This is a genomic window from Myxacorys sp., from assembly GCF_059501405.1.
On sequence record NZ_JCACCM010000054.1, the window covers coordinates 1 to 48,735 of the forward strand.

Annotated in this window: 41 protein-coding genes and 1 pseudogene; 18 read left to right on the forward strand and 24 right to left on the reverse strand. The window is 46.6% G+C overall.

Annotation, left to right across the window (positions count from 1 at the left end; genetic code table 11):
• The first annotated feature begins 191 nt into the window (after nucleotides 1-191).
• Nucleotides 192-449, forward strand: coding sequence for a hypothetical protein (locus tag AC5I6P_RS05355; RefSeq protein WP_495692725.1), 258 nt, complete (start codon nucleotides 192-194; stop codon nucleotides 447-449).
• Nucleotides 449-733, forward strand: a complete 285-nt coding sequence (locus AC5I6P_RS05360; RefSeq protein WP_495692726.1) for a hypothetical protein — start codon at nucleotides 449-451, stop codon at nucleotides 731-733. Before AC5I6P_RS05355 ends, AC5I6P_RS05360 begins: the two co-directional genes overlap by 1 nt.
• Here AC5I6P_RS05360 and AC5I6P_RS05365 read toward each other — a convergent pair.
• The 4 genes from AC5I6P_RS05365 to AC5I6P_RS05380 form a co-directional block, all read right to left on the reverse strand.
• Nucleotides 691-1,413 (reverse strand): site-specific integrase, encoded by a 723-nt coding sequence (locus AC5I6P_RS05365; protein WP_495692727.1) that lies wholly within the window; start codon nucleotides 1,411-1,413, stop codon nucleotides 691-693. The genes AC5I6P_RS05360 and AC5I6P_RS05365 overlap by 43 nt on opposite strands.
• A 9-nt stretch (nucleotides 1,414-1,422) precedes the next feature.
• Nucleotides 1,423-1,800 carry an Arm DNA-binding domain-containing protein gene (locus AC5I6P_RS05370; RefSeq protein WP_495692728.1) on the reverse strand — a complete coding sequence of 126 codons (378 nt, stop codon included), beginning with the start codon at nucleotides 1,798-1,800 and terminating at the stop codon, nucleotides 1,423-1,425.
• Nucleotides 1,801-2,451: 651 nt separating this feature from the next.
• Complete coding sequence (locus AC5I6P_RS05375) at nucleotides 2,452-2,937, reverse strand: hypothetical protein (protein ID WP_495692729.1); 486 nt, start codon at nucleotides 2,935-2,937, stop codon at nucleotides 2,452-2,454.
• Nucleotides 2,938-2,963: 26 nt separating this feature from the next.
• The gene (locus AC5I6P_RS05380; protein ID WP_495692730.1) at nucleotides 2,964-3,845 is read right to left on the reverse strand and encodes a hypothetical protein; all 882 of its coding nucleotides are present in this window, start codon (nucleotides 3,843-3,845) and stop codon (nucleotides 2,964-2,966) included.
• A gap of 380 nt (nucleotides 3,846-4,225) precedes the next feature.
• Between AC5I6P_RS05380 and AC5I6P_RS05385 the strand changes: the two genes are divergently transcribed.
• The 3 genes from AC5I6P_RS05385 to AC5I6P_RS05395 are packed head-to-tail and all read left to right on the forward strand — an operon-like array spanning nucleotide 4,226 to nucleotide 7,529.
• Nucleotides 4,226-6,100 carry a transposase gene (locus AC5I6P_RS05385; protein ID WP_495692731.1) on the forward strand — a complete coding sequence of 625 codons (1,875 nt, stop codon included), beginning with the start codon at nucleotides 4,226-4,228 and terminating at the stop codon, nucleotides 6,098-6,100.
• 3 nt (nucleotides 6,101-6,103) lie between these two features.
• Nucleotides 6,104-6,970 carry an AAA family ATPase gene (locus tag AC5I6P_RS05390; protein ID WP_495692732.1) on the forward strand — a complete coding sequence of 289 codons (867 nt, stop codon included), beginning with the start codon at nucleotides 6,104-6,106 and terminating at the stop codon, nucleotides 6,968-6,970.
• 28 nt (nucleotides 6,971-6,998) lie between these two features.
• The gene (locus AC5I6P_RS05395) at nucleotides 6,999-7,529 is read left to right on the forward strand and encodes a TniQ family protein (protein WP_495692733.1); all 531 of its coding nucleotides are present in this window, start codon (nucleotides 6,999-7,001) and stop codon (nucleotides 7,527-7,529) included.
• A gap of 3 nt (nucleotides 7,530-7,532) precedes the next feature.
• Here the strand turns inward: AC5I6P_RS05395 and AC5I6P_RS05400 are convergent, their stop codons facing one another.
• Nucleotides 7,533-7,694: a hypothetical protein gene (locus tag AC5I6P_RS05400; protein ID WP_495692734.1), complete on the reverse strand. Its 162-nt coding sequence runs from the start codon at nucleotides 7,692-7,694 to the stop codon at nucleotides 7,533-7,535.
• Between the two features lie 89 nt (nucleotides 7,695-7,783).
• Here AC5I6P_RS05400 and AC5I6P_RS05405 point away from each other — a divergent pair, with 89 nt between their 5' ends.
• The 7 genes from AC5I6P_RS05405 to AC5I6P_RS05435 all read left to right on the forward strand — a co-directional run bounded on the left by AC5I6P_RS05405 (nucleotide 7,784) and on the right by AC5I6P_RS05435 (nucleotide 18,625).
• The gene (locus AC5I6P_RS05405; protein WP_495692735.1) at nucleotides 7,784-9,823 is read left to right on the forward strand and encodes a hypothetical protein; all 2,040 of its coding nucleotides are present in this window, start codon (nucleotides 7,784-7,786) and stop codon (nucleotides 9,821-9,823) included.
• A 177-nt stretch (nucleotides 9,824-10,000) separates the two neighbouring features.
• Entirely contained in the window at nucleotides 10,001-12,937 is a 2,937-nt protein-coding gene (locus AC5I6P_RS05410) for an N-6 DNA methylase (protein ID WP_495692736.1), read from the forward strand.
• Between the two features lie 56 nt (nucleotides 12,938-12,993).
• On the forward strand, nucleotides 12,994-14,370 hold the full coding sequence (locus AC5I6P_RS05415; protein ID WP_495692737.1) for a restriction endonuclease subunit S domain-containing protein: 1,377 nt from the start codon (nucleotides 12,994-12,996) through the stop codon (nucleotides 14,368-14,370).
• 3 nt (nucleotides 14,371-14,373) lie between these two features.
• Nucleotides 14,374-15,195 carry a hypothetical protein gene (locus AC5I6P_RS05420; protein ID WP_495692738.1) on the forward strand — a complete coding sequence of 274 codons (822 nt, stop codon included), beginning with the start codon at nucleotides 14,374-14,376 and terminating at the stop codon, nucleotides 15,193-15,195.
• A 78-nt stretch (nucleotides 15,196-15,273) separates the two neighbouring features.
• Nucleotides 15,274-15,480, forward strand: coding sequence for a hypothetical protein (locus AC5I6P_RS05425; RefSeq protein ID WP_495692765.1), 207 nt, complete (start codon nucleotides 15,274-15,276; stop codon nucleotides 15,478-15,480).
• Nucleotides 15,443-17,263 carry a type I restriction endonuclease subunit R gene (locus tag AC5I6P_RS05430; RefSeq protein WP_495692739.1) on the forward strand — a complete coding sequence of 607 codons (1,821 nt, stop codon included), beginning with the start codon at nucleotides 15,443-15,445 and terminating at the stop codon, nucleotides 17,261-17,263. The genes AC5I6P_RS05425 and AC5I6P_RS05430 overlap by 38 nt, the downstream gene beginning before the upstream one ends.
• Before the next feature lie 111 nt (nucleotides 17,264-17,374).
• On the forward strand, nucleotides 17,375-18,625 hold the full coding sequence (locus AC5I6P_RS05435; protein ID WP_495692740.1) for a hypothetical protein: 1,251 nt from the start codon (nucleotides 17,375-17,377) through the stop codon (nucleotides 18,623-18,625).
• A gap of 49 nt (nucleotides 18,626-18,674) precedes the next feature.
• On the opposite strand, the gene AC5I6P_RS05440 is transcribed toward AC5I6P_RS05435, so the two are convergent.
• Complete coding sequence (locus AC5I6P_RS05440; protein WP_495692741.1) at nucleotides 18,675-19,328, reverse strand: PD-(D/E)XK nuclease family protein; 654 nt, start codon at nucleotides 19,326-19,328, stop codon at nucleotides 18,675-18,677.
• 142 nt (nucleotides 19,329-19,470) lie between these two features.
• Nucleotides 19,471-19,803: a hypothetical protein gene (locus tag AC5I6P_RS05445; protein ID WP_495692742.1), complete on the reverse strand. Its 333-nt coding sequence runs from the start codon at nucleotides 19,801-19,803 to the stop codon at nucleotides 19,471-19,473.
• Between the two features lie 196 nt (nucleotides 19,804-19,999).
• Here AC5I6P_RS05445 and cas12k point away from each other — a divergent pair, with 196 nt between their 5' ends.
• Both cas12k and AC5I6P_RS05455 read left to right on the forward strand, forming a co-directional pair.
• Nucleotides 20,000-21,844, forward strand: coding sequence for a type V CRISPR-associated protein Cas12k (cas12k, locus tag AC5I6P_RS05450; protein WP_495692743.1), 1,845 nt, complete (start codon nucleotides 20,000-20,002; stop codon nucleotides 21,842-21,844).
• 1,169 nt (nucleotides 21,845-23,013) lie between these two features.
• Entirely contained in the window at nucleotides 23,014-23,397 is a 384-nt protein-coding gene (locus AC5I6P_RS05455) for an immunity protein CdiI family protein (RefSeq protein ID WP_495692744.1), read from the forward strand.
• A gap of 239 nt (nucleotides 23,398-23,636) precedes the next feature.
• Here AC5I6P_RS05455 and AC5I6P_RS05460 read toward each other — a convergent pair whose 3' ends face one another.
• Nucleotides 23,637-24,932 (reverse strand): IS110 family RNA-guided transposase, encoded by a 1,296-nt coding sequence (locus AC5I6P_RS05460; RefSeq protein ID WP_495692745.1) that lies wholly within the window; start codon nucleotides 24,930-24,932, stop codon nucleotides 23,637-23,639.
• A 381-nt stretch (nucleotides 24,933-25,313) separates the two neighbouring features.
• Between AC5I6P_RS05460 and AC5I6P_RS05465 the strand changes: the two genes are divergently transcribed.
• From AC5I6P_RS05465 to AC5I6P_RS05475, 3 genes are all read left to right on the forward strand, one after another.
• Nucleotides 25,314-26,126: a hypothetical protein gene (locus AC5I6P_RS05465; protein WP_495692746.1), complete on the forward strand. Its 813-nt coding sequence runs from the start codon at nucleotides 25,314-25,316 to the stop codon at nucleotides 26,124-26,126.
• 174 nt (nucleotides 26,127-26,300) lie between these two features.
• A complete protein-coding gene (locus AC5I6P_RS05470) occupies nucleotides 26,301-27,203 on the forward strand; it encodes an ADP-ribosylglycohydrolase family protein (RefSeq protein ID WP_495692747.1) in 903 nt (300 codons plus the stop codon).
• A 522-nt stretch (nucleotides 27,204-27,725) separates the two neighbouring features.
• Entirely contained in the window at nucleotides 27,726-28,805 is a 1,080-nt protein-coding gene (locus AC5I6P_RS05475) for an IS110 family RNA-guided transposase (protein ID WP_495692748.1), read from the forward strand.
• Between the two features lie 21 nt (nucleotides 28,806-28,826).
• Here AC5I6P_RS05475 and AC5I6P_RS05480 read toward each other — a convergent pair whose 3' ends face one another.
• The 16 genes and pseudogenes from AC5I6P_RS05480 to AC5I6P_RS05555 all read right to left on the reverse strand — a co-directional run bounded on the left by AC5I6P_RS05480 (nucleotide 28,827) and on the right by AC5I6P_RS05555 (nucleotide 47,015).
• Complete coding sequence (locus AC5I6P_RS05480) at nucleotides 28,827-29,108, reverse strand: transposase (RefSeq protein ID WP_495692749.1); 282 nt, start codon at nucleotides 29,106-29,108, stop codon at nucleotides 28,827-28,829.
• Between the two features lie 373 nt (nucleotides 29,109-29,481).
• Nucleotides 29,482-29,589 (reverse strand): annotated as a pseudogene (locus tag AC5I6P_RS05485) (IS6 family transposase); the annotation flags it as partial.
• A gap of 230 nt (nucleotides 29,590-29,819) precedes the next feature.
• Nucleotides 29,820-31,886, reverse strand: coding sequence for an FHA domain-containing protein (locus AC5I6P_RS05490; RefSeq protein WP_495692750.1), 2,067 nt, complete (start codon nucleotides 31,884-31,886; stop codon nucleotides 29,820-29,822).
• 32 nt (nucleotides 31,887-31,918) lie between these two features.
• A complete protein-coding gene (locus AC5I6P_RS05495; RefSeq protein ID WP_495692751.1) occupies nucleotides 31,919-34,030 on the reverse strand; it encodes a protein kinase domain-containing protein in 2,112 nt (703 codons plus the stop codon).
• A gap of 35 nt (nucleotides 34,031-34,065) precedes the next feature.
• On the reverse strand, nucleotides 34,066-36,156 hold the full coding sequence (locus tag AC5I6P_RS05500) for a GumC family protein (protein WP_495692752.1): 2,091 nt from the start codon (nucleotides 36,154-36,156) through the stop codon (nucleotides 34,066-34,068).
• Between the two features lie 16 nt (nucleotides 36,157-36,172).
• Nucleotides 36,173-37,381, reverse strand: coding sequence for a polysaccharide biosynthesis/export family protein (locus tag AC5I6P_RS05505; RefSeq protein ID WP_495692753.1), 1,209 nt, complete (start codon nucleotides 37,379-37,381; stop codon nucleotides 36,173-36,175).
• Nucleotides 37,382-37,433: 52 nt separating this feature from the next.
• Nucleotides 37,434-38,324, reverse strand: a complete 891-nt coding sequence (locus tag AC5I6P_RS05510) for a hypothetical protein (RefSeq protein WP_495692754.1) — start codon at nucleotides 38,322-38,324, stop codon at nucleotides 37,434-37,436.
• A 43-nt stretch (nucleotides 38,325-38,367) separates the two neighbouring features.
• Complete coding sequence (locus tag AC5I6P_RS05515; RefSeq protein WP_495692755.1) at nucleotides 38,368-39,288, reverse strand: hypothetical protein; 921 nt, start codon at nucleotides 39,286-39,288, stop codon at nucleotides 38,368-38,370.
• A gap of 397 nt (nucleotides 39,289-39,685) precedes the next feature.
• Nucleotides 39,686-40,210, reverse strand: a complete 525-nt coding sequence (locus AC5I6P_RS05520) for an SMI1/KNR4 family protein (RefSeq protein ID WP_495692756.1) — start codon at nucleotides 40,208-40,210, stop codon at nucleotides 39,686-39,688.
• A 94-nt stretch (nucleotides 40,211-40,304) separates the two neighbouring features.
• A complete protein-coding gene (locus AC5I6P_RS05525; RefSeq protein ID WP_495692757.1) occupies nucleotides 40,305-41,093 on the reverse strand; it encodes a hypothetical protein in 789 nt (262 codons plus the stop codon).
• Between the two features lie 63 nt (nucleotides 41,094-41,156).
• Entirely contained in the window at nucleotides 41,157-42,140 is a 984-nt protein-coding gene (locus AC5I6P_RS05530) for a hypothetical protein (RefSeq protein ID WP_495692758.1), read from the reverse strand.
• Nucleotides 42,141-42,166: 26 nt separating this feature from the next.
• Complete coding sequence (locus AC5I6P_RS05535) at nucleotides 42,167-43,054, reverse strand: hypothetical protein (RefSeq protein ID WP_495692759.1); 888 nt, start codon at nucleotides 43,052-43,054, stop codon at nucleotides 42,167-42,169.
• Nucleotides 43,055-43,402: 348 nt separating this feature from the next.
• The gene (locus AC5I6P_RS05540) at nucleotides 43,403-43,594 is read right to left on the reverse strand and encodes a hypothetical protein (protein WP_495692760.1); all 192 of its coding nucleotides are present in this window, start codon (nucleotides 43,592-43,594) and stop codon (nucleotides 43,403-43,405) included.
• A gap of 173 nt (nucleotides 43,595-43,767) precedes the next feature.
• Nucleotides 43,768-45,186 carry a serine/threonine protein kinase gene (locus tag AC5I6P_RS05545; protein ID WP_495692761.1) on the reverse strand — a complete coding sequence of 473 codons (1,419 nt, stop codon included), beginning with the start codon at nucleotides 45,184-45,186 and terminating at the stop codon, nucleotides 43,768-43,770.
• Nucleotides 45,187-45,205: 19 nt separating this feature from the next.
• The gene (locus AC5I6P_RS05550; RefSeq protein ID WP_495692762.1) at nucleotides 45,206-45,814 is read right to left on the reverse strand and encodes a hypothetical protein; all 609 of its coding nucleotides are present in this window, start codon (nucleotides 45,812-45,814) and stop codon (nucleotides 45,206-45,208) included.
• A 55-nt stretch (nucleotides 45,815-45,869) separates the two neighbouring features.
• Entirely contained in the window at nucleotides 45,870-47,015 is a 1,146-nt protein-coding gene (locus AC5I6P_RS05555) for a trypsin-like peptidase domain-containing protein (RefSeq protein ID WP_495692763.1), read from the reverse strand.
• A gap of 635 nt (nucleotides 47,016-47,650) precedes the next feature.
• Between AC5I6P_RS05555 and AC5I6P_RS05560 the strand changes: the two genes are divergently transcribed.
• Nucleotides 47,651-48,735 (forward strand): extracellular solute-binding protein (locus AC5I6P_RS05560; RefSeq protein ID WP_495692764.1); only part of this gene is annotated, 1,085 nt, incomplete at its 3' end.

Below are 48,735 nucleotides of genomic sequence, written 5' to 3' on the forward strand. Positions count from 1 at the left end.
GTCAATCGACCCATGTTCACCAAGTTTCAAAGACGGCTAAGCCGGTGGGAGAGCGGATCAACTGGACATTTCGACCACACGTTAAAGGAGGAGCATCATGACCATTGCAATTTCGCTATTTGTTGGAGTCATGGTGACTCTTCGGGTTAGAGCGATCGAGATTGACCAAGAGCGAGAAAGGGAGGAGAACGATGGTTAATCCATTTACGGGCGAAAACGGCAAAGCGATCGAGCAGCCCTTGCCTGACGACTGGAGAATAAAGCGTCTGGTTCGCGAGTACTTTGAGGAGAACGATCGCGGCTATCCCGCCAAAATTGCAAAGCACTGGAATCTACGGTGGGGAGAGGTGTCAGACGCTCTTAAACAGCTAGAGGGCGAGGGTTTCCTCACCTCTACAGCAGGCCACTACCGCAGAATCGAGCCAAATCTTAATCAACCGGAACGCTAATGGCAACGCAAACAAGTAAGCAGTACACGCTGATCAAAAAAGACAAAGCCGCGATCGTTAGCCATTTAAGTGAGGCAACCCTCAAGGCAAAACGTCGGCAAGGAGACCTGATTGAAGGCGTCCATTGGGTGAGGGTTAACTCTCGCGTGGTTCTCTACCGCAAAGAGCTATTAGAAATTTGGGCTGCCACACGTCATGACCCCGACGCCCACCTACAAGCCATTGAGGAGTTTAAGCGACATCAAAAATCTGGAACCGCGATCGATCGACTGGCACCGGCGTAATGGCGATAGATCATATCGGGTGAGTTGCCGCAGATCTTCGCTACATCCTGCGTGCTCATACCGTTCTCTAGTGCCAACGTAATAAATGTGTGCCTCGTCTGGTAGGGGTTGCGATAGCGAAAACCACATTCGCTTAGGATGGTTTTCCAGCCCCGTGCCCCAAAGTTACTCCAATCAATGTATTTTCCGCGCGGCGCTGGGAAGAGTAAGTCATCCGACCCAGCCGCCTTACGGCGCAAAACCTGAAGCTGTTCCCGTAGCGCTTCATTACATGGGAAAGTCCGCTTCTCTTGAGTCTTTAAGCCAGTTTTAATTCGCAATCCATTTTCTGAGCAAGTCAGAGCTTGCTGGAATGAGATGGCGTTATAACGCCTGTCGATGTGCTTCCACTGGAGAGCCAATGCTTCCGATGGTCTACAGCCAGTTCTGAATAGGAACTGGACTAAATCTGAATAGTATTTGTAGTAATAATTATCTTTAAATTGATTAATGATTAGATCCCTTTCCATACAGGTAAAAGGATCGATATCATCGTCTTCCCAACTCTTCGGAAGTCGAATCTCTCTCGCCATGCCTGCAAACGCATTGCGCTCAATCAGCCCAGAGGATACCGCCCACTCGCCACACTGGTTTAGCGCCTTTAGCAGTCGCTTTGCTGAATCCAGCGGGATGTTTTTCACTGCCCAATCTCAAACCACTGACGCCTCCATCGGATTGTCAGTCGGAGCACGTTGGACGTAGTTGGTTTGCGGTCGGTACTGCGATCGCAGCGTAGAAGGTGATACTTGGGGTCGCTTGTAGTCAACAAACTTCTCCCAAATCTCTCGCAGTGAGGAAACCGTAGCAGCCTGTACGCCTGATCGATATTTTTCTGTGGTTGGGTCAAATCGTTCGAGCAAGATGTCTCGCTCTATTTGTGCTGCCTTGAGCTTGGCGATTTTGCGATGTTCCGCCGTGTCTGGATAGCCCAACGTGAAATAGTACCGATCGCCATTAAAGCGCCAGTACAGCCGTAATCGATTCTGGAAGCTTTGAACTGAAACAGAACCCTTCGATGCTTTAGCCATGACATACCGTTAGAGGTCATCACCAAATCATCACCAACGCTTCACCGAAAAACCCTGATAATAGTCAAAAATAACCAAACTTAACGAAGCGTTACAACGGCAACAACGAGGCTAAACCGCTTTCAGGCTCGGCAACGTACCGACTGATAACTGTACGTTCGCACATTAAATGTCGCAATCTTAAACCCAATTTCGCATGAGATAACAAGCTAGAAGGCTTGTTCAAAAAGCCTTCTAGGAATTTTTACCAAAAGAGCGACATTTGAAAGCATTCGCAAATTAAGTGTCGTAAGACTGAGTTCGCAATTTAGATGTCGTTTTTTCTTGAAAAACTTCTTCGCAAATTAAGTGTCGTTTTTTTTAGAGTTGCTTTTCCTGCCGGCGATCTCGTTCTCAAAAAGCTCAGATAAGCCGTTCTTTAGTTAGAAGAAACTATTCGCAAATTAAGGTGTCGCTTTTTCTGACATGTAGCCAAATTTCATAAGAGTGATCGCCTTTCTGAAATAGACAAAGCGATCACCACCGATGGCAGCGTTCCACTTCACAGATTGACAGAATGTTTTATATTTCAGACGGGTTCTGGCTATGAGACACCAAAGTGATATACATCCTGCGCATACGGTCAGCTAATTCTGAAGCTCGACACCGTGATTAGGAAGAAACCGATAGAGAAACCGATAGCTCGCCCTCAATGAGTAAAACGCCAGTCACACGAGAAGTCTTGGATTGGTTGAGAATATAATCCTCTAATTCATTGGAAGTCTCATAAGCAGCTTCGTGAATCCGCTCGATTTTGGCTTTGAGTAGATCGAGCAAGACTTGGCTTTCTTTTACAAATGCTAAAACGTCAGAATAGCGGTAAACATACCCGTGTATCAGATGCCAGTTGCGGGCTGTATAAAGCTGTTCATAAAATCGCTTAATTTGATCCCGAATGAAGTCGTTGAGAAACTGGTCTAGATCTGCATCAAGCGCACCTAGTGCATCCAGTTTTGCACAAGCTTCGTGAAAGGGTCCATCGACATCCGCCACCCGGATTTCATTAGAGAGATGTCGCCAGAATAAATCCCAGTGAGACCCTTGGTAGAGTAAAACTTCGATGTCCCGAAGAAGTTGACGAGCCTGATCGATATCCATAGCAGAGGGAGAATTGTTTGAGTTGATTAGCTTAAGAGATAGTTGGCGACTCGTTGAGTGCGAACCTTAAAAAACTTAGACTCTTGGTGATGAACAGTCTGAAGAGCCACATTGCGTTGTGTGAATGAATGATGATCAAGAATCTGTCCAATTTGTGTCACTAGCTGATAGGCACCTAAAACGATTAAGGGAGCAGAGACAATCTGTAGAACAGGAATTAATGCCGGAAAGAAGGCAGGAATCGAGGCGAATGCAGCACTGCTAGCACCTCCTGTTAAAGCTCCTTCTAAACCATTCAGAAACGTAGCAATGATTGCTTGATCAAGTTCCATCTCTCCTCGCTCTACCGCTAAAAGATGTGTCAGACCTGACAGTAGAACTGCCACTGTGCCTCCTGCGATCGCACCCGTTGCAGCAGCATGACCAATTTCTGCGATCGCACTCTTAACTTGATACTCTCGAATTGCTTTGAGAGGACGTTTTGCGCCTTCCGAAACTTGTTTGGCAGAAACATTGGACTCTTGAACCTTCGGATTTTTAGAGGGTTGAGCCTGCTGTTTAGGGGTTCTAATGTTCTGATCTCCGTATCTACCACTCTTTGCAGCATTGTCTGCCAGTCCTGCGCTGCGCTTGTGCTGTTGTTCTCGAATGAGTTTGCCAGAGAAACGATCGCGAATCTGAATATCAGGGGAGTTTTTTCCATTCACTCCTAAAACGTCAACCTGAACTTCGCCGCCCCAATGAAGCTGCTGATCCATTGCATCCAAATACTCAAACGCAAATCCCTCTCGACAGGGAATGGGAGCATTCGTCTGTTCCATCATCTTGATTTGAAACTTTCCACCCAAATCTCGAATGTTCTGTGAGACAAATCGAGCGTTTCTGTTGAGGTGGAAGCTAGTACCCATGAAGAGCCCAGACCGACTGATGGATTGTTGGTCGTCCATGTTTATTCAGTGGAAATGGAATAAGAGTATTCTTAGTAGTCCCTGTCTCCGCCGCCGATTCAAATCGACAATTTATCGTTCACAGACTCTTCATAGTGAGTTGTCCTGTCACTGTGAATGCAAACTAAATAAATGTCATTTCTGCTTAAAGCTGCCTCTGCAAATTGTAGGTTCATCCCTTGATGAACCTTTTTTCTGATCCGAGCGTTGCACACCTTATAAGCATTTGCCTTCGTGTAGCTCTGGGACATGACTCACAAATTTCATGTCCCAGCATCTAGCCATGTCAAGGAGATAATGGTACTTTTTTACCACTAACACTAGAAATACGGCAATCTCCGATGGACGAAAGCCAAGTTGCTTGTTTAGATTCCGACTCACAAATCTTCGATGCGGTTTTGTTGAGCGATCGTGCCTTCGATATAGACCCATCCCAAATCTTGATTGAATCGTCCGATCCTGACAAACTAAGGTTTCGCCTCATTCAGTGGCTAGCAGAGTCGCCTAACCGAAAGGTGAAGACGGAGCGGAAGCAAGCGGTGACCAAAACTCTAGATATCTCGACTCGTCAGGTCGAGCGATTACTGAATCAATATAACGAGGATCAGTTACGCGAAACGGTTGGGGTTGAGCGTTCCGATAAAGGACAGCATCGCATCCACGACTATTGGGTGAACTACATCCGCGAGGTTTACGAGAAAAGCCTGAAGGATAAGCATCCGCTCAAGCCTGCCGATGTGGTACGCGAAGTCCAACGCCATGCTGTGATCGATTTGCGGCATGAAGAAGGCGACTATCCCCACCCAGCAACGATTTATCGAATTTTGAAACCCCTGGTCGAACGTCGGAAACGGAGGCAGAAAATCCGCAATCCGGGTTCAGGCTCATGGCTGGCGGTGGAAACGCGGGATGGGAAATTGCTCAAAGCGGATTTCAGCAACCAGATCGTTCAGTGTGACCACACAGAGCTTGATATTCGGATAGTAGATAAAGTGGGCAAGCTCCTGTCATGGAGACCTTGGCTTACGACGGTTGTTGATACCTTCTCAAGCTGCGTCATTGGCTATCACTTGTGGCACAAACAGCCGGGAGCGCATGAAGTTGCGCTAACGCTCAGACATGCAATCTTGCCCAAGCAGTACTCACCCGAGTATGAGCTTGAGGAAGTTTTAACTAAATCGAATATTTATGGCGCACCGCTCCGATACTTCTTCACCGATGGGGGCAAAGACTTGAGTCGCTCCAAGCTTATCCAAGCCATTGGGAAAAAGCTGGGGTTTCAGTGTGAACTACGAAATCGTCCGATTCAAGGGGGCATTGTCGAGCGGATCTTCAACACGATCAATACTAAGGTTTTAGCTCCCCTGCCGGGATACATCTCCAAGGAGGAGGGTGGCGCAGAACGGGCAGAAAAGGAAGCTTGTCTCACTCTTGAGGATCTCGACCTAATCTTAGCGGTTTACTTCTTTCGCGACTATAATCATGAGCCTTATCCGAAAGACCCACGCGATACTCGTTTTGAACGCTGGTTGAAAGGCATGGGTAACAAACTGCCTGAGCCGTTGGCTGAACACGACTTAGACCTCTGCTTGATGAAAGCGGAGCAACGCGTAGTTCAGGCGCATGGGTCCGTTTACTTTGAAACCCTCACTTACCGCTGTGAAGAGCTGCGATCGTTGAAGGGCGAGTATGTGACCTTAAGGTACGACCCTGACCACATTTTGACGTTGTATGTCTACCGCCAAGCAACGGGTGAGGATGAGGCAGAGGAGTTTATCGGCTTTGCTCACGCCATTAACATGGACACGCAGGATTTGAGCCTGGAGGAGCTAAAACAACTGAACAAACTGCGAAGCACTGCCAAGCGGAAACATTCCAGTTATGGTAGTCTCCTAGCGCTGGATCAGCGGCAAAAACGTGCAGAGCAGCGCAAGCAGGAGAAAAAAGAGCGACAACGAACTGAGCAGAAGAAACTGCGTGGCAAAAGCAAGCAAAACTCGAAAGTCGTTGAATTACGGAAAGAACAGGCAGGCAAATCTGTCAGCCCTGCTGAATCGATGGAACTGTTGCCAGAAAGGGTGACTCCTGAGCAGATGAAACCCCCGTCTCCGGTTTCTCCTCCACAACCCGTTGAACCTGATATTTCTAACTCTCCAGCCGAAGAACGACATCCAATCGTGGTTCCCAAAAATCAAACACTGAAGAGAATTTGGTAGGATATGGCACAATCTCAGCGTGCGATCCAGATTCCGGTAGAGATTCTTGCTCCTCAGCTTGACTTAACTGATGTCCTGGTCAAAACGGCAGCGATCGAGGAACTGTTCAAGACGGCTTTTATTCCGACCGATCGCGCCTCACAATGTTTCCGCTGGTTGGACGAATTGCGATTACTGAAGCACTGCGGACGGATAATTGGACCGAGAGAAGCTGGCAAGAGTCGATCGTCCGTACATTATCGAGAAGAGGATAGGAAACGGGTTTCCTATGTTAAAGCCTGGACAAATTCCAGTTCTAAGCGGCTCTTTTCACAAATTCTCAAAGACATTAACCATGCGGCTCCACGGGGAAAACGACAAGACTTGCGTGCTCGATTAGCTGGATGTCTTGAACTCTTCGAAATTGAGCTTCTGCTGATTGACAATGCCGATAATCTGCAACGGGAAGCGTTGTTTGACCTGAAACAGCTGTATGAGGAGTCAGGCGTGCCGATCGTTCTCATCGGGAGTCAAGACCTCGACAACAGCTTGCAAAATTTCGATTTGTTGACCTGCTTTCCAACGTTGTTTGAATTCGATCGACTGGACTATGAAGACTTCCAGAAGACTCTAAGGACGATCGAGCACGACATTCTGGCGCTGCCGCAAGCTTCTAACTTGTCAGAAGGCAGGCTATTTGAGATTTTGGCAGCCAGTACTCAAGCCCACATGGGGATTGTGATCAAGATTTTGACAAAGGCGGTATTACATTCGCTCAAGAAGGGGTATGGGAAGGTGGATGAGGCAATTCTGTGCAACATTGCCAACCGGTATGGCAAACCCTATATCCCTCCAGAGGCGAGAAGAAACCGTGAGTTGGGTGGGGGTTGAAATAGATTTTTTTAAGGGATAGCTTGCGATGAACCAGCCTGACGAGAATGCGCCTCGACTCGGTTATGTGGAACCCCTGGAGCATGAGAGTATCAGTCACTACCTAGGACGGTTGAGGCGCTTCAAGGCAAATAGCCTGCCTTCAGCTTATTCGCTCGGACAAGCAGCAGGCATCGGTGCAGTGACAGCGCGTTGGGAAAAGCTCTACTTCAATCCGTTTCCAACTGAAGAGGAGTTGGGGGTGATCGCGCACCTCATCAATCTAGATTCCTCGCGCTTTCAAGCGATGTTGCCTCACCGAGGAATGACGTTACAACCTCGCCCAATTCGACTGTGTGGAGCTTGCTACTCTGAGGTACCCTGTCATCGGATGGAATGGCAGTACAAGGATGTGGTTGCGGTTTGTCCACATCACAACTTGCGCTTTTTGGAACGATGCCCCAGTTGTAAGCGCCCCTTCCAGATTCCGGCATTATGGACAGATGGGAAATGTCATCACTGTGGAATGCGCTTTACATCGATGGTGAAATACCAGGAGAGAAGCAAGAAAAATGGTTGAGTATTAGCGATCACAGGGAGCTAGTGCGGCTTGATGAATGCGGAGTCGCTCGATGAGCAATTGGCGGAGACGAAACCGAAAGACAGTATCGGAGAAGTTCAATAGATCAAGGTTGAATGAGACTCGGTTAGGACACGCCTCAGCTTCAAATTGAGGCAGTGTCATGGGTGAAACTGGAAACCAATCGCAGTGAAATCTAGTGCTTGCCTTATAGCAGATGGGAACTCTCTACAAGAAGTTGTCAATTCTGTTCTATGACTACTGTGAATCGATCGCCTAACGCCTCATTGAGTCTCGATCGTCGTCAATTCATCCAGCTTTTGCTTGCGGGTACGATTGGTTTCTGGAGCCGAGAGATGGTCCTTCCCAAGGCTGCGCTTGCGGATACTAGCACTGGCGCAGACGCTTCAGGCTCCGAGTTGTACCATGTTTTCATTGGAGACAAACTTGCTCAGAAAGGCGGGAAGCAACCAGTTACCTTTAAGTCTGGCAAGACAGAGATATTGAAAATTCCGGCTGGCTGTAGTGAGGGTGTCAAGCTGACCGTCAAACAGGCAGCTTTGGATGGAAAAAACGCAACTGTTGTTGTGCATACCCTTTACGACTCGTCGATCGACTTCGACACCGCAATCAGTGCTGCCCTTACATCGGCTTCCTTGATGGCAGGAACCCGCGATCGATGTCAGGACGCCTACACTCAAATCAAGGCAGGAAATTGGATTGTGGATAGCCATGCTCAGGACATTCTGGACATTGTTGTGGCGGGTGCACCAGAATTAGAGAAGAATCCAAACGGTCAAGTCATTCGTGATCGCTATCGCCTGGGGAGTCAAAATTCCCGGTTAATTGCCCTGCAAAAACAGATTGAGGAAACCACTGCCGCTTCAGACTTGCCGGATGAAAAGAAACTGCGCTTGAAGGGGCTGTATCAGTACGTGCGAGCCAATGAACCCTTGCCTAGCCCTGACGATTTTGATGATTTGACTGCGGTCGATGCAATCGTGCAAAACATTCAACTGCCACTCGCATTGAAGCAACGGTATGCGATCGCAAGTGCTCAGACCCGAGCCTTCACCGTAGATGAGGTGATCATGACACTGATTCGGCGCAGCGATTATGTTGGAGAGGCTCAGCAGAAATACCTGACGGTTTATAACCAGGCACGTTTGGGGCAAAAAGTTGAGGATGAATATACCCTTGGCTCACTAGACTCGTTAGTCTACTTTTCGGATATCTCCCCGGAATGCAAGACGATTTATCGATTGGCTCGCCAGCAATTCTTTAAGCAAGACGAAGGCGCGGTTGAAGCGGATTTACAGCAGTATCTCAAAACTGGGAAGCAGACAACGAAACTGGCGGCGAACTTTATTCCGACGTTAACGCAGGTGTTTGGTGCAACGGGCGTGACAGCTGGCACGGGAACTGCCATCAGCTCTCTCACAGGAGCAGCAGCTACCAACGCAACACTGGCAGCACTAGGTGGTGGATCAGTTGCAGCAGGTGGGCTAGGGATGCTAGGCGGATTGGCAGTTGCAACTGGTGGAGCGGCATTAGTCGGTGCAGCTGCCTTGGTTTCGATTAGTTTGGTTGCAGGTATGGATGGCAGGGAACTGAGGAATTTGGGAATCGCAGCCACAACGGGAACCGTTGCCAGTGCCGCAGCGGTTGGAGCAGCTTGGGCAGCCGTGAGTACTTTTGGAGCCGCAGGAAGTCTATCGGGTGCAGCTGCCATGAGTACGGCGATGGCAACAATGGGTGGAATCGGTGTGATGACAGGCGGAGCAGCTTTAGTGGCGTTTGGTGTGGGATTAGGGGTTTGGCAATTTCTAAAGGGTCAAGATGCGATGCCCAAAATAATCCGTCAGGTGGAACCTCTGCTGTATACCGTCATGGATCAGTCGGAACATCCTCTCATTGCGACGTTTAAGCAGTACTTGAGTGATTATCGGGAGGAGTTCAACGAGGCTTATGTTGCTCCAGATATTCCACTAGATAAATTGACGAATGTACTGTTTGACTTTGCGTCAGTTGATCGCGATGAAAGAATTCTGGCGGTGATAGACATGAGTCTTTGGAACAACGGCAAGGATGGCATTGCCTTCACCGATCGCGGCATTTGGTGGAAACATATGTTGGAATCGAAGTCCGTGCAGTATTCCGACCCGGATTACCTATTCAAGATCAAGCACTTGCCGGAGCCTATCTCCGAGAATGAAGACCACCAGATTTATGATTTAGCACTGAAGTTGGGCATCAACTCAGTAATGGCAGACTTGAAAACGCTGCAAGCTTGATCCGGCTCTAATTGCAAGCCAAAAACTTGATATTCCGAATGTTTAGTATGAGGCTTACCAGATTTCAGCAGCCTACGAAAAAGGTTGAGTTAGGCTACGAGACGACTATAATCTCTCTGCTGGCTTCTGCTGAACAACGGGTCGAAGCTAGCCGATGAGCATCATAAGGCTGTAGATATGGCGAGAGCGCGAGCAAAAGAAACGAACGGCAACAATGGCAATGGGTCAAACCTGGGATTTGAGCAAACGCTTTGGGCTGCGGCAGATAAAATGCGCGGTCACATGGATGCTGCCAAATATAAGCACGTCGCTTTAGGGCTGATTTTCCTCAAATACATCTCTGATGCGTTTCAGGAACTCTACGATGACCTAGAGAAGAGGCAAGAGACGGACTACACCGATCCGGAAGACCGAGATGAGTATTTGGGGATGAATGTCTTTTGGGTGCCGAAGGAGGCGCGCTGGTCGCATATTCAGGCGAACGCGAAGCAACCGACGATCGGCAAGCTGATTGATGAGGCGATGCTAGCGATCGAGAAGGAAAACCCACGCCTGAAGGGCGTGTTGCCGATGCAGTATGCCCGACCGGATCTGGATAAGCAGCGGTTGGGGGAACTGATTGATCTGATCAGCAAGATTGGCTTGGGGGATTCAGCCAGCCGCTCGAAGGACATTCTGGGGCGGGTGTATGAGTATTTCCTGGGACAGTTTGCCGAGAAGGAAGGCAAGGGCGGTGGGGAGTTCTATACGCCGCAGTCGGTGGTGAAGCTGCTGGTTGCCATGATTGAGCCGTACAAAGGGCGGATCTATGACCCCTGCTGTGGCTCAGGCGGTATGTTTGTACAGTCGGAGAAGTTTGTGGAGGCACACGGGGGACGCAAGGGCGATATTGCCATCTATGGACAGGAGCCGAATCCAACCACGCGGCGACTGTGTTTGATGGACCTGGCGATTCGGGGAATTGATAGCAATATTGGCGATCGCCAAGCAGATAGTTTCACCAATGACTTGCACAAGGATTTGAAGGCAGACTACGTCCTGGCAAATCCACCTTCGTGGCACCCAAAGTTGCTCAGAAACGGAATTAGGAATAGCAAGGAAAACAGTATGAAAATCATTGAGGTACTTGCTACAGCAGGGACAGAACAATTAGTCAAATCAATGGAAAACAGTCCAGAACTTGTTGATCTTGAGTCCCTACTTGTCGAGAAAAATAATCGTCTCTATTTTCATTGCCCTGTAAGAAAGAAAGATGTCCTTGCCAAACCGGAAGAAGCAGTTCGTCAACTTTGGATCTATCGCCTAATAAAAAAATATGGCTATCCTCTTAAACGTTTAGCTGTTGAATATCCAATAACCTTTGGTCGAGATACTTCAAAAAGAGCTGATATAGTTATCTTCGACGCTGACCGTCCGACAGTTCCGTTTGCGATTGTTGAAGTTAAGCAAGTTAACTTAAAGGATGGTAAGGAACAGCTACGTTCCTATACCCATGCTACTGGTGCACCCCTTGCACTTTGGAGTGACGGCATCCAGACAATAGTTTGGCATAGAAAAAACCCGAACTACTTTGTCGAGCTACCTGAGCTTCCAGCGGTAAATCAGACTATCGAAGATATTGCAGGCCAGCCCTGGACTATTGATACTCTTCTTGAAAAGGAAGAAAAACGCGAGACTGAGGGAGAAAAAGCGCGCTCCCTACGCGATCTTATCGTGGACCTCGAGGATGAAGTTCTAGCAAATGCTGGTGTTGATGTCTTTGAGGAAGTTTTTAAGCTCATTTTCACGAAGCTCTATGATGAGATGGCTTGCTATCGCGGATCTTACAAGTATCTACGTTTTCGAAATAACAATACAGCGGCTCAGCTAAAAGAAGCAATTCAGGCACTTTTTGACGAGGCACGCAGAAAATGGCATGGCGTTTTCCCAGATGATGATCGTATTAAGCTATCAGCTGATCATCTCCAAGTTTGTGTTGGCTCCCTAGAGGAGTGGAAACTTTTTAATTCTAACTTGGATGTCATTGATGATGCTTTCGAATACTTAGTAAACAAGTCAGCCAAAGGTGAAAAGGGGCAGTACTTCACTCCTCGATGGGTCATTGATATGTGTGTCAAAATGCTTAACCCAGAGGAACACGAAACTGTCATCGATACTGCTTGTGGATCTGCTGGTTTTACAGTGCACTCAATGTTTCATGTTTGGCAACAGATCATTGAGGATTTAGGGCTTCCAAAGTCTCATCTATTCACAATGGAGAAGAAACCGGAGCGCTGCATTGATTATGTAAAGGAGAAAGTTTTTGCTATTGATTTTGATGAAAAAAGTGTGAGAGTTGCTCGTTGTTTGAATCTCATTGCAGGCGATGGAGAAACTAATGTGCTGCATCTCAACACACTTGACTGGATGAAGTGGGATGAGACAGTCAAGCAGGACGATTGGAATGATACCTACGGTCCTGGGTTCTCACGCCTCCGTAAAATTCGAGAGAAGGTGCGTGATAAGGATTATAGAAACTTTCAATTTGATGTACTGATGGCAAATCCTCCCTTTGCCGGTGATATTAAGCAAAGCGACATGCTTGCCCCCTATGACCTTGCGCACAAAGAAAATGGCAAACTTGAAAAAGCCGTTGGACGCGATCTTCTTTTCATCGAGCGAAATCTAGATTTCCTCAAACCAGGTGGTCGTATGGCAATTGTTCTGCCCCAAGGTCGCTTTAATAACGCAAGCGAGAAATGTGTTCGCGAGTTTATCATGGATCGATGCCGTATTCTCGCGGTGGTTGGTCTCCATCCAAATTCTTTCAAGCCCCATACAGGCACAAAGACAAGTGTTCTGTTTGTTCAGAAATGGAATAGCAATCTATCCGCTGGACCGCTTTGCCCTGAAGTTCAGGACTACGATATCTTCTTCGCTACACAGCGTGTTGAGCCGGTAAATAACCGGGGTCAAAAAAACTATCTTGAAGAGAATGGCATACTTAAACGTGACAAGCATGGACATTTTATTGTCGCGCATGATCTCTTTAATCATGAGGGACTTACGCAAAATGGTATTGCTGAGGCATTTATTGAATTTGCGAAGAAAGAGAATCTAAGTTTTTTTCAATAAGCCCTTTCGATAGTACTCGGTTTTCAGAGCTATTGAAGGGGCTAGATGTAACAGTGATGGCAAAGAGTGCTGTTTTTGAACGGTCAGAGAAACTAAGACTCGATGCAAAATATTTTTGCAAAGCGGCAGTTAGAGCTAGATCTTATATTGAACAGAGAGATATTGAGCGACTTGGAGAAATAACATCAGTTCTTAGGAAAGGAATCTTCGATATCAAGGCAGATACTTACACTGAACCTGGAGATGGAGTTCCTTTTATTCGAGTTGGAGACATTAAGAACGGACTCATCAATGAAAACACTACAGCATGGATAAGCGATGAAGCTAATTTGAAAGAGTCAGCAACAACATTAGCGAAAGGAGATATAGTAATATCCAAAACTGCTTACCCCGCTGCTGCGTTAATTACCTTGCCAAGTTGTAACGTTAGCCAAGATACAGTAGCTATTAAGCTTTCACAACATGGACGCAAGCTCTTTCATGAAGAGTATATTGTTGCTTTTCTTTGTTCTTCTCTCGGTATGGCACTAATGGATGCCGAGTTTCAAGGAAATGTGCAAGAACATTTAGGACTTGTCGATGCGCGTAAGTTACCTATCCCGAGACTAAGCTTAACATTTCAAGATAAGGTAAGAAATTACTTTCAAAAAGCAATTGAACTTCGCCATCTCTCTTTCACACATCAAAGCAGCGCTGAAACATATTTGGCTGATAGCATTGGTCTTAATGAATGGTCGCCCCCTTTGCCGTTAGCTTACACAGCTAAAGCACGGCTTGTACGAGAAACAGGTCGCCTCGATTCTGAATATTTCGCACCTCGTATAAAGGAACTTATCGGCATTTTAGGACGAGAGGGTCTGAAAATTGGAGATGTAGCCCATGTCCGTCGTGAAAAGTTTGATTCTACAATACCAGGTGAATTTAACTATATAGAGATTAGTGACCTTACAAATGAGGGAACGACAACAAGTATTCAAATGGAGCGTTCAGAGGCTCCTAGCCGCGCTGCTTGGCACGTTTTTTCTGGTGACGTAATAACTTCTACAGTTCGACCAATTCGACGACTCTCTGCTTTAATCGAAAACCATCAGGAAGGTTTTGTTTGTTCGTCTGGATTTGTAGTGCTTTGTCCAAAATGTGTTAACCCTGAGGTTTTATTGACCTATCTCCGAATGCCTATTTTTTGTGAGCTTATGGATCTTCATACTAGTGCCAGTATGTATCCAGCGATCTCAGAAAAAAATCTTCTTACGTTACCCTTTTCTCCTCCAGATTCAAATACCGAAACAGCAGTGTGTAATGCTATTTCAAACGCTCGAATAGCACGAAGGAAAGCTGACGAATTGCTTCAAACCTCTAAGCGTGCTGTCGAAATCGCCATTGAGCAAAGTGAGGCAGCAGCTATTCAATTTCTTGACGAGGCGGAGGATTGAACTATGCCTCAATTACCAGAAAGTGCTCGCCTATGGTTAGACCGTGCTGAGATTGATTATATCGGTCCTTTCGTCAAAGCTTGGGCATCATTTAATGCTTGGTACCGTGAAGCCTCTAATCAAAGAAGAGATGCCGATGGTTTACACTTTGTTAAAAACCGACCAAATCATGTTCGAAGTACGATCATGCCACTCATCCAACCCATTAGAGTGGATGATAATGGTAACCATTTACCTGATGATGAATCCGCTCAGAAATTCAAGTTGCTCATTAGAGATCTACATGTTCGTCTTGACAATTTCCATATAGAGGTTACTAAAGATGATGTGCTTGAAAGAATTTCATTTCGATCCGTCTTTTTAGGGAGAGAAGCACTCACTCCACAATCTATAGAATTTAATAGATTTCACTATCATGTTGATAAAGCATCTGGCAAGTGGAAGAGCAGTATTTGGTCAATTGCCAATACAACTCAAAGGAAGTGCGATATCGAACAAGATAAGTACAATATTGAAGAATTACAGAATCATCCTGATTTTGTCACACTAAGCGTCACTCAACGGGACAAACTTCTGGCACTTTATAGACTTTGCAATCCCCGCCCCATGACTGATCTATTTGCCGCCAGGTCAGAAATAATTACTGCCGGCGATATAGAATTTCGATGTACCGCTGAACATCTTTTTTGTGCATTAATTGAAATTATTTACGCAATGCGCAACGCTTTGCTACATGGAGAACTTCAACCCCATGAACAAGCCTTTCAAGCTTATGAGCCTGCTTATAGAATAGTTATGGAGTTTCTTAAAGCTCTTCGAGGCTAATCTTGATGAGACGAAGCTGAATCTCTAGAAAAAGATTGAGTTGATCTCAAAACCAAGCTTTAGGTTGCCTCCACCACCATCCAGAAATTTTGTCCCAACGCTTGGGACGGAGAGCACGAGATGCTGAGCGAGCGCTGCAACATTATCTTCATCGCAGACGAAGCCCACCGTTCTCAATACGGACTGTCGGCGCGAGTCGTCAAAACCAAGGACAAAGAACCGGGGCAAGAAGGAGCCTACACCGCCTATGGTTATCGCCAAATACCTGCGCGATGCCCTGCCTAACGCCTCCATCGGCTTCACCAGCACCCCGATCGAAACCACTGACAAGAACACCAAACAAATCTTCGGCGACTACATCGACATCTACGACATCCAACGGGCAGTAGACGACAAAGCCACCGTCAAAATCTTCTACGAAGCTCGCCTCGCCAAGATTAATCTAGAGGAGTCTGAAAAGCCCTACATTGACCCCGAATTTGAGGATGTCACGGAAGGTGAGGAGCAGTCCACCAAAGAAAAGCTCAAGTCCAAGTGGGCACAGCTTGAGGCAATGGTGGGCACCGAGAAGCGATTGGCTCAGATTACCAACGACATCATCCAGCACTTCGAGAACCGTCTCACCGCAATGGACGGCAAAGGCATGATTGTCTGCATGAGCCGCCGCATTTGCGTAGACCTCTACAACCAGATCATCCAACTCCGTCCCGACTGGCACCACGAAGACGACAAACAGGGCAGCCTCAAAGTCATCATGACGGGTAGCGCCTCCGATCCAGAAAACTTCCGTTTCCACATCCGTTCCAAAAAAGCACGAGATGCGATCGCTAACCGTTTGCGTGATCCCAACGACCCGCTCAAACTGGTGATCGTCCGGGACATGTGGCTCACTGGCTTCGATACCCCCTGCCTCCACACCATGTATATCGATAAGCCGATGAGAGGGCACAACCTGATGCAGGCGATCGCTCGCGTCAATCGCGTCTTTGGCTCCAAACCCGGCGGCTTAGTCGTAGACTACCTCGGAATCGCGGAAGACCCGAAGAACGCCTTGAGGGACTATACCGAAGGCGATCGCGGCGAAACGGGCATTTTGATCGAAAAAGCTGTTGCCCTGATGCAGGAGAAGTACGAAGTCGTCAAGGCAATGTTTCACGGCTACGATTACTCCCGCTTCTCCACCGGCACCCCGCCAGAACGCCTCACCATCCTCTGTGAAGCCACCGACTGGATTCTGCGTCCAGAATCCAAAGACGGCGTGCAGCAATACATTCAAGAGGTAACAAAACTCTCCAAAGCCTATGCCCTCTGCGCCACCGAAGATAAAGCGATCGCCATCCAAGAAGAAGTGGGCTTCTTTCAGGCAATCAAAGCGACCCTCTCTAAACACACTGTTGAAGGCGGTAAGAGCAAAGCTGACCTAGATGCTGCCGTACGCCAGATCGTCACCCGTGCCGTTGCCTCAGATCAGGTGATCGACATCTTCGCCACTGCCGGACTCGACAAACCGGAAATCTCTATCCTCTCCGACCAATTCCTTGCCGAAGTCCGCGACCTGCCTCAGAAGAACCTGGCACTTGAAGTTTTACGAAAACTGCTCAATGACGAGATCAGAACTCGATCGCGTCGCAATGTCGTGCAGTCTCGCCACTTCTCCGAGATGCTAGAGAACACCATCAAACGCTATCAAAACCGTTCGATCGAATCCGCCCAGGTGATTCAAGAACTGATCAAACTCGCCGAAGAGATGCGAGAAGCCAACCGACGCGGCGAAGATTTGGGACTGAGCGAAGACGAACTTGCCTTCTACGATGCTCTGGAAGTCAATGACAGCGCCGTTCAAGTATTGGGAGATGAAACCCTGAGAACGATCGCCCGTGAGCTAGTGGAAGCCGTTCGCCGCAATGTTTCGATCGATTGGACCGAACGGGAAACTGTCAGAGCCAAACTCAGAACGATCGTCAAACGCCTCCTGCGCAAATACGGCTACCCCCCGGATAAGCAAGAAAAAGCTACTCAGACCGTCATCCAACAAGCAGAAACCCTATGTAAAGACTGGGCAGACTGAACGGGACTCATCCTCAACGTTTGATGGGTTAGAGATCGCACCTTCCAAGGAACACTAGCTTTCGTGAACACTTTTCATGTTCCACACTAACGATTTCTTGAGGGTAAGATTATGGTGTTTCCAGGCTGGGAAGTCACTCGAATGATCCCACCAGATGTGTGGATGGGAATAGCAACTGGGCAATACAAGATTTATGGTGGAGTCATTCGGTGGGCAGCCGGAACCGAACATGCCGGACAAATTGTGCGACATCTCCTCCCAGCCAGTTCCCAACTTCTCAACTTTGTTCCAGGGCTCAACTTCATTCCTGGCATTATCAACAGTATGCAGATGGCGAATTTGAAAGATGCTGTGCAACACAATAGCGTCTTACTCACACAACTCTCAACCCAGGTTGGAAGCTTGTCACAAACCACGCAACAAGTTCTTCAAATTGCTACAGGCACTGCTGTTCTATCCGGGTTAGGTTTAGTCGTCAGCAGCGTTGGTTTTATCGCAATCAACAACAAGTTGAATAAGATTGATGACAAGCTCAAAAGTATTCAGAAAGACATCCAAGACATTCAGCATTTTTTGGCAAGTAGTGAACGCGCCAAACTGTTTGCGGCACTTGACGCCCTGATGAAATTAGATAAAACTCCTGCCCAGCATCGTCATACGATTCTGCATAATTCACGACAATCGCTTTCGGAAATCAATATGCGGTATCGCGAGTTGTTGTTAAATGCAAAGACGATCGAAACAGCGATGGCATACGAGGAGTATTTCGCGCTAACTGCACTGGCTCAGGTCCGTTGTACAGCTGAGTTAGGAATGCCAGATGTCGCCCAGCATGAAGTCCAAGAAGCCAATCAGATTTGGCAAACTCAGGGGCGACGAATTGCCAAGGACATCTTGATCGGTGAGTATCCAGAGCGGTTCTTAGCCAGTGATTTTGTCGATGCAGTTGCGGTGACTGAATTGGTTGGTTGGCTAGATTTTACGAATGAAGATGTTAAGAGCTACGGCTGGATTGACGACTTGCGGCGCAAGTTGGATGAATCCTGGTACTCGAAGGGCTGGATTCCTATGATTCATAGCGGTTCGGGTTTAAACAAGAATGTTGGAGTTGGATTGGAAAAAGAACAAACGATGATAATTCCATCCCTGAGAAAACTGGTTGCTCGCAGCAATGTATTTGAGGGATATGTGGCTCAGTACGATATGCTCGCAACTCACAAGCTGACCCCCACCGAATTTGAACACAAAGTTGCAGCACTACCGGAAGCTTCTGCGATCGAGGGATACTTCATCCTAGAACCAGCAAAAACAGCAACTGTTGAGAACTCACCAGCCGCTACAGTTCCAGTGTTATCAAACTAAATGTGTATTTGAATAAAGGGTTACGCTGGAAGGGAATTTCTTTCCAGCGCTAAAACAAGCCATGTTCCGAAGAGGTGTGTGGATTTTCATGGTCCACACGCTCTAAACAATATTGAGCCGAGATATCACAGAACCGACATTCTTGGAAGCTGGGAACCTTGCGTGGAGGAGTTGTACTGCTAAGGATGGCGATCGCGGCGCGAAATTGTGCCCGAAAATCCTGATTCACTTGAGTTGCCCGAATCTCCACAACCTCATCCCGGTAAATCAATCGACCTTGCAGGGAAAGCCCTTGACAGGGAGCTAAGCTCACGGGAAGCAATAGTAAATAAATCAGCATTTGGTAAAGGTCGGAATTTTTTCTTTGCCCAGTCTTGCAATCTTCAACCCAAGCATGACCATCTTTAAGCGCAATGATGTCTGGCTTGCCAGCCACTTTAACCAAATACTCTCTGCCCAATACCTCAAATCGATTTTCCCCTTCAACATAAACGGTATACCCTTCTGCTTCCAACATGTTGACGCGCTCGTTCACTAAAGTCCGATGGCTAGCGCTCCATTTAGCAGAATCAAAATTTGTATTGAGCTTTTCATATCGAAAGTATGTCCGAAACCAAACCGACCAAGCACACTGCATTTCATCCGCCATTAACCGAGACAACCCAGTGACCCAGATCGAGGGAAGGGCTTTTGGTGCATGCATATTCACAGCTTCTCATTCAAGTGTTTTATCTCTTGCAGCCCGCGATCAATCTAAGGATTGCGCTTCTGCAACCATAGACCACAAGTTAAAGTACACTTGAACTAATTCGTCTGACAAGAAAAACTTGCCAGACGGCAAGTTCCTATTTTTCCTGCCTTCGCCGCTGTTTCGTGTGATACATCTGTCGCAACCTCTGTAAATATTCTGGCTCCGACTCGAGCGTTACCCAAATATGATGGGCTAGCGCCAGCTTCTGTTGATGCTTCTCACTGGGAAATCTGCGGTGCTCTCCCTGTGAAAACCAATGATTGACTGTGGTGAGGGAGCAGTCGCAGATGAACGCTAACTCCTCCCGGGATACATCCCAAATCCGCAAAAACTCCTCAAGTTCCATCAATTCGTCGTGCGCCCATTGCAGATACAGCTGTAACGCATACCAGTGTGTCGGAGAGGGGATTCGAGGAGCAAGTGCCATACCAATTAGATTGCCATTCTGACAATTTTTCCGGTATGATACCCGCATAGAATAACAGTACGCAAGAACTACTTTCTAACACGCCTCAAATTTTTCTAGCAGCCGTCATGGTGGAGCCTTGCGAGCTATGAGTATCATCACTATTCACTGTCGCCTAATTGCAGCTGAACCAGTCCGTCGTCACCTCTAGCACCTCATGGCTAGCAGCAATACTCCCCTGGTTAATGACCTGATCAAGCAAGTCAGCCAGCATCCAAACTTTGAAATCTGGCAACGCAGAGGCACCCTCCCAACTCGGGCAGTTCAAGCACTTTGTGATCCGCTTAAAGCCACTTATCCAGGTCAACCTGGACGCTTCTACGCCTCTGCCAGCCTGATGGTGACGTACACCTACGAGTCATGGTTATCACTTCAGCAGAGCCGCCGTCATCGCCTCGATGGCAAGCAGCGCTGGTTGAATGTGGTTAAAAGTGATGCGGAACTCCTGGAACTAAGCAACTCCACGCTTGAAGGGCTCCAACAGCAAGCACAAGCGATTCTCAGGCAACTGAGTGCCGAGTCTCATCCAACCTCACAAAAGCGCCAGCAGGTACGATCGCAGAGCCACTCTTCCAACCCTGCCAGTTTGCTAACTCGTTTATTTGAAACTTATGAGGGTACCGACGACTCCCTGACTCGATGTGCGATCGCGCATCTGATTAAAAGTGGTGGCAAAATTCCTGAGACTGAAGAAGACCCGGAGAAATTCGCCCATCGCATTCATCAAAAACAGAAAGAAGTTGAGCAATTGGAAGCTCAACTCCAAGCGCGTCTCCCCAAGGGACGGGACTTAACGGGGGAAGAGTTTCTCGAGACATTGGAGATCGCGACGCAGCAGATTCCGGCGAGCGTTGCTCAAGCCAGGGACTGGCAAGTCAAACTGCTTACCCGTCCCGCATCGTTGCCTTATCCCATTCTCTATGGCAGTGCGATAGACATCTATTGGCGTAAGACCGCAAAAGGCAGAATCAGCGTCAGCTTTAATGGTGTCGATAAGTATCTTAAGGCAGCCGATCCAACCCTCCAGGCATGGTTCAAAACCTGTAAAGAGTATCCCTTTCAGTTAGCGTGCGATCAACGTCAACTGCCCTTCTTCCACCGCTTTCTCGAGGATTGGCAAGCTTATCAAGCGAATGAGGAGACGTATCCGGCAGGCTTACTGACGCTCAGTTCAGCGATGTTGGCTTGGAGAGAAGGTAAGGGTAAGGGCGACCCTTGGAACGTGAACCACCTTGCCCTTCACTGCGCCTTCGATGTCCGCTTAATGAGTGCAGAAGGCACGCTAGAAGTTCAACAGGAGAAAGTAGCGAAAGTCCTTCAGAAGCTGGCTCATGCCAACCCAGATCCTCGCAATTACTCGACGCTCAAGCGCTTGCAGCATCTACCCGAACGCCCCAGCAAAGCTCCCTATCAAGGGAATTCCGAAATTTTAGTTGGAATCAGAATTGGACTGGCAACCCCGGTCAGCGTCGCGGTTGTGAACGGCAGCACTGGAGAGGTGCTGGCTTACCGAACACCTCGTACCTTGCTCGGCGATCACTACCGCTTGCTCAACCGTCACCGTCACGGGCAGCAGCAAAACAGCCGAGAACGGCACAAACATCAAAAGCGAGGGGTAACGTTCCAACCCTCAGAATCAGAACTGGGGCAGTATGTGGACCGGCTATTAGCGAAAGCGATCATCGAACTTGCTCGCACGTATGGGGCAGGCAGTGTCGTTGTGCCAAACCTGAAACATCTGCGAGACTTACTCGCCAGTGAGATCCAAGCCAAGGCAGAACAAAGGTGTCCCGGCTCCGTTGCGGCACAAAACCAATACGCCAAAGCGTACCGTCAGGCGATTCATCGTTGGAGCTACAACAGGCTGATTGACGCGATTTGTAATCAAGCAAATCAACTGGGTATGACCGTTGAAACAGGATTTCAGCCGATCCACGACAATCCCCAAGCACAGGCAAAAGATATCGCGATCGCAGCTTATCATGCTCGTGCTAGGAAATAATCCAGCTTTGCAGTACATCCGAACCTAGACAAGTTAATATATTCAACAGCGCCGCAGTTCAAGCTTTCTGAGCCGCTGAACTGCGAAAAATGCGGGTCAGTTTGGTCGTCCTGAGACGACTGTACTTTCCGACCCTGGTAGCTGTCCGCTCGCTGACTGCCATTCTGGTGCAGATTTCAAATCGAGATTTGTGTGGGGATGGGAAGCTGTAGTTGTGGAGAGTGTTCTTCAACTGTAGCGTAGGTGCGCACCCAGCAGAAGTGAGTCAAGCCTTCACAAGGTGAGGGTACAGGGGCGTTATCTCATCAAGTAATTGATGCAGAGGATGTGACTGGAGTGGCGGCTACCCAATCGCCTCCGAGCAAGGAGGAGTCCTCCAAACATTTTTGGCAAACCGAAGCAAGGGCAAAATCCCTGGGTGGTTCGTCAAAACTCTAAAATCCTCTAGCGGTAAAGCTTTCATTCAGTTGAGGCTTGCCAAAGTAAGTTTTCCAGGAAGTCGAGAGCGTACTTTTTATCTAGGTTTGCCAAAAGGCAGCTTGGAGAGCTTACAGGACAAGGATTCTAGCGCTGGGAGTCGCGATCAGCCTCCCATGAATGGGTGGGCTGAAAGTTTGAAGACTGTCGACCGTACGTCGCCTGGCTTGGTTGCGATCAGCCTCCCATGAATGGGTGGGCTGAAAGTTTGTATTGCTAAAACTTGAGTGAAAATTGCGAGCCTAGAGGTTAGAGGTCTCTAATATTTTTGATGGAGGACTGAAAGGAGCGCCTGCCTTACAACCAATCCTTTACAGTCAAAAACTGGGTGCTTACATAAAAAGCGACATCAATTTGCGAATCGAAAAGCATTTGAATTTAGCGACATCAATTTGCGAATAGCAAGACTGCGTTAATTGGCGACACTAACCTGCGAAATCGTAGCAAAAATGCTAAAAATTGTCAGAAACGACACCAATTTGCGAATTGCGACACTTAACGTGCGAACGTACATGAGGAATAACATTGGGGTTGGGTTCCCCATCTCCTCTAAACGCTTGGTGGATTAAGCAAGATGACTTTTCTCCTGGCAGTTGCTAGTTTTGCCAGCATTGTCGTTCTAATGGTTCATGGTCTGAATTGGGTAGTCAAAACTGTTCAATCCCTCATGCAAAAAATGGGTGTAGCTAATCATGACAGAGCGTCAATACCAAATTCGTTTTTTCTACGATTGGGGTTGTGATTCACCGTTCTGGTGTGACAATGATGCAGCAAGAGTTAAATTTGATGTTGGTCTAATTGAACCTGAAGCATTGGGGCTGAGCATTCAAACCTCAGAAAGGATACGTGCTCTAGCCGAGTGGCATGACACAGCCTTAAACTGGACTTACCCACCAGATCCAGGTCCTTGGCGGCAGGAAGAGTGTGATCGTTTCAATGCGGCTGTGGATGCTCTGTTAGAGACCATTCGCGCTGAATTGAGCGAGGAGTACGAACTGATTGATAGGCAATGGCGAGCCAGTGAAGACCCTGATCTCGATCGGTACTTGGCTGATCCAGAAGGCTTTCGGCGGTGATGAATGTTATCCATGAGGTTGCAGCAGGCTAACAATATGCCCTGAGTCCAACTCAGTCAAGAGGACTGATTTTTAATTTAGATTTGTGTTCTTTTCTTCGTCTTTTCTTAGGTTCTTATTTTCGGTTCTCTGTAAAGAAAATTGCAGCACAAGTATTTCAGGATTGAGTTTATTTTCTAACTCAATTCTGTTTTCAATACAGTGCGACTTTTCACACTTTTACTGATTTTGTCTGACGCTTATTTCATTTCTTCTGTGAGTGCCAGATTTTGTACGAGCGGTGAACCTTTGCGTTTCAATGTCATCAAATATTTCACCTCATCATAGGGCTGTTTGTCTTGCCAGCAGCGAAAGACAATGCGTATCCACTTAAAGGCTAACGCTCGAATCGCACCCTGGTGCGTCTTGCCTTTTTGCCGTTGCATCTGGTAAAACGCTTCTGCCCAAAACGAGTGTTTGCGCGTTTGCAATGCCCATTCTACAAACGTCTGCCTAAGAAATTTGGGGCAACTCCAGCGCCAATGCACCCACGATTTTTGCCCACTACTTTCTTTAACAGGGGCAATGCCGCTGTAGCACAACAAGTCTTGAGCACTTTGGAAGCGTGCACGCTCTTCCCCGAACGCTACCAGTAATCGGGGTGCAAGCTGCGGTCCGGCACCCGGTAGGGCCTTAAATAGCTCAGCATCGGAGTGAGAGTCAAACAGTTCTCCAATTTTGGCATCGAAGGTGGCAATGCTGGGTAAAAGAACCTGCAACTGGGCGATTAAGGCTGCAACTCTTAGTTGCAGTGGTTCTACAATGCCTACATCATCGGTCAACGCAACTCCCTGTTGAATTTGTTCAAGCCGGCGCTCAATGGTCTTTGTCTGCACGACATGATGAGACTTGAAAAACGTCTCTAGTTCTTCTGCGGGAGCAGTTTGGGCAGCTTTAAGACTGGGATAGCGCGTCAAAAACTGACAGAAGACCTGAGTATCTTTGTCCTCAAACCAGTCCAGCACTTGTGGGTAATACCCTTTGAGGGCAGCAGTGAGGCGATTTGTCAGGCGAACCTTCTCTGCCACGAGCATCCGTCGATTCTCTACCATCTGCTGGAGTGCCCGTAGCTTGCTACTACTAGGCTGCCAAACGTTGAGTTTATTCCGATGCTTGAGCAAAAGTTCTACCAGAACTTGAGCATCGGTAGGGTCTGACTTGGCACGAGAGGGAGAAAACGCTTGACGATAGTTCGCCACCAGGAGCGTATTGACGGGATGTAGGACCAAAAACTCGTACTTGCACAAGGCGTAAATCAACGGTCCTCGTTTCTGCTCTGTACAGATGGCAATTGACTGCCCATGAAATCGTTTCCTTAATCCTTCGACCCAGGCATTGATCGCTTCGGGTTGGGAGCCAATGACGGAAAATTCAAACTGTTGACTGATTGGGTCATACAGGCAAAGATCGTGCTTTTGATCTGCCCAATCAATGCCAATGTAAGCAGCGTAAGGAAGGGGGGCTGTTTCATGAACTGGCGAAGCAGACTTTTTCATACTCACACCCTGAAGTAGAAGTTGGTTGAGATACAGCTCGAATCCCCTGAACTTCAGTCGAAAGTGTTATGGCAAGGTTCACGAACGCCAAGCCCTGAGAGTTCGTTAGTTGAAGCAGGGACAAGAGGCGGGTGCGTGCGATATTGTTACAGACATCAGATGTCGTGCCCATGCAAAGTCGTCACTCGCCTCCTCCGAGTTCCGAAATCAAGTGTATTACTCAATTTCAGTCCCGTACCCCCATAACGGCATGCAACGGAAGAGCAATGATACTGGTGTGGATACAAAGATGTAGGTCGCCGCTGAACTCAAACGTTAGGCTGGTAAAATCACCATAAGGCCGTCATTGTAAGCCATGTGCAGTCAGAGTAGGAGTGAGCCGTGCTATCAACGTTCTTGCATCACAAGCCCGTCATTTACGGAAGCTCCTTTGCCAACTCCATCTTCTTGATGATGCTTTTACTTCACATCATCACGGGAGCAATCGCACCGCTCTCGGCGATGGTGTCCTTCACGGCGCGAAAGGGCAGTAAATCGCACATGCGCTCCGGACGCTTCTTCGGGTGGTCGATGGTCATCGTGGCACTCACCGGTATCGTGCTTGATATGGTTCGACTCTGCTTTTTCGTGCAAGAAAACCATACGAAATATGCAGGTTACGGCATGCCCAGCACCTATCCGGCACGCCTGGGCTTCCTGTTCGTGGGTCTCTGCCTCCTCTACCTCCTACGAGAATCCATGCCGCCGCGCGTATTCCGGCGACAGTCAGGGGAGACGGCGGATCTGTTGGTGCCCAGTTTGCTCGTCCTGACGGGGCTAGTCCTCACGCTCATCATCACGTTGCGCCTCAATCCGTGGACGGGTGCACTGTGGATGATCTGGACCTTCACCCTCATCGTGATTGTCATGGCGCGAACCACCTCGTCCTCGGATAATAATCGTGCGACGGATGTGGCACGACATCGCTTTGGCATGAGCTGCTTGGCGGCCTTTAGTTGGTGGGGTGCACTTCAGGGGTTTGGGCCAGCGATCGCCATTGCACTCAAGGGTGACGATCCATCGACCAGCGCCTACCTGGGTAACCAGCCGGGTCCGTTTTCGCCCGCGTTTTTTCTCTTCCTCGTGGGCTGGGCACCGTTCTTTTTCCTTGCAGCCTATCTGATTCGCCGCTTTACCAAGCTGCGTCACACCTAACATAACTTCACGGTAGCGGACGTACGAAAGCCGCTGGTTCTGAGTTCAAGGTTATCTGCCGCTGCGTTTTGCCGTTATGCATCCCAAGATATTGGTAGGAATGCAAATATAAGTTTCTCAGTTGGGTCAATCAAAAGTTAGTCTGGCATTAGACGAGAGAAAACGATAATTCCTATGAATTCATCAGAACGATTTCGAGGGTGTCTGTTAGGACTGGCTGTAGGCGATGCCGTAGGCACAACGGTCGAATTTCAGCATCGTGGTTCATTCTCACCTGTGACAGACATGGTTGGCGGAGGTCCGTTTAACCTCAAGCCTGGTCAATGGACTGACGATACATCGATGGCATTGTGCCTAGCTACTAGCCTAGTTACGGTTGGTGCATTTGATGCCATCGATCAAATGAATCGTTACTGCAATTGGTATGAACACGGTTATCTAAGCAGTACTGGCGACTGCTTAGACATTGGGAATACAGTCCGTCAAGCCTTGTATCAATACAAAACATCTGGCAATCCATTTAGTGGTTCCACTAATCCAAGGTCTGCCGGCAATGGTTGTCTAATGAGGCTCGCACCTGTCCCAATGTTTTATTTCCCATCTCGCGATCACGTTCTACACTTTTCCGGTGAGAGCTCTCGAACAACACATGGTGCAGCAGAGTGCATTGATGCGAGTCGTTTGTTTGGGGACATTCTGTTCCGTGCACTCTCAGGAGCCAGCAAAACAGAGATTCTCTTTGGAAATGACCTAGAGATAATCGCATCTCCATCCATTCAATCCATTGCTTGTGGGGACTATCAAAGGAAGCGAGTCAATGATATTCGTGGCACGGGATATGTTGTAGCAAGTTTAGAAGCTGCGCTTTGGTGTTTCTGGACAACGGAAACTTATGAACAAGCAATCCTTGCTGCGACCAACCTGGGTGATGATGCAGATACAACAGCTGCTATTTGTGGTCAAGTGGCTGGAGCATATTACGGAGAACCGGGCATACCTATTCACTGGCTTAGACAACTTGCAATGCGAGATAAGATTACTGAACTTGCTGATCAGTTACAGACCGAAGCTGCATAACAGCTTCAATGACCCCGACCGCGGCAGCCTATCTGTTGAGCGTTTAGGGTTCCTTGCAGCGCTTGATTGGGAACGTTATCTTGCTGAGTATTGGTGGGGATGCAGCCCTAAGATTTCGGTTGAGCTAGCAACATCAGAAATTAGCTATTCAGTTTGAGTTGAATCGCTATCGTGAACAGATGCGCCAACGATTTCAAGATTAGCAGGAGATTGTTGAGTTGAACCCTACTGCATAATCTAAGCGATCGTAGCTACTGGGAGATCATCGTGCTAATTTTTGAATTTATCCCGTTAAGTTGACTGCGAGGATAGAAGAGTCTTTCTACTCCCAATCTGACCCATAAGTTGATCGGCTTTGTGCCTTTGCATTGATTTGTCGATTGGGAGTAGAAAGACCTTTGTTGCTTGTTGGGTTTGGGCATCGTGACCTGATAGGAGCCTGTCTTGAATAAAGTCTCATCGCAGTCTTGTCCATTGCCCCAGTCCTGCAAGCAGTTCTGCTCTTCAACCAGGCGGTGAACAATGACACAATTCACGACCGATCCGAATGCAGTGATCATCGGTGTTGGCCCGCACAAAGACACGCATGCTGCAGTTGCTATCAATGGCTTAGGTGCACGGTTAGGAGATCGCATCATACCCACTACTCCAGCGGGATATCAACAATTGCTGGAGTGGGCAAAGACGTTCGGCGGGGTCGCTGCGTTTGGTGTGGAAGGCACTGGGTCGTATGGCAAGGGTTTGAGTCAGTTCCTACGGCGTCAAGGACTGAAAGTGGTGGAAGTCAGCCGTCCTTGCCGTCGAAGTCACCAGCGATTGCAAGGCAAGGATGATCTGCTCGATGCAGAAGATGCGGCTCGTCAAGTGCTGGCTGGACAAGCCACAGCCGTTCCCAAAGCAGCGGATGGGGCGGTGGAAATGCTCCGAATTCTCAAAGCGGCACGAGATACAGCCGTCAAAGCACAGACGCAAGTCATGGTCACGATTAAAGCGGTGCTCATCACGGCAAATGCAGAGCTACGAGCCCAGTTGGAACCCTTGCCTCCATCTGGGCTTATTGCCGCTTGTGCACAACTTGAAGTTGGACCCCTCGATACGCCTGTCGCTGCCATGCAGTATGCCTTGGCGGCGATGGCAAAACGATGGTTACAGTTGCATGAGGAAATTGAAATGCACACGCAACATCTCACAACGCTCACCCAAGCAGCAGTTCCCGAATTGGTGCAAGCTTTTGGCATTGGACCCGATACGGCTGCCGAAATGCTGACGACCTTCGGCGACAATGCGGAGCGTGCGCATTCCGAAGCCGCCTTTGCCAAGATGTGCGGGGTTTGTCCGATTCCCGCGTCTTCGGGCAAAACCCAGCGCTATCGCCTCAACCGAGGCGGAAACCGCCAAGCCAATGCTGCGCTGTTTCGCGTCGTGATTGTGCGGATGCGATGGCATCAGCCGACTCAGGACTACGTTGCCCGTCGCACAGCACAAGGACGGTCGAAACGAGAGATTATTCGCTGTCTCAAACGTTATGTGGCGCGAGAGATTTATCACCTCATTCGCAAAACATGCTCAACGCCCCAAGTGCTAGATGTAAGTCATGCTTAGAGTAAAAAAAGGACTTGACATCTATAGGAGCATCAATTTGGTACTGCTGGCCCGAATGATGCTGACAACGGTGCCATAAGCTAATCCACTGGTTCGGCTCACTCCTCGCAGACTGCTGCCTTCACTATGGGCTTGGAGCAGGGTTCGAGCTTGCTCAGCAGTGACTTGGCGACGGTAATACACCGTATCGAAGGTGTCGGTGAACGTTTGCTTGCAGCTACAGCATCGATACCTTTGGCTGCCTTTACTCGTTTTTCCATGCCTGTTCTGTGATCGAGGGTGATCACAGAACAGGCATTTCATCGGTTTGCTCCCTGATGATTACCCCTCTGTTTTACCAAACCCACACTTCCTTGCTGCACAACCCAGACCAAGGGTATCGAGGCGATGTTGATTGGACACTTTTTTGCCGAGCAACAGCGTTCAGTTGAAGTTGAGTTGAGTCAACGTCCAACCGCAAGGAAAGGATTTCAAGTTGAACCTGAACGATGGATTGTTGAACGGACTTGGACATGGCTAGAGAATGCAAGAGCACTACCCACGAGACTATGAAACTCTGCCTGAGAATCATGAAGACATGATTTACGTGGTCATGATTCGGTTGAGGCTACGGAGGTTAACAAACAACCGTCGAATGAGAAGGCTCAAACCCACTTAACTACCTTTTACAAACAGTTTCTAAGTCCCCATAACTCAAGGCATAACGACAATACCAGCGCACGTTCATCAGCAAGATGATTTCAGGCAAAAAGTGCCGCCACCTGAACAGGGAATCAATCGTCATTTAGAGCAAAGCTAGAGAAAATTAGGCTTCCCTACTTTACCATTTTTGCGACACAACCAGCTTTACGGTTTTGAAGAACCTTGGGGACATCGGTCTACCGCAATCTCAACATATCAGGGGAAAGTGTATCTCAAGCCAAATTTATCGAAGAACTCTTTGGAATTAATGTTTAATAGAATGCGAACGAGATGCTTCGTTTGTCATTAAAAAGTACTTGTGACACAACCGATTCATCTCGACTGAAGCCTCTGGAGTTTGTCTTTGATTCTTTGCAGATTTCCCAATTTCTTTTCTAATCTCTTAGTTTGATCCTGACAATCTCTCAGATAGCTTTTAGTATCTACCTGACTATGGTTTGTTACAACAGAGCTTCTGCTAGTGATATCCAAGAAAGCTTTGATGCTCTCATCAAAGCTGTTAATTTCTTCTTTTAACTGAGTTTCTAATCTTTGAACTATCCTCTCAACAAAGTGATTCTTGACTACTCTGTAGTAGTAATTCTTCAGGTCTTGTCTAATTTTCTCTGCTGATTTATGAATTTCTAAGTCTCTATTTTTTTGATAGCTTTTATACAAATTATATGTCAAACAAGTAATAATGCCAAGGACAACAATAGACAAAAATAAAGAGCCAGAGATCTGTTTGTTGATGGTTCTGATAATATTAGGTCTGCTGACACCAAGAAAACTGAAGAGAAATAAAATACCCATGACTTGAAAGACGGAACCTCTAATTCTCTTGAAAAAATAAATCCAAGCCGGCTCTTGCTGATATTCAATTCTGACAGGTATTCTTCTTAGAGAAGCTTGAAAAGCTCCTTCAAGCTCAAGCCTACGCTTAATTTTCACAGTGAAGTCTTTGTTGCTATTTGCACAGACTTTCTTTAGCAGTCTATTTGAGCTTTCTACTAAGCTTTCCAAACCGCCATTACCATATTCCTTAAGAATCTTTCTCCATTCTTCATCGACCCACTTCAGCAGTTCACTTTCGCAGAATTGCACAATGAAGTCATTTACGTTTGACTCAACCCCTTTAGCTCTTAGTTCTAGATATTTCTTACCTTCTTGCTTGAAGATTTGCGCTTCTAAGCTATCCACAAGTTCCTGAATTTTCTGTAAAATACTATCTGCCAAAAAATCATCTAGTAAATCTTGTTTTGCATGGCTGACTGAAGACTCGATCGCTCTTAGCAATCCGATCTTTTGCTCATTAATTGCTTTTGATAGTAAAGATACGTCTTCAATGCTTTTTCTATGTCCTTGTAATTGCTGAGCTTTAACTTTCTCAATCTCTTGCTCAAGCTTTTCTTTCTTGTTCGAAAAAACTTGGCTAACTTCAGTAGTGATTAAGATAGTTTGAGATAAGATACGTTGAAGCTTAGTAGAACTGTTTTGTTTTTCAGTTATGGAGGCCAACTGCTGATTTAGAGCTTCTAAACTTATAGGAAACTTCTCTTGCTGAGTAACCTGGAAAACCTCGATCGGTTCATATATTGAAGTGATCAAAAACGCTTTAAGCTCAGCGTTAACACTGACTAAATGTAATATTTTTTCTGCTTCTAAGCTTTCGCCTTTGGAATCTACAACCAGAAATAGAATGTCGCAATTTACTAATCTTCTATAGGGGTTGTAGTTAGCCTCGATCGAAATTTCATCTGAGATAGGTGGACACTCGAACATAAGTTGAGGACTTTTGGAGCTTGAAAGTCTGTCACCCAAGACGATACGATCGCCAGATTCTAGAATGTGCTTGCCAACAAGTAGTTCGCCATTAATATAGGTGCCATTCCTACAATCAGCGCAGTTTTGGACTTGCCACTGATCGGGAGAACCATGGTCGTTTGTTGAGTAACCATGCACCTCTAGATGCCGTCCACTCACACAGGTATAGTGATCAGGAATGTAGATATCACACTCAGGTTCACGTCCAATTAATGCTCCTTCTAATGAAAGTGTGTAACGAGTCTGTTTAACCTCGTTTTCTAGTGGTTGCAGCACCAAAAAAGCTGGACGTACAGACTTTTGTTTTTGTAGCAATTGATTTGGCAATTCATGAAACCGAAACTGATATTTCTGCTCTAGATCTTGATTAGGATTTAGGAGACGATGAAACGAGTTTGCTAAGTCTCGATCACTACTCAGAAAATGAATAGCTAGCTTTTCTGACCCTAAATCATCAATAATTTGATCTAAATCTTGATCAATCTGTTGAAAGAATTGACTTTGGCAAAAATCTTCGGCAATTAGCTGTTTTAGTTCCTGGATGTGAGTTAATAGCTGACTATTCCTAATTGCCATACGGTTAAATCCCTAATTCAAAAAATCAGCATTTACTTTAAGGTATAAATCACAATGCCACCTTCTCTGTCACCAGCCGCCAGCATTCGGCCCTCTGGACTAAACGCCAGTGCAGTAACTTCCGTTAGATGATTTGAGAAGCTGGCAATTGTCTGACCTGTGTGCCAGTTCCAAATTCTAACTGTGCCGTAAGTGCCGCCTCCAGCAACTATTTTTGCAGTCGGGCTACTTGCGATCGCCTTCACACCACCTAAATCCGCTTGTATGGTAGGCAACGTATGTTCACTCAGTGCATGTAAATTCCAGATGCGAATTGTATCGTCTTCGCTACCCGTGAATAGGATTGCGCCATCCACATCAATTGCAACAGCATTAACAGCGTTTGAGTGTTTGTGAAAGCTTTGCGATTTATTAGATGTGAGATGAAACATTCTGACGGTGCCATCAGCGCTTCCTCTAGCAAGAACATCAGCAGCGGGGTTAAATGCGATTGACTGAGAACGTTCATCTGGAAGCTGCTTCGTTTCAGATAGCTTTGGCTGAATTTTCCACAGCTTGATCTTGCCTACTATCCCCGCTGCTAAATCGCCATACTGACTCAGTGCAAGTGACCAGACAATCTGCTGGGTTAGAATTTGGTTCGTCTTTTTATGATGCTTTAAGTCCCAAAGTTCAATCGACTTACCCTCTGTAGCGATCGCTAGAGTGTTTCCATTTGCACTACTAGACATTGCCAAAATCTGACTTTGAGTTTGAGTGAGAGTCGTGGTCAATGACGGATTGTGTACATCTCGCAGCTTGACTAAACCTGCTTTGCTGCCAGAGATTAGGGTCTTGCGATCGGGTGCGAATGCTAAGAATTTTATTGATGATGAGTGTTCTTTAAATTTACTCTTTTCCTCAAAAGTGGCTGATGTTTCTCGACTGTTGGCTGTTTCACTGCTGTTTGTATTTGAGGAATGGGCAGATTTATTGGTATGACTGAAAATCAGAAAAAGCGGCAGCCCAACGACCGTAAAAATTAAAGAGCCAGACACAATCAGAACCCTCTTTCTTAACCATCGATGAATCGTATTCACTACTTCTTTAGGCTGTGGCGCTCTCTGTTTATCTGCAAGGCACTCAATCAATTCCCGTGATAATTCTTCAGAGCTCAATTTTTTCTTCGGTGGAGGCGCTAAAATTTTGGGAAGGGAACCCGCTTCCGACAGTTGTTCAAAGTCCTCCATATCTGTATAAGAATCTGCAGTACTACCGGCTCTCAACTCTGTTGGAGTATAAGCGTGTAAATTGTGAGACGTAGTAATCTCTGTGGGTGTGTAGTTGTTAGAGGAGCTAGTAGCAATGCGTTCCAGATCCCGCAACACACAATCAGCGCTTGAGTATCGGTTTTGAGCGCTAATACACACCATGTCGTCAAGAATAGATTTGAACTCAGGACGAATTTTTAAGCTTTCAGACCAGCTAATTTTTTGAGTTCTGAGCTCTCTAAGCTGTATTAAAGATTCTGGCGCAGCTTTAGTTAATACCTCAATACAAGTCATTCCCAACGCATAGATATCGCTGTTTGGCTCTGGAATTCCAGCGAGTTGTTCTGGAGGACTATATCCACGGCTGTGAATGATGGTGGATGACTGCTGACGATCGCAGCAAGCTTGTTTGACGGCCCCAAAATCAATTAGAAACAGCTTTTGATCTAACGTTCTGCGGACAATATTTTCGGGTTTAATATCGCGATGAATAATTTTGCGAGAATGAAGAAACGCTACAATTTCAAGCATTTCTTGCAAAAATAGAATCGCTTGGCTTTCATCCCACGGTTGCTGACTGTCTAACTCTTCTCTTAACGTTTTTCCTTCAATGTATTCTTGCACCAAATAGAATTCTTGATCTTCCTCGAAGTAGTCCAAGATTTGAGGAATTTGCTCATGACCTCTAATTTGATGTAGGGTTTCTGCCTCGCGATCGAACAGCATCTTTGCTGTCTTAACCGATTCAGGATCAGTGCTTTGCGGCTTTAGTTGTTTAACCACACACATGGGCTGATCTGGCAGCTTGAGGTTCTGAGCCAGGTGGGTTTGTCCAAACGCTCCTGCCCCCAGCGGTTTGATAATTCTGTAGTGATGAATAATTTTGTTATGCATTTCCACAGTCACCTCAGAATCAAGTACTTCGCGGACTACAGCGATAGCAAGTGGGCATGTTTATGTGAGGTTGTGACATTGTTCATGACAACTCCAAGCAATTTGATGTCGCTAAATTCTGTTAACTTTTCAATTACGATCTTGAAGCTACTGCGATCGGTGTAACCGGGTCGAGTCACCAGGATTAGCCCATCGGTGTGGGGTTCAATCAACAGCGCATCGCTGAAGCGCAAAGCGGTTGCGTCAATCACCACAAACTCGAACTTATCCCGCGCCAGCTTTAACAACTCCTGCATCTGGCTAGATTCTAAAGCCTCTGTCACCTGCTCTACACAGCTTGAACTAGGCAAAACAAATAAATTCTTAATGTGGGGGGCTGGCTGAACGCTTTCAATCTGCATACTCTCGATTAGAGAACCTGATTCCGCACTCTCATGGGTAGCAACCCCCAACGCCTGTACCTGAGAAGATGCACGCAAATCTGCTTCAATCAACAGAGTTTTCTTTCCGGCTCTGGCTGACGCGATCGCCAAATTGTAGGCAGCGATCGTTTTACCTTCGCTCTTACGAGTGCTGGACAGCACAACCATTTTGAGTGGCTGACTCTGACCATGACGATTCAGACTACTCCGAAGTAACTCGTAAGCGTTTAAATAGGGCGAGTCTGTCCTGATTAAAACTGGAGTCTTTTGCCCGGCTTGCTTAGGAATATGCGGTAAAACTCCTAGAAACGGCACCCGTTGCTTCAGAATGGCTTGGACTTCTTCAGGAATTAAAAGTCTACCTCGCAGCACATCTAGTAGCAGTACTGTAGTGCCAGCAATAAGGACTGCTAACACACCTCCTGCCAGCAGAATGACAGGACGATTCAACCACCAATTGGATATCTCTTTAGCTTGGGGTGTGCCTTCGCTCACCCAATCGCTTCTAGTTTCTGCTTTCTTTAGTTCAGCTGCTGCCAACTGCTTTTCTGTCTGATCAAAGGTTTCTCGATAGCGAACGACCTCCTTTGTCAGTTTTTCCTGCTCTAGTTTCAGTTCTGTCCCGTCCTGATAATTTCGCCGTAGCTCGGGTTCAGATCGACTGAGAATGCCTAACTCTTGAGCTAAACGGTCGCGTTGCGTCTGCAAATTTACCAGCTTATTGGCAAGATCTTGTCGTGCTTTATCCAGGCTACTGACTCTGCGAAGAGCAACCGTTTGGATTGAGGAAATCCCGTTATTCTCACCTGCAATGTCTGCAACTCTCTGTTGAAGTTGAACTTCATTGACTTGCTGTTGCTGCTGTAGTGCAATGATGTCAGGATGTTTAGGCTGTAGTTCGCGACGCTGTACTTCAACCTGTGATTTGATGTCAGCAATTTTTGTGGTGAGGTTAGCGATCGTCGCATCAGCACTCAGCGCCGACGCAACATAGGCTTGCTGTGGAGTCATTCCAAGTTGATTTTGAAGACTGGCAATTTCGGCATCGGTTCCTTGAAGCTGCTGACGAAGTTGGCGCTGTTGCTGTTGAATCGTTGTAATTGCAGAAACCAAACTACCGTCTATAGCTGCCTGAATCGCAGGCTTCTCCTGTCTGCCAAACTCTCTCAACTCCTCTTCGGCAACTCGAAGATTCTTCTCGAGCAATCCCCTTCGTTGTCCTAGCAGTTTGAGCGATGCTTCAACTTCCCGACGCTTGCTCGCGAGGTTTTGATTGCTCACTGTGTTGACAAACGATTCAACAATGAGTTTTGCTTTCTCTGCGTTGCTATCTTGAGACCGAATCAAAATCTGATTTTCTTGCTTGGGATCTTTCTCTAACTTAATACGATTCCGCAGTTCATTAGGTGCAATCGACTGGTCTTTTGCCTCCAACGCATCAGAAGTTTGTTGCAGTAGCTGATCAGACATCAACGATTCAGGACCAGGAATCAACTTCTGCGCTGCTGGTTGAGTTCCAGTTGCTGGAGTTGCTTCGACAGCAGGTTTATACAGTAGTTTCGCCTGAGCGAGATGAGTGGTTTCAGGCAGTCGCGGCGCTATGGCTCCAGCAATCGCTGAAATGCAAGCAAAGGAAGCAAGTCCTGCCCACTTATACTGATTCAATGCAGCAAGGTAGCGCTTCAGAAACAGATGAACTTTCATAGATTTATCCCTGATTTTAACGGTCTTCTTTTTCAGAGCCAAATACTTTGTTGACCCCATTACCTGCGGTGTCAAAGAACAACAGAAATCCCAAAGTATCTTTGAAGGGTTGTGTCACTTGATTCAAGAAGTGATTGATTTTGGAAATTAAGTTGCGATTGATGACAATCACATCGTTATTTTCCAGTGTCGGATTTTGGGAAGAGTTGCCCTTCAAAGCATCTCTGGCGTTGATTTTGATTTCGATCGCTCTTCCTTGCGCTTGATCAAACCGAATCAAACTCACTCTTTTTAAGTTAGTATCTTTGAGGTTTGGCTTAATCGAGGTCAGTGCATCCACAAACTCGCTCCCATTGGGCAAACGCAAACGATTCACGCCGCTGGAGTGATCCAATACCCGGACGGTGATTTCTTTTTGTGCAACATTAACACCCGCAGCCAAATTGCGATCGTACTCGTTTGCTTTCTCAGGAGCTAAGGTGGAGATTGCAACGATATCGCCATCAACTAACCGCAGATCGGATGGTTCGCTGCCTTTGAGCAGTGGGGTGTAGAGGTCAATTTGTTGAGTTTGTAATGACTCGTTTCCCGCTCGTCGTCGCACCTGCACTGTGCTAAGGTCGGCAAGCCGAGTCGTACCGCCTGCTTCAATCAGGGCAGCCGGAAGTCGAGGATCTTGTAAAGGATAAAACCCAGGCTTTACAACTTCACCCGTGACCATAACTTTGACGGGTCTAGTACTGGCTAAAACTAATCCAACTTGAGGATTCACTAAATATTCAGTTAAACCCGTCCGAATCTTTTCCTGCGCTTGCTCAAGCGTCAGATCTTTTAGAGACAGAATCCCGATTAATGGCACTGGAACATTTCCAGCCCAATCTAAGGTTGCATTGAAGTTGTAGTCTTTCCCGCGTGGTGAAATATTGGCAGAAATAGCGTCTCCAGGACCCAAACGGTAGGTGCTAAACTCCGCTTTTTCCGAAGGGTTGAAGTCGGTACGATCGTCGAACTCTTGCCTGAGCTTCCTGAGCAGAGCTGGAGTCCGAAGGTAGTCAGGAGCATTGATTTCAACAGGGTTGGTTTCTGACTGTTCTTGACTAGCTGCAACTGGAGTGAAACTGGCTGCACTCAGTCCCCACAGAAGACAGGAGAAGGGCAAAATCCGAAGTAGCGTTTGAGCGTTTTCAATCGGTGAGTGAAGGTGGTGAGAAATTGTGTTGTTCATGATGGCAACCCTTTGACGATCGAGATGAAGTCATTTTTGCGATCAACAAACTCTATAGTTTTTCCAGCGATTCTTTGGCATCTGACAGCAACTGAATGGCTGTTTTACAACCGTCATTGGTTAAGTCTGTACCGTCTACTAATATGCGACCAGCATCTACAACGCTGGAGCTAGCCGTTTCAACGGCACTATTCAGCTTACCCATCAGTTCTTCTAGCTGTTGGGCGTTGTCTTCGAGCTGAGCAAACAAGGCTTCCTGTCCCTGTCCTACCTGCTCCATCAACCCCTGCATAGACTGTTCAACGCCATCTCCCACTGCCTGGATTTGCTCGTTGAAGTGATCCACGATGCCATCTAAATGCTCGGTTAAACCAGTAGTGCTATTGGTAACTGCTGGAACAGCTTGATCTGAAATGAACCCCTCAAAAGATTCGATCTGTTGATTGAGTTCAGTTTGAAATCCTTGTAGGTCGCCATTAACCGTTTGAAGCTCCTGCAGGGTTTGTGTCACTGCCTGTTCTAGCTCAGTCCCTATGTCTTTTTCGTCCAGGTGGTTGAGTGCGTTCTCAGCTTCTTGCAAATCTCCTTCTAACTCAGGAGAAAGTTCATTTAATTTGTCATCAACGGCAGCGATCGCTCCTTTCGTATCCTCCAACTCCTGCACTAATTCTTGCTGCACGGTATCAATTTTTTGCTTGAGTTGCGCGATCGTTTGCTCGACAGAATCCGCTTCAGCAGTTAGTTCACTTTTGCTGGTGGTAACTTGTTCTAGAAGTGACTGTGCCTGATCGCTAAATTTGGTCCAGGCTTCTTCAATCTGCTGTTTGAAGTTTGTTAGTTCTGTTTTTGTGGTTTGTAACTGAGTGTGAGTTTGATCTACTTCACCGAGTAAAGCAGACAGCTTTCCGGTTGTTTCTGCTGCCGCACTTTGAAAATCTGCCATCGATCGTGTCTCCTAATCACTAATAGGGTTCTCGCCTCAAACGCTATGACCACGGAAGCGCAAATTTGTCTGCCAGTTCACGGGCATCATCGACACCCTTCTTCAGCGGTTCCATGAGTTCTTTGAGTTCGTCAAACTGAGAATCTAACTCCTCACGCTTTGAAGAAATCTCTCCCTCAACATCTGACAGATCGTCACTTAACCCGCGAATGACTTCTACAACAGGGTCGATCGCGCTTTCGATCGTTGATTGCAGAGTTTCAACGTCTTGTTTAGCAGTGTCTAACAATCCGTCCAGTTGTGTCCTCACTGCTTTATCCTGAATATCGGTGAGTTGAGTGTCTAGTTCTTCGATGTCGGTAAAAGCATCCACGACTTCCTGAACTTTACTGTCTACTTCTTTCTGTGCCTGATCCAGTTCATCGGTAAGTTGACTAACTTGACTGGTAAGCGTAGTCTTTGCGGTTTCGATGCCCTGTTGAACTTCTTGGATTTCTTGAGCGATCGTATCCACGACACCATCCAACTGTTCTTGGCTTGATTGCACTTTGCCATGTGCCTGACTCAGCATCGTTAGAGCATTCTGCCCCGATGTTCCAATCGAATTTTGTCCCTCTTCTAGGTTGCCTTTGAGTTCTGTCAGCTTTCCTTGCGCTTCTTGAAGCTCTGTCGCTAGCTCACCCTGTGCTGCGGAACCTTCACTCTTCAAAGATTCAAATTCACCGTCTAACGATGACACTTCTTCAGTGAGTTGCGATCGTTGATTCGACAATTCTGTTTGCAAACCATCTAATGCCGTTTCAACCTGACTCAGCAGATCTGCTACTTTGTCGTTCATATCGTCCAGATGGGTTTCTAATCCATCTACTTCTTCCTGAACTGCCGATAGTTCCTGAACCAAGAGGTTCATTTTCTCTGGTACGTCTGTTGCCATTTGTTCTAATGAAGATGCTGCATCACTCATATTTGGCTACCTCTTGATAAATGGTTAGAAATGCTGGACTCGAAACTCTGCAAAATTAAGCTTGAAGTCTGGACAATGCTGTTCTGAACTCGACGGTTGATGCTTTGAGGAGGAAATTTCTCATTTTGATCGCGATCGTTAGAGTTCTGCACTCGAAGGTTGCTGTTTTGATCGCGATCGTTGGAGCTTTAAGCTCGAAACTTGGTGTTCTGAACTTGGAGTTTCGACCTCCGAGGGGGAGACTTGCTGTTCTGGACTTGAAACTTTGACTTCTAGAGAGAAAGTTTCGTGCTCTGATTAGTTGTAAAGTGGGCAGTGCCCACTTTACTTGACAGTTTGCTACTAAAAAACACCGCTTACGAAAGTAAATTTGATGATAAGCTGCGCGAAAGGTGCCTTACTCCTCTTGCTTAGCTAGAGTTAGCATGTGCCGATTGTGGTCAACCATACAGAGGAAGTATTCATCAAAACTAGAAAATCTCTCAATTTCACCTCCCGCAAACCATATAACCATTCCTGGAGAGACTGAATTGGGACGTGTAATCACAAAAAAGTCAATGTCAGTATTTGAAACTGCTATGGGTAGTAATTCATCTTTAGATAAATTACTTTCTCTCAAAACATCATCGATCGTGTCTAAAAACATAAGCGCGCGTGCCATCTTCCCTCCCCCAAGCAAGTCACTCGTTCCGAATAAGTCAACGTCTTGGTAAAAACCCTGCCACCCGTTGGCATGTTGTAGGAATAGTCTATATCTGAGATCCAAAGCATGTCCAAGGTGTTTTTCAACTTCCTCTAATTGCGCGCCAGTAGCAGCTACTTCTGGTAGGTGCCAAGGCCAAAAATAAGACTTGTCTTCGTCATGGAGTACCTGCTTGACGTAAACCATGACAACGATTTCTTTCTTCCAGTCCTCAATCATGTTTCCTCCTAGAAATTCTCTTTGAGTTAAGTGTTACCGCATCTTGAAAGAGTTAAGAGCCTTGATTCAATCTGAAAATTCTTTTATTACATTATTAGCCATCGGCAACGCCTCCGTACTCAAATCCTGTTGGTTGATATCCTTCTGGGTACTTAGACTTATTAGCACTCTGCCCAGCTAGGCTGCTGTTGACTTTAGGGTCAATGTCCATCCACGAGTGAGGCTCTGGTCTACCGACCCATGTGGTATCTGGAACATGTCCAACAGAACCTTGATATGATTGTCCTGCGGCGGTGGCTCTATTTCGTTCTCGTCTTGCTGCATTTGTAGCTTCTCTTGCTAAATCACCTTTTGTTGAAACCCTACCTGTGGGAGACAAAGCCCCAGCCGCTAAAGCGTCATTACAACCATCAACATATTGTCTAACCTGCTCAATCTGTTCTGGAGTTGATCCTGGAGGAGCAGTGAAAACTACAGGCCCTCCTGAAGAAGGTGTTACCCTAGCAACTTCTGCTGCCGTATCCGTAGCTCTAGCTGCACCTGCCGCAGCATCTATACCTTTGGCTCCCAACTTAGCAGCGGCAGCAGCATCACCCACTACAGGAACAGCAGCGACGGCTGATAAACCAGCCATTGCATAATTTCCTTCTGCTGCGTACAAACCTGCGTTGAGCAAATCTGCTGCAACGCCCACTCCTGGGATGAAACCTGCAACATCTAAAACTGTATGAGCAATGTCAAACAATCCTTCTTGTGGAGGTTCTGGAGGTGGAGGTTCTGGTTTGGGTTCAAACATCCCACGGGCTTCTGCCAACAGGTCACTCGCTCTCTGTTGCTCGCCCCTCGCTGCATCAATACGAGCCATCAAATCTGCTGCACTCATGATGTTTTACTGAAATAGACAACATTGAACTGGCACGATCGCTAATCAATCCCCAACGATCGCTTAACCAACCATCTCTTTAACCATTTCATCAGCAGCCACCAAAACGTTTCCAGCCGTAACGATGTCTTGAACGATCGGTTTGATCTCATTCGTGACAGACAAGCCATCCTCAAATGAAGTATTAGCTTCGTTCACTTCGCTGATTAGTTCATCAGTTGTACTGTCTACAACATCATTTACAGCTTCTTCAATCCTGGTTTTAAACTCGTTCTCGCACTCATCCGCCAAATCAGAAATGACCTCTGAAACATCCTGTTCGTACTGATCAGCTAGGTCTTCAGCTTCTTTGCTGAACGTTTCAAACTGTTCTCTCAGACTGGTTTCGCAACTATCAGCCGTAGTTTGAATTTCGCTAGCTTGCTCTTGACGCAGATCTTCACTGAGTTCACTGAAACCTGTTTCAATTTCCTCCCGATGAGTCTCAGTAATGTCAGTCATTAATTCGTCTAGATCGCTGTCTAGTTCTGACAATGGCTCAACTTGCTGCTGAAATTCCGCAAGCCCTTGATCCAGGGTTTGAAACGCCTGCCGTGTCTCCTCGATCGATTGGGTCAGCGAATCCTCTAGTTGACTAATTGCATCTGCTGTCTGAGCCAGTGCTTGCTCCACTTCGGCGGCTTCTGCTTCAAATTCCGGAATAGCATTTGCCACTTCTTGAAACCCGTCTTGGAGTTCGGCGATCGCCCCTCCCGCCGCCTCTAACCCATTCGTAGCTTCTGTTACCGCTTGCTGCCACTCATCCAACTCCTGAACGACTTCCGACTCTGCCCCTTCTAGTGTGTCTTCTGCCTGCTGCAAACTCTGCTCTAGCGCGTCCAGATGAGCCTCGATTTCATTCCCCTGACTCAGGGCATCGCTTTCCGATTCCACCTCCGAACACACATCTTTTAACTGTGTGGCGACTTGCTCAAGCACACCCGACAATCGCTCCAAGCTCTCAGCAGTTTCATCAACATTCTGATTAAGCTCTACAACTTCTGACATCCCTCATCTCCTTTCAAGCTGAATAGTTAACCGAGTTCTTCTTCAACGTCTTCCAGCACTGGCATGATTTCCTGAATCACAGAAATTGCATCGCCAGCGCGATCGATTACTTCACCAAACTTGTCATTCATGCGCTCACAGTCATCAGTTCCCGCCTCACCTGTATTAGCAAGAGCCGTTGCTAACTTCTGAGCAGAAGTCGTAATTTCGCCGCCAATCTCGTTAAACTTCTCTTGAATTGCAGTCATTGTCTCATTGGCTGCCGTTGTCAGCGCTGCATCTACCTGACTTAACTGAGTACTGCTCTCCTGCACCAGATGGTCAAAATCCTGCTGTAAGGTTTGCAGCTTTTCACCTACTTCTTGCGAGAGCGAGTTAAATTCTTCCATTAAGTGAGTTCTGCGACCTTCAAATTCGCTTTTAGCGGTTTCAACGGTATTCCCCAAGTCCTCAACACCTTGAACCGCCTCATCTTCTAAACCATCCACATCCGCCTCAAATCCTTGTGCTTGTTGAGTTAGAGTATCCACATCTTGTTGAATCTCCCCCGCTTTCGACTCAACCTCCGTCAGCATTTCTTCTGCACGGCTCTTTAAACCACCCAGCTGAGTTTGAATCTGATTAGCGAATTGTTCGAGTTGATCCTCAATTCCTTCCGCCTTTTGTCGTAGCTCACTGATATCTTCTTTCGTAGTTTGGAGTTCCGTCTCCAACTTTTGATTCAATTCCGCTAGCTGGCTACCCACTGTCTCAAACCCTGCGAATACCGCTTGTTCTTTCTCGGCGAGGTTTGCAACTAAGCTAGTTGCAAGCTGTTCTAGTTGATTCACTTCGTTTAAAGCGGTGTCTGCTTCTTGAGAAAGCACTTGCATCCGCTCTAAATTTTCGTCAATCAAGACATTAATGTCTGGCATATATGTACCCTACTCCTAACAGAACGAAAAGACGAGGAATGGTCGTTCGTAACCTATGAAAACTGGACGATTGCCTGGAGAAGCTGTTTTTTTATCAGCCTCAACTTATTACACGTCGATCGCGATTCAGTTATGCAGCAACTTCAAACCGTTTCTTGGTAATGCTTCTAGGAAAGAACAGAAGAAACGCATAGACTTTGTGTTACGAGGATGTGTCTGCGTTGCTCATTGTCTTGCTGGTTGCTCATTGTATTGGTAGAGGAAGTTCCAGATTGAGCAAATGTGATTGTCTAGTATCTCTTTATTTAAGCTGCGTAACCAACATAGTTGGACGTCAATTGATGGAAGTTATTTCGTCAAGCAGGCTGGCCATTCGCTGTTTTCTCCTTCTGAATAGCCATCTTCGAGCGTTAGAGGATCAATTAAATCTCCAGACTGAGCCAAGCTGACTGAGGTAGTGTGCGATCGGGGATATATACCACATTCATAGCTTTCTCCTTGATGAGTCATAAACGACAGCCGGGGCAGAAGCGATCTCATTTGCCTCTGTTAATTTCTCACGTTCAACCGCTAAGAATTATGCACGGGTTAACTTACGTCTTTGTTATTGCTGCCTAATTTTATCCGGACTACTGAACTTAGATTGCTTTATCCATAAGGCTTTAGCCCTCCTTATACAATCTAAATGTTTAACAGCTTATTTCATTCCAAGCTTATTTAGTCGCATTGAGCCAATTTTGGATCTCGTTGACTAGCCATATAAATTCTCCTTCGGTTGCTTGCCATTTCAACATATAGGTTCTTTTCGTGCGGATATTGACCCAAAATTGTGTATATGAAATCGCAGTGCTACTTGTGTAGTGAGTCACTTCTGTTGGAATAATTGAGAGATATTGAATGTCTGAAATTCTGCCTACTTCCGACTTTGATTTATTCCGCACGGCAAAGCAATCGTTTGACGCATCCAACCAAATAGAACCTAGACACGAGAGTTGATTGAATTTCGGGCTTCGTAGGTCAAAAACTGCGAATATACAGAAGACGATTTGGCTTAAGATGAAACCCCATCCCCCCAAACTATTAAACAAAAACGTACCCAACAAAGTCACGACAAAGTAAACGCTAAAACAGAACAAACTTGATGGATGGCGATATCCACGAAACTCTATTTTCAGGGTGTCTTTTGTATTTTCCGTTACGACAATTCGAGGATTAACTCGTTGAACCTTTTTAGTTGAGTTGGGATGAAGTGTTTGAATTCTGCCAAGCAAAGAGTTCTGTGGTTGATTCAACGCTTCATACGCTTCATCAGCACTCGTGAATCGGCACTCTAAAGCAGGTTCGACCAGCTTTTCAATCCAACTGACAAAGCCAGGATTGATCGTAGCTCGATCGCTGAATTGAATTTTGAGATTATGTTGAGGTAAATCAACTGGGGCAGTTCCAGTCAAAAGATGAATAAGCGTTGCTCCCAATGCGTAGAGATCAGACGCTGCAACGGCACGCCCCCAAAACTGCTCCAAGGGCGCATAGCCCACCGTACCCACAACGGTAAACGAGATCCCTGTTAGGGCTGCTTGATCCTGCACGGCTCCAAAATCAACCAGCCAAATTTGTTGAGCTTGATCCAGAATCAGATTGCTGGGTTTAATATCCCGATGTAACACAGGAGGACATAACTTATGCAAGTACATCAAAATTTGCAAAACCTCTTCAGCAATCCGATGAACGTCTTGTTGACTAAATCGTTTTCCTTGTTCGAGTAACTCCTGGAGTGATGTTCCTTGAACATAGTCTTGAACGAGTCCCCACCAGCATAGAGTTGAGCGAGTCGTTTGATTCACTAAGAAATAATCGCGATATCGAGGAATTTTAGAATAGTCAAGATTTTGTAGGACTTGTGCCTCTCGCTCAAATAGTCTCAAATCCTGCCATTGCATTTCGCTAAACATCAAGAGTTTCACAATGATGGATTCAGGAGGCTCGATCGATAAGTCTGTGGCGAGCCAAGTTTGCCGACCTGCTGCGGATCGTCCTAAAGGGTGCTGGAGTTGATAACGGTCTTGTAAAATCAATCCCGACTTAAACACGGCTTTTGTTGAGTTAATGAGCGGTAAGATCAATTCGGTCAAGTGCGTCTCGATTCTGAGACTACTTCTGTGAGCTAAAAATCGTTCTCCAAGCTCTCACAGTACCTTTGCCAATTTCCATGTCTGTTGTTCTGCCATCCTGCCACTCTAAGCGAATTCGCATGTTCTCATTCGGAGCAGCAGGCAAGGCTGATGCTAGTTCAGGAGCGACAGATCCGCTTTCGTAGGTGTAAATCTTGCCCGCGATCGCAAATAAGATTGTTCGAGGAACATGATCGGTGTAAAACGTCTGAAAGACTGGCTCCTGGGTTGGATAGCTTTCTAGTCTTTGCTTATGCTTGCAATCATCGTCTTTTTTGCGCTCTGTTTTACGCTTGCAGTTATACTCAGGAACCCATTGAGTGACCCAAGCGGTTCGATATCCTGTCAGAATTGATTTCTTCTGGGTGTAAGTTGCGCGGATGCCTTGCTTTGACCAACTACTGACAAAGGTGAAGTTATTTGCAAAGTGTTTGTCATACACAACAGCGCCATCAAATGGATCTTCAATGACCTGCGACCATTTAACCTTGGAGTTTTCTGTAATCGGTGCCGACTGCACAGCAAATGCAGTAGATGTCACGAAGGATGAAACTAGACCCAATCCCAAACTCAATAATGGCTTCTTCATGCGAGTACCTATGGCCTGGAAGACATTAAACTCATGAAAGGAAATCTACAGGCAGTTACTTAGCAGTGAGTAACGTAATTTGATCTAGTGCAGCCCGATATCGATCTTGATTGCCAAATTGTGAATAAAACTTTGCTGCCTGTTTGAAATCTGCGATCGCGGCTCCTCTATTTCCTTGCTGAACCTGAATCAGACCTCGGCTGTAAAATGCATGTCCGAAGGTAATAGGGCTGCCCCAGTTCCGATTAATTCTAATCGCTTCACTGTAATCTCTGATTGCCTGTTGAGGCTGTTTCAGATTCGATGCATAGAGTACGGCTCGGTTAAAATAAGCCATTGAGGCGGGTCTAAGCTGAATGGAGCGAGTGAAGTCCTCTAGTGCACCTTGATAGTCTCGCAGAAGGCGTCTTGTTATTCCTCGATTTGAGTACAACGTGGGATCGCTTGGATATCGTTGAATTCCTGCACTAAATACCTGTGATGCTTTCTGAAAATTATTTTGTCTGAGTTGAAGAAGCCCTACTGTTAGATAGTAGCCAATTTGTTGGGCTTGTACTCCGGCTGTGCTTCGCTGCCCAGGAAGGGCATTCAGGGCACCTACTGGAACTGCAAAATTGAAATTTGTCCCAGGAGTGCCTGATGTAACAATCCCGACAACATAGCCGTCCTCATTGAGCAATGGTCCGCCAGAACTTCCAAAGGTAACTGATGCTGTAAATTGAATCAGACCCCTTCCATCGATTCGGCTCACGATTCCATCACTCAGGCTTCTCTCTAGCATTCCAGTTGCTTTAGGACTTGGATTTCCGATCGCATAAACCTTCTGCCCAATTTGAGGTGGCACAGGTTGAATTCTCAAGCTTGGAAGCGGTTTTTTTGGCTGGATCTGGATCATTGCTAAATCAACGTTAGGATTGCGAGACACGACAGTGCCCTGATAAACTGAACCGTCTGCTAACTTAATCCGAACTTGTCGGTTATTTCTGACAACATGCTGATTAGTCAGAATGAGACCTTTGGGGTTCAGAATAAACCCGCTTCCGCGACCGAGTGACCTGCCGTTTGGCACTTCTATCACAGCAACGGCAGGGCTGGATCGCTGATAGATTGTTGCTGGATCAAGTGCAAAAGCGGTATGAGTGACACCTAGCGAGATCGCAATAGAATTGAAAATAGTAACAGTCTTTGAAAGAAGTTTCATGGCAGTTCATTGTAATAGTGATTGTGTTTTCTAACCTTTCGTCCTGGTTGAGGCAACGCCTTTGACAAACTATTTTTGAAGTAATAAAAACACTGAAAAAATGGGAGCAACCATCATGACTCAAAAGCTGAGAATGTCGCTCATTGAATTGGCGGCAACGGTTAGAAAGTTGGAATCGCGAGTGGTAAAGGGCAAACTTTTTCACCGATCGTGATTATGAGTAACCATAGGAATGCTCCCTATTGCGTCAAAAAATAAGAATCGCAACAGCAGCAAACGTAGGTTTTGACACTGGCCTGATCATTTCAACGAAAGTCCGAAGTGTACTGGTTCCATCAATGCAAGCAGTTTCTTCTAACTCTTTGGGCAAGTCAACAAAATATGTATCTACTGTATGAGACTCATTCTTGCATCAAACCCCACAATGGAAAAAGAGCAAACAGGGGCAGATGAGAGCAGTTAAAGAATTCTAGGATGAAGTTTTTCAGCCGAATGCTAGGCTAATTCACATTCATACTTGGATTCATATTCCTATGAGAGTTAATCAGTGGTATGACAGGTTACACAGAATCTGGCGAAAACCTAGATTCGCTCTAATCGGCTTGGGATTGTTGGCTGTTTGTCTAATGTTTGTTATGACAAGCAGCATGCTTCCATTAAATTTAATGCGATCGACGTTGCCAAACTCCAAAAAATCCTATGAGGATAAAGTCACGCTCAGTTTTGTAGTACCAAACGGTGAAGCAGCACAGTGGCAGTCTCTGATTGACGAATTTGAAACAATTCATCTTAACATTAACATCGATTTAGTGAATCTTCGTGACCAGAATGCAATCAAGCCGCAAGACCCTAGAGCCGTCAAACAGCAATACATTGATTCGTTCACATCCGAGAAAGTTCCTCGCTACGACTTAGTTTTCATGGATATTATTTGGGTTCCTGAATTTGCAGAGGAAGGATGGATACGAGAGCTAGACATGAAAATCACAGATCCAGAATTGAAGGAATTTCTCAGCGATGATGTCAATGGTGGAATTTATCAGGAAAAGCTGTATCGAATGCCCGTCCGCTCCGATTTTGGCTGGCTCTACTACCGCACCGATCTACTAAAGCAGGCAGGGTTTGAGCCACCAGAAACGTTTGATGACTTAGAAGAAATTTCTCGGAAACTTAAAGAGCAGGAAATGCCTTGGAGATATCTTTGGCAAGGACGACAAGCTGAAGGGCTCGTCACTGTGTTTGTTGAGGTTCTCCACGGATATGGCGGATTTTGGATTGACCTTAAAACTTTGGACGTGGGACTCGATCGACCTGAAGCGATCACAGCCGTTCAGTTTTTGCATAACACAATGTTCAGTCAGAATCCCATTTCTCCTAAAACACTGACCACTTATCGGGAAGATGAAACGCTCAATCTGTTCCTAACTGGTAATGCCGCCTTTTTACGAAACTGGTCTTATGTTCTGGCACGAGCCAATGTAACGGACGCCAATGTAAAGAACTCTGATATCCGCAACAGAATTGGTGTGAAGCCAATGGTTCATGCACCGGGTTACACGAGCGGAGGCTGTCAGGGCGGCTGGGGCCTAGGAATCGCTAAAAAAACTCAGCATCCAAAAGAGGCTTGGGAGGCAGTTAAATTCTTCACAAGTGAGGCAGCACAGCGCAAACTCTTCCTAGCAGCTGGCGATGGATTACCCACACGACGAAAACTATTTAA

Excerpts from the sequence above, each read along its gene's own strand:
- AC5I6P_RS05495 (WP_495692751.1), bottom strand. The coding sequence starts at position 34,030 with ATGCATAACAAAATTATTCATCACTACAGAATTATCAAACCGCTGGGG.
- AC5I6P_RS05395 (WP_495692733.1), top strand. The coding sequence starts at position 6,999 with ATGAACCAGCCTGACGAGAATGCGCCTCGACTCGGTTATGTGGAACCC.
- AC5I6P_RS05455 (WP_495692744.1), top strand. The coding sequence starts at position 23,014 with ATGACAGAGCGTCAATACCAAATTCGTTTTTTCTACGATTGGGGTTGT.
- AC5I6P_RS05480 (WP_495692749.1), bottom strand. The coding sequence starts at position 29,108 with ATGAAATGCCTGTTCTGTGATCACCCTCGATCACAGAACAGGCATGGA.
- AC5I6P_RS05355 (WP_495692725.1), top strand. The coding sequence starts at position 192 with ATGGTTAATCCATTTACGGGCGAAAACGGCAAAGCGATCGAGCAGCCC.
- AC5I6P_RS05445 (WP_495692742.1), bottom strand. The coding sequence starts at position 19,803 with ATGGCACTTGCTCCTCGAATCCCCTCTCCGACACACTGGTATGCGTTA.
- AC5I6P_RS05500 (WP_495692752.1), bottom strand. The coding sequence starts at position 36,156 with ATGAAAGTTCATCTGTTTCTGAAGCGCTACCTTGCTGCATTGAATCAG.
- AC5I6P_RS05400 (WP_495692734.1), bottom strand. The coding sequence starts at position 7,694 with ATGACACTGCCTCAATTTGAAGCTGAGGCGTGTCCTAACCGAGTCTCA.
- AC5I6P_RS05415 (WP_495692737.1), top strand. The coding sequence starts at position 12,994 with ATGGCAAAGAGTGCTGTTTTTGAACGGTCAGAGAAACTAAGACTCGAT.
- AC5I6P_RS05390 (WP_495692732.1), top strand. The coding sequence starts at position 6,104 with ATGGCACAATCTCAGCGTGCGATCCAGATTCCGGTAGAGATTCTTGCT.
- AC5I6P_RS05430 (WP_495692739.1), top strand. The coding sequence starts at position 15,443 with ATGGTTATCGCCAAATACCTGCGCGATGCCCTGCCTAACGCCTCCATC.
- AC5I6P_RS05470 (WP_495692747.1), top strand. The coding sequence starts at position 26,301 with ATGAATTCATCAGAACGATTTCGAGGGTGTCTGTTAGGACTGGCTGTA.
- AC5I6P_RS05375 (WP_495692729.1), bottom strand. The coding sequence starts at position 2,937 with ATGGATATCGATCAGGCTCGTCAACTTCTTCGGGACATCGAAGTTTTA.
- AC5I6P_RS05360 (WP_495692726.1), top strand. The coding sequence starts at position 449 with ATGGCAACGCAAACAAGTAAGCAGTACACGCTGATCAAAAAAGACAAA.
- AC5I6P_RS05510 (WP_495692754.1), bottom strand. The coding sequence starts at position 38,324 with ATGGCAGATTTTCAAAGTGCGGCAGCAGAAACAACCGGAAAGCTGTCT.
- AC5I6P_RS05440 (WP_495692741.1), bottom strand. The coding sequence starts at position 19,328 with ATGCATGCACCAAAAGCCCTTCCCTCGATCTGGGTCACTGGGTTGTCT.
- AC5I6P_RS05520 (WP_495692756.1), bottom strand. The coding sequence starts at position 40,210 with ATGATTGAGGACTGGAAGAAAGAAATCGTTGTCATGGTTTACGTCAAG.
- AC5I6P_RS05380 (WP_495692730.1), bottom strand. The coding sequence starts at position 3,845 with ATGGGTACTAGCTTCCACCTCAACAGAAACGCTCGATTTGTCTCACAG.
- AC5I6P_RS05385 (WP_495692731.1), top strand. The coding sequence starts at position 4,226 with ATGGACGAAAGCCAAGTTGCTTGTTTAGATTCCGACTCACAAATCTTC.
- AC5I6P_RS05410 (WP_495692736.1), top strand. The coding sequence starts at position 10,001 with ATGGCGAGAGCGCGAGCAAAAGAAACGAACGGCAACAATGGCAATGGG.
- cas12k (WP_495692743.1), top strand. The coding sequence starts at position 20,000 with ATGGCTAGCAGCAATACTCCCCTGGTTAATGACCTGATCAAGCAAGTC.
- AC5I6P_RS05370 (WP_495692728.1), bottom strand. The coding sequence starts at position 1,800 with ATGGCTAAAGCATCGAAGGGTTCTGTTTCAGTTCAAAGCTTCCAGAAT.
- AC5I6P_RS05540 (WP_495692760.1), bottom strand. The coding sequence starts at position 43,594 with ATGAGATCGCTTCTGCCCCGGCTGTCGTTTATGACTCATCAAGGAGAA.
- AC5I6P_RS05460 (WP_495692745.1), bottom strand. The coding sequence starts at position 24,932 with ATGAAAAAGTCTGCTTCGCCAGTTCATGAAACAGCCCCCCTTCCTTAC.
- AC5I6P_RS05555 (WP_495692763.1), bottom strand. The coding sequence starts at position 47,015 with ATGAAACTTCTTTCAAAGACTGTTACTATTTTCAATTCTATTGCGATC.
- AC5I6P_RS05405 (WP_495692735.1), top strand. The coding sequence starts at position 7,784 with ATGACTACTGTGAATCGATCGCCTAACGCCTCATTGAGTCTCGATCGT.
- AC5I6P_RS05535 (WP_495692759.1), bottom strand. The coding sequence starts at position 43,054 with ATGCCAGACATTAATGTCTTGATTGACGAAAATTTAGAGCGGATGCAA.
- AC5I6P_RS05420 (WP_495692738.1), top strand. The coding sequence starts at position 14,374 with ATGCCTCAATTACCAGAAAGTGCTCGCCTATGGTTAGACCGTGCTGAG.
- AC5I6P_RS05505 (WP_495692753.1), bottom strand. The coding sequence starts at position 37,381 with ATGAACAACACAATTTCTCACCACCTTCACTCACCGATTGAAAACGCT.
- AC5I6P_RS05525 (WP_495692757.1), bottom strand. The coding sequence starts at position 41,093 with ATGAGTGCAGCAGATTTGATGGCTCGTATTGATGCAGCGAGGGGCGAG.
- AC5I6P_RS05490 (WP_495692750.1), bottom strand. The coding sequence starts at position 31,886 with ATGGCAATTAGGAATAGTCAGCTATTAACTCACATCCAGGAACTAAAA.
- AC5I6P_RS05515 (WP_495692755.1), bottom strand. The coding sequence starts at position 39,288 with ATGAGTGATGCAGCATCTTCATTAGAACAAATGGCAACAGACGTACCA.
- AC5I6P_RS05475 (WP_495692748.1), top strand. The coding sequence starts at position 27,726 with ATGACACAATTCACGACCGATCCGAATGCAGTGATCATCGGTGTTGGC.
- AC5I6P_RS05435 (WP_495692740.1), top strand. The coding sequence starts at position 17,375 with ATGGTGTTTCCAGGCTGGGAAGTCACTCGAATGATCCCACCAGATGTG.
- AC5I6P_RS05530 (WP_495692758.1), bottom strand. The coding sequence starts at position 42,140 with ATGTCAGAAGTTGTAGAGCTTAATCAGAATGTTGATGAAACTGCTGAG.
- AC5I6P_RS05550 (WP_495692762.1), bottom strand. The coding sequence starts at position 45,814 with ATGAAGAAGCCATTATTGAGTTTGGGATTGGGTCTAGTTTCATCCTTC.